Raw genomic sequence first — 54,639 nt, 5'->3', positions numbered from 1 at the left:
CGAGAGCTACCTTGCCGGACTCCACTTACGAGGCGCCGTCATCTGGATCCGCAGCCTTCAGCCAAGTCACTGATCACGACTCCGTACAGGCCCTAAGCCGAGCGGCCTGAGCCTCCGACAGGCGCTTGGGCCTGCCTTGGGCAGGGATGAGGTTTTCGGCAACGGCAGCCGAGGACGTGCACGGCACGGGTGCCGACCTCCATGACGAAGAACACCTACAACCGCCTCAAGGTCACAGTGTCGACGTGGAAGAAGTCGGCGGCGAGCGGGCCGGAGGCCTGGGGGCGCAGGAACTCGCGCCTGGCCGGGGCGCCGCCAGGGCTCCGACCAGGCGCGGGGGTGAGGTCGGCGTTTCAGGGCGAGGCGGCGAGCACGGCACGGTCCGGCCACACGAAGCGTGGCCGGACGCCCAGTTCGCGGCACACCACCGCATTCTCATGGCGCAGCGCGAGCAGTGCGAGGAGTCGGAGAAAGATCACGCAGAGCACGCGCAGAGCCATGCAGTCCGAACATGCCGTGATCACCTGAAGCAGCCAAGTGCCCGCTCAGGGCTACGCGCCGGTTTTCGCACCTTACAGGCCCGCGGCCGAGGAGGAGACGCTGTCCCTGCGGTCGTCAGTGACGCGGCGCGGGGTAGGCCTTGGGCAGGCGCATGCCGCGCTCGGCCATGATGTCCCGTACGCGGTTGGGGTAGTCGGTGATGATGCCGTCGATGCCCATGTCCATCAGCGCCTCGATGGTGGCGGGGTCGTCACAGGTCCACGGGATGACCTTCAGACCGCGCTCATGGGCCTCGGAGACCATCTTCTCGTCCGGGTAGAAGCGGAAGTTCGGGTCCGCGACCGTGCCGTTCTGTGGGAAGCCGTAGTTCGGGGAGAGCGCGGTGACTCCCGGGATGGCCGCAGCGGCCTTGACGAAGTCCCCATCGTAGTCGTCGGCGTCGATGCCGCCGAGCCACGGGGAGGCGCCGGGCTTGCCGACCTGGAGGAAGTCGTAGTTCGTCAGCGCCACCAGGGGATAGGACGGCGCGAGCTTGTGCATCTCCTTGAGCGCGCCCCAGTCGAAGGACTGGATGGTGACCTGCCGCTCGATGCCCGAGCGGTGGATCTCTTCGTAGACGCGGCGCACGAACAACTCGCGCGGTGCGGTCTGCTCGGGCGCGCCGGCCTCCACCTTGGTCTCGATGTTCAGCTTGACCTGCTTGGCGTTGTAGCTCTTGACCAGGTTGAGGACGTCCTTGAGCTCCACCATGCGGAAGCCCTTGATCTGTTCCTGCTCGGGGAAGCCGGGCAGCTGCTGGTAACCGCAGTCCATGGTCTTGATCTGGGCCAACGTCAGGTCCTTGATGTACTTTCCGACGTACGGGTACATCGGGTCACCCGGCGTCACCGGACCGGTGTCCTTGCACTTCTGGGCGCTGATCTGCCGGTCATGGTTGACGACGACCTTCTGATCCTTGGTGATGTGGGTGTCCAGCTCCAGGGTGCTCACCCCCAGACGCAGGGCCTTGCTGAAGCCTTCCGGGGACTCCTCGGTGGTCAGGCCCAGGCCGCCGCGGTGGGCCTGCAGGTCGAAGTGGGTCTTCTGAGGAAGGACATCGGGCTGAGTCTCGGCCGCGGCTTCCTGGGCGGTCGCCGGGAGGGCGACCGCGGGCACGACGGCCAGAGCGGCAAGTATATGCCGGAGGGACATTTAGACCTCGCCTACATTGACGAACTGGACCTTGTGACGCTAGGACGCAGGTCCAGTCCACCACGAAGCCCACGCGTTAGCGCATCGTGAATGTCAGGGGAACGGACGTTCCCCGGGCGCCCGCCGAAGGCCGGCGCGAGCCAGCCGTTGCCGACACTGCATAATCGGTGCCGATCTGGTGACGCTGCGGTGCCGAAAACCCCGTCCATGGTCTGTGAGCTGCGCAGGTTCTCGGGAACCGGCTGGCCGCCCTCCAGCGGCAGATCGACAGGCCATGCGGCACCCCGGCGGATCGCGCATTCCTGGCCGCGCTCCTGCATCGGCCACCAAGCCAAACTGCGCAGCGGCATCTGATATCTCGTCAGGACGGTGTCACGGTGGCCGCCTCCACCGTCTGGGAGATCATCCAGGAGGCCGGGATCGACCTTGCCGTGCCGACGCAAAAGGGCACCCCCGCGCGGATATCACAGAACCAGAGCATCTCGTGGCTGGCGCTGTCCCGCATCTGCCACAAGTGCTGCCGCAACGCCTGGGCGCGGGTGATCACTTCGACGAGCTGACCAGCGTCCTGGCGCCGGCGCGCACCGCGGTAGCTGTCCAGCAGGTCGGTGACGGCGGTGCGGGCCTTGTCGAGTGCGTCGGCGCGCCGCTGCAGCCGAGGCAGCAGCGCCACGTCCGGCGGCACCGCGGCGTAGTGGAGCGGGTCACGGTCGGTGGGACTGGCGAGTCCCTTGCCGCGCGGGGACGCCAGAACGGATTCGACGGTGGTCAGCGAATGAGGTGCACAGTGATTTCCGTGTCCGTGTCGTTGATGTTGACGGCGTGGACGTACCCGTCGGCGGTGCGGTACATGCCGGTTCCGCCGGTGATCGCGAGGTCCACCTCCCCCGGCCCGGCGGGGGTGACGGGGAACTGTCCCTGCACGGTGATCTGCCCCTGGCCCAGGGTGAAGCTTCCGACGCACTGCAGATCGAAATAGTCGACCGGGCCGGTACGCGTCAGCGTGCACACCTCGCCGTAGGTTCCGACGGTGGCGCCCTGCTTCAGCAGTTCCCCGCTGCTGACGATTGCGTCTCCCTGGCTGGAGCCGGGCGGATTCACGTCGATGAAGCTGCTTTGGGTGGACCTGACCAGCAGACGGAAGGTTTCCTCGTGCCGGCCCTGCGACCCGCCGTCGCCCTTACTCAGACCCATGTCCGGACCTCCTAGAAAGCGACTGGAAGGGAGCGAGTCCTGTTCGCGTCTTCTGGCGTCAGCGAAAGTATCCGGCGTGATCGCACCGGGCCGCGAAGCGCCGATAGGCCTCCGGGTGTTGGTTGGGGCTCGAAGAGAGACTCCCCCGAGCCGGACGACATGGTCCGGCCGGCCCTCCTGCGGGTGACCAGTGGACGGCTGTCCGGACTGCCACCTGTCCATCCAGGGCGGAAGGGTGCCGCCCGGGGTTGAAAGCCGACGAAGGCGGCGTTAACGGTGCCGACGAGCGGTGACGGCGACGCCCCGCCAGTGGGGGTTCCGGCGGGGCGGTCGTCGGCAAGGTGTCGTTTCGTCGGCAAAGTGCCGCTGCTTCAAAGCTGCGCGACGCGTAAACCGTCAGGCAGGCGGCAGGGCCGCCCGGGTCCTGCCCGCCGTCCTGGCAACCGTTCGATGCAAGGGGAGGAAGAACGCAACGACGAACAGGCCGAAGAGGGTGATGGGCAACAGAGGCAGCAGCTCCGCTGGTCCATCCCGCAACCAGTGCCGGTTGCCCCACCAGTTCGCGAAGACATCCGTCACCATCACGGCGCTTGCCAGCCAGACCCCTTCCCGCCGCACGAGTCCCACCAGCACGGCGACCAGCGGATCCAGTATCGCCAAGCTCACGAAGAACACCTGCAGGGGAGCCTGGGGAAACGACGCATAGGCATGGATGCCGTCACGGGCCAGATCGAGAACGTGGACGCAGGATCCCTCAAGGAATCCGATCAAGTACACCGTGAGAACCCATCTCGCCCACAACGGCTGTCCGCCCCATCGTTCACGCAGCTCAAACCCCACCGGGCCACCCTAGTGACCTGAGTCGGAGATTCTCTGGCGGGAGGCGGCGACTTCGTCGACCTCCGGGAAGATCAAAACCGTGGAGACGGCGCTCGGCCGGGAGCTCTGACGGGCGTTACGACGCGCCGTCAGGGCCTTCGGCGGGCTCCAGTGCCCTGGCTCGTCAGGCCGAGGCATCGTAGGCGACGCGGGCGGCTTGCACGCGGCCCCGGACAGGTACGGATCCGCGTCGAGGCCGCGACGGTCAATCCCGTCGATCTGGTTACCCGTTCCAGCGCGCTCGTCGAAGCCGGGCTGATGGCCGCTCGCGAGCGCACGGGCATCGGATGGGACGTCGCTGGCATGGTCGACCGGCTCCGAGCTGGCGTGACGGCGTTCGCGCCGGGGCAGCGGGTGATCGGGCTGCGCGACCTCTCGATGTGTCTGTGGGTGCCTCGCTTGAACGCGCGGCCGAGGCACACGATCGGCTCGCCGCGGGCGGGATTCGCGGCCGACTCGTGCTGACTCCTTCAGGTGAGGCCTGATTCGCTGACGATCCGGGGGTGGCTGGTGTTGCATCAGGCAACGTTGGCCTTCTGTAGGCTCCCTCGCCGAACGGGAGGTCCGACTTGAGTACTTGTCCGCGCAGCGCCTGGCCGGTTGCTGCACTTGTCGCGGGACTTCTGAGTGCTTGCGTTCCGGCAACCTTGGATCCCACAGACTCTGCCAACTTCAGCACCGTCGTCTTCGTCAACGACACCGACTCGCCATCTGTCCTTTTTGAGTGCGGCGACCGCCGTGGACGTGACTGCCATGACATGAGCGGTCGACTCGCCCCCGGAGAACGCTGCGACCAGCGGGTGTACTGGGGGGCACGCGTAGATCCCTGGCAAATCCGGGACACGCGGGGTCAGATCGTTGGCTGGCTACTCGTGAGCACACCGCGCCGGGAATCCGGAGCCGTCTACTACCTCGGCGATGCCGAGCCCCAGCCCGGCAAGCCATCGACTCCGCGCGTCTCGCCGCACCCCGACCCGATGCAGTAATCCGGCCTTCCGTTGTGTTTCCGGCGGTCCTGCAAGAGGGCCGCCGGCCTCCGGGCCGCGCATGACATCGCGAAGCTGCTGAGGCGTCTCCAGATTGATCTTGCCGAGGTCCACCTACTGCCGGGGGCTTCGAGCTGTCGGGGAACGACGGCGCCGCGCGTAGTTCCCGCAGGTCCGGGATGCGGTTGGAGAGGGTGCCCGGGGGCCGCTTCAAGCCCCAACGCCTGCCCGTACAAGGCCTACGATGTGCCACTCCTGCGAAAGTGGTTACGTGACCTGGAACACGAGAGCTGACGCAGGTGCCGTGCCATGCCCTGTGCGGCGCGCACTCGGGTGGAGTGGGTCACATGTGCGCAGCGCCCGCCTTGATCGCTTCCCGAATGCGGTTGTACGTACCGCAGCGGCAGATGTTGCGGATCTCGTCGAGGTCGGAGTCGCTGATCTCATGGCCGGCAGCCCGTGCCTGCTTGACTTTGGCCACCGCAGCCATGATCTGCCCGGGTTGGCAGTAGCCGCACTGCGCCACGTCGTACTCCAGCCAGGCCTCCTGCATGGGGTGCAGGTCCTTGCCGACCGTGTCGGGCAGGCCTTCGATCGTGGTGATCTCGTCGTCCGGCCCGACGTCCTTGACCTTCACCGAGCAAGGATTGAAGGCCTTGCCGTTGAAGTGGGACGTGCAGGCCTTGCAGACATTGATGCCACAGCCGTACTTCGGTCCGGTGACGTCCAGTACGTCACGCAGGACCCACAGCAGTCGAAGGTTGTCATCGACGTCGACGGTGACGCGCTTGCCGTTGAGGATGAAGGTGTGCGTGCTCATGGTGCGCTCCTCAGTAGGTGTGGCTCAGGCCGTCGGACGGCGACTCGGGAACAGGTGGGATGAAGGGCTTGACCTCGAAGGACACCGTGCCGTGGTTGATCGGGAACCGGGTGGGCACCGTGCCGGTCGCACGGGCGTAGGCGCCCGCGACCGCGGCTACCGATGCGGCGACTCCGGCTTCGCCGGCACCACCGGGTTGCTCGGAGGTGGAAGGCATCACGATGCACTCGAAGTCGAAGGGGACGTTCCACTGCCGGGTGTAGAAGTAGTTGTCCCAGCTGGCTTCGAGGAAGTGCCCGTCGCGCAGGTGCAGGCTGCTGGTGAGGGCGAGAGCGATCCCGTCCGAGACACCACCCAGCATCTGGGCCTCCAGGCCCTGGGGGTTGATCACCAGTCCGGCATCCACGGCGACCACGGCCTTCGTCACCCGGGGCCCGGTGACCGCGTTGTAGATCTTGCGGTTCACGGTCTCGGGTCGACAGTCGATCTCGACGAGTACCGCGGTCGCGCCCTTGTACTCGCTGTGGATCGCGATGCCCTGCGCCATCCCGGCGGGCATCGACCTGCCCCACTTGCCCACGTCAGCGACCTTCTGGAGCACCGCCTTGACCCGGTCGTTCTTGAGGAACGCGAGCCGGAACGCCAGCGGATCCCTGCCCATCTTCCGGGCGAGCTGATCGACCACCAGTTCATTGGCACACGCCACATCGGGCGAGTAGATGTTGCGCATGCTTCCGGTGTTGAAACGCGCGTCGGTCTCGTTGAGCAGCTGGGTGACGACGCCGAAGTTGTAGGGGAGTTCCTGAGTCAGCGTGAAGATGGTCTCGGAGAACCCCAGCGCCCCGAGCCCGGTGGGCAGCCTGTCGGCCGTCGAAGTGATCATCTCGCCGAGTCCGTGGCTGAAGTCGGTGACCACACTGGTGTGCCGCTGTTCGAAGGTCAGCACTTGCCCGGCCAGGTACGTGGCCCGGATCCGGGAGGTCGCCATGGGGTGCACCCGCCCCTGCCGAGGCTCGTCGGCCCGATGCCACATCAGCTTGACCGGCTTGCCCATCGCCTTGGAGATCTTGGCCGCCTCGACGGCGGGGTCAGCGAAGAGCTTGTGTCCGAACGACCCCCCGCCGGTGACGACGTTGACGGTGACAGCGCTCTGCGGCAGGCCGACGGCCTTGGCGATCTCACCCTGAACCACGATCGGCGCCTTCAGTCCCGCCCACACCGTCGCACGGTCCGACCGGACGTCGGCTATCGCACAGTTCGGCTCGAGTGCGGCGCTGCTGCGGAACATGAAGGTGAAGTCCGCCTCGACGGTGCCTGCCAGCAGAGGGACCTTCGGGACCGCCAGTGGCAGCTCGGCCTTTCTCAACCGGGCCAGGATCGTCTCGTCGGACTCGCCCTCGACCGGGCCCGGGTTCCACTCCGCGTCGAGGGCACGCACCGCGTCGATGCACTGCCCGAACGTCTCGGCGCGAACAGCGACTCCGGTGTCGACCATCGCCACATCCGTTACACCCGGCATGGCAAGCACCGCGGCTCGGTTACGTACCGACTGCGGCGAGCCGTTCAGAGTGGGCGGGCGGCAGACCATGGTCGGCAGCGCGTCCGGCACGTGAAGGTCCAACGTGAACTTCTTCCGCCCGGTGACCGCAAGTCGGGCGTCCTCCCGCCGATAGGGCTTGCCGATCACCGAGAAGCTCGAAGTGGCCTTGAGTCGGACCTCCACCGCCTTGACGGTGCGGCTGGCGGCCTTGGTGGCCAGAGAGCCATAGGTCATTGATGACCCGTCAGGCGCGAAGATCACCCCTTCCTTGGACTTCAGCAGTGCCACTGCCGAGCCGAGCTCGATCGCCGCGGCTTCCAGCAGCGTCTTCCTGGCGATCGCCGCGGCGACTCGTACCGGTGTGAAGGTCGAGACCGTGGTGTTCGATCCGCCGGTGAGCTGGTTGAACATCAACTCGGGGCGGGCCGGTGCCAAGGACACGTGCACCTTGTCGACCGGCAGGTCGAGCTCCTCGGCGATGATCATCGCTGTCGAGGTGGTGATCCCCTGGCCGACTTCCATCCGCGGAAGCTCGAACGACGCGGTGCCGTCCTCGTTGATCACGATCTTGATCAACGAGGAAGTGGTGAGCGCGGCGTCGGTCTGCAGATCCTCGAGGTCGTACAGCTCCGGGATCTGGGGCGCTGAGGGAACCGCGGCGTAGGCAGGCGTGCCCAGCCCGAGATCGGCGGCCACGGCAAGCGTGGCTCCACCGAGCACATAGCCAAGGAACGTGCGGCGGCCGACCCGCGCGCGCTCACCACGTCCGGTGGTGCGGCCACTCCTGGCAGGGACGTCGGTCATCGGCCATTCCTTTCTTGTTCCCAGTCGTCCGCTCTCGAGATCGGCAGACAGGTGCGTTCCCGGGACCAGCGCGGCAGGGAGCACTGGGCACAGCCAGTTGGCGGCTCCCCATCGGCGAGCGGACCAGAGCCTAGAACCGCGTAAAGTCCCGGTCTTTGGGCCGAGCACTAGCGAAGCGGGGCAGCAGATTGTGCGTGAGCACAACGGAAAGCCGGTATTCGCACAAGGAGGGAGTGAAACGAGGAGACAGTGAAAGGAGACGGTGAAAGGAGGCGGTGAAAGGAGACAGTCAGAGGTCTGCCGGCGCCGGGGGAACCTCGGTCCGCCAGTGCCCTGACCACCGCAAGACGCGCCGTGTCGGCCTTCGGTGTGATCGCCGGGGCGCGTCCGGGCGTATCGCTGCCCAGGCCGGCCAAGGCCTCATTCCGGGATGCTGCCCAGTCGCACGGCCTGCAGGGCAACGTAGAGCTCCGCGCAGGAGTCCGCGTCGCTGGTTCGCCGGCCGGTCAGTTCGGTGATCCTGCCCAGCCGGTACAGGACGGTGTTGCGGTGGCAGTGCAGGTGCTCGGCGGCCCGTGCGGTCGAGCCGCCCGTGGCGAACCAGACGCCCAAGGTGTCGAGGAGGACGGCTCGTTCCGCCGTCGGCAGGGTGAGCAGCGGCCCGAGGACCGTACGGGCCACCTCGGAAGAGGCGTCGGGTGAGGCCGCCGCGAGCAGGGCTATCGGCGAGCTCCCGTAGACGTGCGTGCCGGAGGTCCCGGGCGGCAGGCATTGGGCCGCCAGTTGGGCCTCCCGCCGAGCGTTCGGCGCGTCCATGGGCGAGGCGAAGGGCCGGCTGATGCCCACGCGGGACAGCGCGATGCCGCCGAGGCGCTCCTCCACCGCGACGACCAGATGCTCGTTCGGGAGAGCGAGCAGGCCGAGCAGGCTGCCTGCCCGGTGGATCCACTCACCGTCGATATCGATCGCACGCAGCTGTCCTTCGAGCGCCGGCAGAGGTCCGACGCCGTCGTTGATCTCGGCGCACACCACAAGGAACGGTCCTTTGCGATCCAGTCGCAGGACCCGCACGGCCTCCCAGGCCCTGGAGCTGTTCCCTGCGGTGCCGTCAAGCAGCGTGGTGAGTATGACGCTCCGTGCGGCGTCGTCGCGACATGCCTGTTCCTCCACCGTGGCGCGGTAGGCCTCGGCGGCGGCGCTGGAGCACTCGTCGATGATCGTCCAGATGTCCGAGGCCCTGTGCAGCAGCCAGGCGGCGCTGTCCTTGCCGAGGGCCATCGCCAGCAGCCGGTCCCAGATGAAACGTCCACCGAGGCGGAAAGCATGCAGCAGAGCAGCCAGCGGGATGCCCTGTTCGGCCTTGAGGCGGCCCGCCGCCCGCGGGGCGTCCATATTGGTGGGCACACCACCGTTTTTCAAGGCTGTCAGCAGCGTGCACAGGTTGTCGTGCACGGGGGCACGCAACTGCTCATGGCTCAGCAGCATGCCCTCCGCGTACGCGCGCTCGCCGTTGAGGATCTCGGCGGTCAGTTCGTCGGTCAGTGAGTCGACCGAGACCAAGAGCCGATCGAGCAGATCAGTCATGCGCGCGTCAGCGTCCAGCGGCATGGTCATGCGTGGATGATAGACGCCCGCGATTGTGTACGGGCACAAAGCCTGCGGCATCATGCCCGGCTACCGCCCGACCAGTTGCGCCGCCGTCCCGGGATGAGTCATGTCTTCAACAGGCGCTGCCGCCTGTCTGTGCGACGATCGCCGTCGGCTTCTGGGCAGCTACCACTCAGCAGAGCTGCCGAGTTCTCAAGCACATGGAGAGCGAGGGCATGCTCGCCGTCCGTGAAGTGGCGCAGTAGGGCCGTCCGGACAAGCTTCGCGGTGCGGCACACGCCTGTTTGCCCGCAACCCGCGCCTACCCATCGTCGTGGGCGCTGGGAATCTACGATCGTGCGGGCTGGTTGGCGATCAGAAGGGTGCTGCCAGCGGGGCGGAAGCCCAGGCGGGAGTAAATGCGAGCGACGGCGTCCTCCGCATAGGCGAGGAAGACGGTGCTCACCCCGTGGTCGCGAGCGTGCTTGACCAGAGCCGCAGTGACAGCGGACAGAGAGGGGCCGCGCGACCTCGGCGACGGACATCCGGCCCCGTATCAGCAGCCTCAAGGGAGGCCCCCGTGAAGCCCGCCATATGGACAACCCAGGCTGCCGTGGTTCTCGCCGGCGCTGCGGTCATGCTCGCCGGCCCGGTCTCCGGCCATGCCGCTTCGCCCACCGCACGCCCTGACGCCACCACTCCCCCGGTGCCCGACCGGCTCAAGGTACCCGCCGGAAACGAGCCCGTGGCTTTCCTCGCCGCCAAAGGAGTCCAGACCTACGCCTGCACCAAGGGCTCCTGGACCTTGCTCGAACCCGCCGCGACGCTGTGGAAGAGCGACGATTCCCGGCACACCCCGGTCGCCATCCATACCCGCGGCCCCGTCTGGGTCTCAACCATCGACGGCAGCGCGGTCAACGCGGCCGTCGTAGCCAGCGCCCCACACAAGGACGCCGTCCCGGAACTCCTGCTCAAGGCCACCGCCAACCGCGGCGATGGGCTGTTCGGCAAGGTCTCCTACGTCCAGCGCCTGTCCACGAGCGGCGGCCGCGCCCCCACCACCGCCTGCACCGGGACGTCGCAGACCAGCATCCCCTATTCCGCCCTCTACGTCTTCTACACACCTCACAGGTGACCACGCACAGGTGTTCCGCACTCATCACGCCGGCCCCGTTCCCGGTGAGGGACCGGGAGGGATGACCCATCACGTGGTCGTTGCCCGAGCCGATGCTTCGCTGCCTGCTCGGCGGGCAGTGCGGGGCTGTCGGCCAGCAGTGACTCGTGCAGACGCTCCCAGACACCCGCGTCGTTCCAGGCACTCAGGCGCCGCCAGCACGTCATGCCGGACCCGAAGCCCAGTTCCTGGGGCAGGAACTCCCACGGAACGCCGGTGTACAGCACGAACAGGATCTCGCACAGGACGTTGCGGTCATCCAGACGGCTGCGCCCCGGGTGCTCCGCGCGGCGCGGCACGACCGGCAGCAACGGCTCGATCCGTGCCCACAACTCATGGGACAGGATCCAGGGCAACTGCACCTTGACCGGCCGTGGCGATCCCGCACCCTCCGGAGGCCGGGCGGACCCGCTTCTATGACTGGGCGCTCTGGTTGCCCGACTGGTCAACCAGAGCGCCCAAAGGAAGTGACGGCCGGCGCGGTCGCCGGAGGCGGGGTACCACCCCGGCGTCCCGTCAGCGGGTGGCGAGGAACTCGAGCGTGTCGATCACGCGGTTAGAGAAGCCCCACTCGTTGTCGTACCACGCGACCACCTTGACGTGGCGGCCGTCGACGCGGGTGAGTGCCGAGTCAAAGATCGACGAGGCGGGATTGCCGGTGATGTCGGACGACACGAGCGGGTCCTCCGAGTACTCGAGGATGCCGGCGAGCGGCCCCTCCGCCGCGGCGCGGTACGCCGCGAGCACGTCGCCTCGTGTCACGTCGCGGGCGACGGTCGTGTTGAGTTCGACGACCGAGCCCACCGGCACCGGTACGCGGATCGAGTCGCCCGACAGCTTGCCGTCGAGGTTCGGCAGCACCAGGCCGATCGCCTTGGCGGCGCCCGTCGTGGTCGGCACGATGTTGATGCCGGCGGCCCGGGCGCGACGGCCGTCGCGGTGTGGACCGTCCTGCAGGTTCTGCTCCTGCGTGTAGGCGTGCACCGTCGTCATGAACCCGTGCTCGATACCGGCGAGTTCGTCGAGGACCGCGGCCAGCGGCGCGAGCGCGTTGGTGGTGCAGGAGGCGTTCGAGACGATCGTGTGCACGGCCGGGTCGTAGGCATCGGTGTTGACCCCGAACGCGAGCGTGACGTCGGCGCCGTCTGACGGCGCGCTGACGAGCACCTTCTTCGCGCCCGCGTCGAGGTGGGCGCGGGCGGCCTTGGCCGAGGTGAAGCGACCGGTGGCTTCCAGGACGATGTCGACGCCGAGTTCGGCCCACGGCAGCTGCGCCGGTTCGCGCTCGGCCAGCACCGTGATCCGACGGCCGTCGACGACGAGGGCGTCCCCGTCGACGGTCACCGGGCGCCCGAGCCGGCCGGCCGTGCTGTCGTAGGCGAGCAGCCGGGCGAGAGTGGCGGGCTCCGTCAGATCGTTGACGGCGACGATCTCGAGGGCGCTGTCACGTTCGAGCAGTGCGCGCAGCACATTGCGCCCGATGCGGCCGAATCCGTTGATGGCGATGCGAGTCATGAGTGATGTCCCTTCCTTTCGCCACCATGCTCGTCCGCGGCTGGCGCCGCTAACAGTGGCGGCATCGCCACGGTTCAAAAGGATCCCGCCACGCGGTGCCGGGCGTGTTACTCGCCCCGGGTGAAGGTGCGCCGGTACTCGCTCGGTGTGGTGCCGAGGATGCGCTGGAAGTGCAGGCGCAGGTTCGCGCCGGTGCCGAGCCCGACGTCGACGGCGATCTGTTCGACGCTGCGCTGCGAGCGCTCGAGCAGTTCGCGGGCCAGGTCGACGCGGACGCGCATCACCCACTGCATCGGCGTGTAGCCGGTCTCCTCCCCGAAGCGCCGGGAGAACGTGCGCGGCGAGACCCCTGCCTGCCGCGCCAGTATGTCGAGGGTGAGGGGCTCGCCGAGCCGGTGCAGCGCCCACTCGCGGGTGGCCGCGAACCGCTCGCCGAGCGGCTCGGGGACGCTGCGCGGCACGTACTGGGCCTGGCCGCCGCTGCGGTAGGGGGCGGCAACCAGACGTCGGGCCGCGTGGTTGGACGCGGCCACTCCGAGGTCGCCGCGCAGGATGTGCAGGCACAGGTCGATGCCGGAGGCGGCACCGGCCGAGGTGAGCACGCTGCCCTCGTCGACGAACAGCACGTTCTCGTCGACCTGGACGAGCGGGTGCCTGGCCATGAGAGCCCGCGTGTAGTGCCAGTGCGTCGTGGCTCGCTTGCCGTCGAGCAGTCCTGTGGCGGCGAGCGCGAAGGCGCCCGTCGAGATGGCGGCGAGCCGCGCGCCCCGGTCGTGGGCGGCGATCAGTGCGTCGACGACGGCCTGCGGCGGGTCGTCGCGGTCCGGGAACCGGTAGCCGGGGACGAAGACGATCTCGGCCCACGCAAGCGCGTCGAGGCCGTGGGCGACGTAGTACGCGAGGCCATCGCCGCCGGTCACGAGACCGGGTGTCGCTCCGCACACCCGCACCTCGTACGGCATGCTCGCGCGGGTCGTGAAAACCTGCGCAGGAATGCCGACATCGAGCGGCTTCGCACCCTCGAGCACAAGGACGGCGACGCGACGCAGGCGGGAGGCTGGCACAGGAAGAGGTTACGTGGGGCGTGACTTTGGGACGCCCACTGTGTGGATGCCGCACGCCTCCGAGGTCGTCGTCTACGACGGGCGCAAGGAAGTCGCCCGGCACGAACGGCTGATCGCCAAGGACAAGGCTCGTCTGAGGCTGGACCCCTATCTCGCGACCCTGGTCCGCAAGGCCGGAGGGTTCCCGGGGCGACCGCGCTGGAACTCGCAAAAGCGGCCGAGGCGCGGCATGGCACGTCGGCAGCCCGGCACCGGAACCTGGGCGGAGGCGGTGGCGGCGACCGTGATGGACGGCCCGATGCCGACGCGTACGTCCACGCCGAGGCGGGAGATCGTACGGATCCGCAACACCTCGCCCAGCCGGCGGGCGTCGGTTCCGTGATACCGAAGAGCTCCCATGAGGTCCACCAGAGCCGCCGACGGCGGCAGGGCCTGGACCACCGGTGACAGGTCGGCAAGCTGCTCCAGGACCTGCCGGTAGACCTCTTCCGGCAGGCGATCCGGGCAGCGCACATGCATCACTGTCGATTCCGTGCGTGCCGTCGCGTCGGCGTTCACCAGGTCCACCTCCCGCACCCCACGTTATCGAACTTGTGATCGAACATGCGAGGGCGCGACTTCGCATCACGGGCTGTGACTCGCCAGCACAGTTTGCGAATGGTCGCCGTTGTTAGCGGGTGAGCGCGAGCGCGCGCTCAGGCCGCGCTCCGCGGCCCGGGCCACCAGGTCCTTGGGTGGGAGTCGCCGTAGCGGGCCGAGTGTCCGGAGGCGGTGTGCCGGTAGTGAGTAAATCCATCACCCACACCCCCTGTCGATCAGGACCCGCTCGACGGTGATCCGGCATGAGGTGCAGAGCGACTGGGCCAGCTCGCACAGGCTCCCTGCGTGGCAGCCGGGCGGTGCCTATACGAATGGTCACACGCCTGGATGCCCGGTGATCCACCGATGCCCCTTGCCATCGTGTCCGAGTAGCATCTGCGCCTCGGACGTCGGAGACTGGACAAGGTGCGCCGCGACGCGTGAAGGCCGCGCCTCACGGCGTGGGAAGAGCTCGCTCTTCGGCCATTGCCGCGGCGAGAGAACGCCACGGGGCAGCCGTTTCGGCGGATGGGGGGCGCTATTCTCGAGAGGCTCGCATGGTGGAGAAATTTTCCCAAATTTGGACGACCGGGCCAGATGAATCTCCGTGCAGCGAGAGGAAGCACACCAGTCAGCCGATAGGGGACGAGAAGCTTTTCGCGGAGGTACTGGCTCAGGTCCTGGGAATGGACCGGGTGTCGGTCTGCAGCCACTTCTTCGATGACCTCGGTGCAAATTCGCTGGTGATGGCGCAGTTCTGCGCACGGGTCAGGAAGCGTGCGGACCTGCCCTCAGTGTCAATCAAGGACATTTACCGGAATCCGACGATCCAAAGCCTGGCGAGAGCAGTCCGGGATGCTGAGCCTGCCTCCGCCTGCTCAGCTCCCCCGGCGCAGGCCCCGGTGGTGACGCGGGCCAGTACCAGGCGTTACGCCCTGTGCGGAGCGATGCAGTTGCTGGTGTTCCTGGCATACGTGCTCGTTGTCGGGTTGGTGGCTGCCCGGGGTTACGACTGGGTAGCCGCCGGCCCGGGTCTGACCGCCATCTATCTGCGGGCGGTAGTCTTCGGTGGCGCAGGTTTCGTCGGGCTATGCGCCATACCGATCGCGGCCAAATGGATCCTCATCGGCCGGTGGAGACCCGATGAATTCCCTCTCTGGGGCCTGACCTACCTGCGTTTTTGGACCGTGAAGGTTCTCCTCCACGCCAATCCGATGTTTTTCCTCGTCGGCAATCCACTGCAGGTGCTGTACCTGCGGGCCCTCGGGGCCCACATCGGAAGGAACGTCACCATTCTTTCCCGTCATGTCCCGATCTGCACCGACCTGCTCACCATCGGTTCCGACACGGTGATCCGCAAGGATACGCACTTCCTCTGTTACCGCGCGCATGCGGGGCGTATCGAACCCGGTAGGGTCTCCATCGGCAGTGGTGCCTTCGTCGGTGAGAAGACCGTTCTCGACATCGACACGTCGATGGGAGACGGAGCGCAACTCGGTCATGCGTCCTCACTGCACAGGGGCCAAGTGGTCCCGGCAGGCGAGAGCTGGCACGGCTCGCCGGCGCAGCACTCGGAGACCGACCACGTGAGGGTGCCGCCGGCGCGCTGCGGCACGCTGCGCCGTGCCGTCTACGCCCTCGCCACCCTGGTCCAGATCTTCTGTCTGGTCGTACCGCTGGCCGTGGGGGGCTCGTACATGCTGCTCGCCACCGTTCCGGCGGCAGACCAGTTGCTGGGCGGGGGCCCTGACACGGCGGGGGGCATGTCGTCGCAGTTCTTCACGGACGCGCTGCGCACGTCCCTGGTGCTGTTCTTCGGATTCGTCGTCGTGGGCGTCGCCGCGTTGTGCACGGTCCCACGTCTGCTGTCCCGCTTCGTCGAGCCGGGCAAGGTCTATTCGCTGTACGGCCTGCAGTACTCCATGCACCGAGCGATCGCGCGCATGACGAACATCAAGTTCTTCAAGCGGCTTTTCGGCGACAGTTCCTTCATCGTTCATTATCTGCGAGGGCTCGGATACAAACTCTCCCCGGTAGAGCAGACCGGATCCAACTTCGGGACGGAAGTGCACCACGAGTCGCCCTTCCTGACCTCTGTCGGCACGGGAACGATGGTCGCCGACGGCCTCTCGATTGTGAACGCCGACTACTCGAGCACCTCCTTCCGTATCTCTCGTGCGGCGATCGGACAGCACAATTTCATCGGGAACAACATTGCCTTTCCCGTCGGCGCGAGGACGGGCGACAACTGTCTGCTGGCGACGAAGGTGATGGTGCCCCTTGACGGCGAGGTGCGCGAAGGGGTCGGCCTGCTGGGTTCCCCGCCCTTTGAGATTCCGCGGTCGGTGGAGCGCGACAGCCGGTTCGATCATCTGCGCGCCGGGGAGGAGTTGCGCCGTCACCTCGCTGCCAAGGACCGCTACAACCTCCGGACGATGGCCCTGTTCCTGGTGGTGGGGTGGCTGGACTTCTTCGTGGTAACGGTGCTCGGCATGACAGCCGTGGTGTTGCGCGGTGTGGCGGGAGAGGTGATGGTCGCCGTGTCCTCGGCCCTGGTCCTTGTGTTCACCGCCGGCTATCTCGTGCTCGTGGAGCGTTTCGTCGCGGCGTTCCGCAGGCTGCGACCGCAGTTGTGCTCCATTTACCACCCGGACTTCTGGCTGCACGAGCGCTTGTGGAAACTGCCCGTTGAATTCTTCCACGTGTTCAACGGAACCCCGTTCAAGCCTCTGGCCTGGCGGCTCCTGGGCGCGCGCGTCGGCAAGCGGGTCTTTGACGACGGCTGCTACCTGACGGATCGTACGCTCGCCACCATCGGCGACGACTGCACACTCAACGCGGGCAGCAGAATCCAGTGCCACTCGCAGGAGGACGGCACCTTCAAGTCCGACCACAGCGCGCTCGGCGTCGGCTGCACCCTCGGTGTCGCTGCCCATGTCCACTACGGCGTGACCATGGGCGAGGGAGCGGTACTCGCACCCGACTCCTTCCTCATGAAGGGTGAGGAAGTCCCGCGATACGCCTTGTGGGGCGGGAATCCCGCCACCGAGGCACGGGCTACCGCAGCTGCCCGGGAGGTCGTGGCCGGCGTGTGAGGACGAGCGAGGGCGACGAACCCGCGGGAACCACCACCTCCATGAAGAGCACACGCTGACTTTTTCGCCGCCGAGACTCCGTAAGGACGGAGACTGCTGAGCAGGCCATCCGCTGACGCCAGCGGATGGCCCCTCGAAGTCGTGGTGATTCCAGCGGCCACTCCGACAGGGCCCGTGCGGAGTCCGCGTAGCGCCAGGGCGGCCAGGTCGAGGACGGACCGGTTCCCAAAGTCGGCTCCCGCACCGGCCCGGGCCGTCTCGGGCCCTATGGCCGGTGGCGTGGTGGCGCTTGCTCAGGAGTCCGTCGGGGGAATGAGGTCGTCGAGTGCCTCGGCGCAGTCCTGGGCGGCCTGGGCCGAACGCGGCAGCATGAGGGCCTCGTAGGCGCGGACGGCGTCGTCGATGCTGGATTCGGTGATGAGGGCGTGTGCCAGGTCGGTGCCGTCGAGCATGGCGAGGTTGGCACCGAGCCCGACGGGGGGCATCAGGTGCGCGGCGTCGCCCAGCAGGGTGACGCCAGGGACGTGTTCCCAGGTGTGCGGAGCGGGCAGCACGAACACGGGCCGGTTGACGAACCCGCCGTCGTGGTGGCGCAGGAGGTGGAGCAGGTTCTCGTCCCAGCCGTCGAACATCTTCAGCAGATGTGCGCGCACGGCCGCCGTGTCGTCGGGTTCCACGTCGGCGGCAACCTGCCAGTTCTGTGGGGCACGGAAGGCGACGTAGACGCGGATGTGGCCGTCGCTGTTGCGTTGGGCAAGCAGGGCTTTGCTGTCGGCCGTCGCCAGCAGGGTGCCGTTGCCGACCATGCGTGCGAGGGCGGGATGGCGGGTGTCGCAGTCGTGGAGGCCGGTCTCGATGAAGGTGACACCGGTGTAGTCGGGTGTGGCGTCCGACAGGGCTGGGCGGATGCGTGACCAGGCGCCGTCGGCGCCGACCACCAGGTCGGCGTCCTCGGTGGTGCCGTCGTCGAGGAGCAGGCGCCAGGTGCCGTTGCCTAGCGGGGTGGCCCCGGTGACAGTGCAGCCCCACCGGATGGTGCCCTCGGCGAGGGATTCCAGGAATAGTCCGCGCAGTTGGCCGCGGTCGATCTCCGGGCTGTCTTCGTCGTGGACGGGCCCCGGGAAGGGCAGGGCGGTGGCGGTGACGGGGTCCAGCACGCGCCACTCCTGGCCGTCGGGGCGGGCCAGGGCGCGGAACCGGTCGAGAAGGCCCGCCGCGCGCAGAGCCATCTGACCGGTGGCGGCATGTATGTCGAGGCTGCCGCCCTGGGGGCGGGCACCGGTGGAAGCCTCGGATTCGAAGATGGTGACGGAGCGCCTGTGGAGCTGCAGGACGCGAGCTAAGGCAAGACCGCCGAGGCCGGCGCCGACGACCGCGATGCGGGGGCCGTGAGCCGAGTTCATGGGAGTGTCCCCTCGAAAGATGGGTGTAGGTGTCAGGAAGCCCGACGAACAAGAAAGCACAGTCACCGAGAAAGTGCCTTTGAAATACGGTGCGCCGGTACGAACCGACCATGCGCCGCGAGCGCAAGAAGGCCCAGCCCTGCACTGCCCGGCCGACGAAGCAGCCCAACTCGTCTTCGACCGCGGTGAAACACTCAGCGCCCGGGCCTTCGGCTGCGATGTCACGCAGGTGCTGCTCTGTGGCCCCTTGCTTCTGGGCGTCGAAGAGCCGGGATCCTCGGCGGGGCCGGAGCTCAGGAGCCGGTCGCGGCGGCCGGGCCGGTGGCCGGGGTGTCGCGGTTCGGTGAGGGCTCGCCGGTACTGGCGGTGCCGCCGTGGCGGCCGGGTGTTGGCCGTTGGGTGAACGCCGAAGGTTCCCCCGCCGTGCACCTCACGAGCAGGCGCCTCGGCGGTGCCGATCGCACACGAGCGGGGTGAGAGCGGCTTCGAGCCGGTCCAGCGGGGCGGAATCAACCAACAGCGTCCGCACCACACTCCGGAGGGGCCCTTCCGGTGGTGAGCGTTTCATGAAGATGGGCCGAGCCGTTTCGCGGTTGGGCTACGTGCGTCGCACCATCGGAAGTGACAGGAGCGAGCCGTCGGCCCAGTGGTCCGGGCGTTCGCTCACGGGGGCAGAAACAGGGGGAAACACACATGCCCGCATCCCATGGAATGCCGTCGCGCGGCCTGAACAGCTCGGAAACCAGCGGAAGTTTCGGCCGGTTGTTTCCGCGGCTGGCACCTCGCCGCGCCACCGGTCTGGAGACGGCGCTGCGGTTCGGAGCCCCTGGCGGGCTGATGGACGGCGGCGACACCAGCGACAGCCAGCTCGACCCGGAACTCCCGGCAGGATTCACCTACTTCGGACAATTCATCGACCACGACCTGACGCTGGACGTCATGTCGCAGCTGGGCGAGCGGAACGAACCCGGCAGCATCACCGACTTCCGCACCCCGCGACTGGAGCTGGACAGCCTGTACGGTGCCGGACCGGTCGTCAGCCGCCCTCTGTACGACGGCTCGCCCGAGGGCAGGCTGGCGCTGACGCCGAGCGGCGTCGACCTCGCCCGGACACCGGCCGGCGTACCGCTCATCGGCGACCCGCGCAACGACGAGAACCTGATCCTCAGTCAGTTCCACGTCGCCATGATCAAGTTCCACAACCGCGTCGTCGACAAGCTCGTCGCGGGGGAGATCACGGACGCCTTCGGGCAACCGCTCCCGCCCAGGCCCGAGGACGAGCCGCCGAACCAGCAGCCCGGGGTCCCGCTGGACCAGCTGCTCGACGTGGCGAACTATTTCGACACCGTCTTCGCCTCGGCCCGGCGGCTGGTCCAGTGGCACTACCAGTGGATCATCGTCCACGAGTACCTGCCGCTGATCACCGACGCGAAGATCACGCGCGACATCGAGGAGAACGGCCCGCGGTTCTTCCAGCCCGGGAACAGCCCCTTCATCCCGGTGGAGTTCGCGGTGGCGGCCTTCCGCTTCGGCCACCCGACGGTACGGACCAGCTATCGGGTCAACGAGAACTTCGCCGCGCCGATCTTCCCGGACGACCCGAACGCTCCCGCCACCCCGCGCATGGACCTGCGCGGCGGGCCTGTCATGCCGGAGAACGCCGTCGACTGGCGCTTCTTCTTCGACGTGTCCCGCACGAGTGAGCCGCAGACCGCCAAGCGGATCGAGGCCACGCTCAACACGCAGCTGCTGAACCTCCCGGTCAGTGCGGTGCCCGGGGGGCGGGAGGGGGCGCTGGCCCAGCCGCTGGCCTCGCTGGCCGTACGCAACCTGCTGCGTAGCGAGACGCTCGGGCTGCCGTCCGGCCAGGACGTGGCCCGCGCCATCGGCGAGATCCCGCTGACGGACGAGGAACTGGGCACGACGGGTCCGGTCTACCTCTGGTACTACATCCTCAAGGAGGCAGAGGTCCTCGAACGCGGGCGCAACCTCGGCCCGGTCGGCTCCCGCATCGTCGCCGAGGTGCTGATCGGCCTGCTGGACGCCGACCCGGCCTCGTACCGCTCGGTGTTCCCGCGCTGGCGCCCCACCCTGGCGGAGACCCCGGGCCGCTTCGAGATCGCGGACCTGCTGGACTTCGCAGGGGTGATCGGCAGCTGAGCCGAGGAGACCGGTGCATCCGTGAGCCGGTGATGCTGACCCGCCGGTGAGACCGGTGCGTCGGCGATCGGGACAGTCGATGCGCTGCGGGCCCTGTCCGAGTGGGACGGGGCCCGCAGGGCGTCGAGGGTGGGGGACGGCCACAGGCGCGCACGCCGAAAGCCCCCGCATAAACCGAGTAGGACCGGTGTAGAGCCCCGTTTGTCGTGTGTGGCCTCAGGAGATAGATGGCATGCGCACAGGGCACGGCCCCCTCGCCGGCGATGACGCGCGGCGGCATGGCGGCCAACGCGGGGGATCCTGGTGCGCTCCGGCGAGGTGTTCCGGCGCCGCGCCCGCACACGGCTGGACGCTGGTCTTCGCCGAGAGTCTCGATGGCCGACGGTGCTCCGCGGAGGGCACCGGACGCGTCGATGAATCGGCTCGTTCCCTAAGCGGCCGTGAGCACGATCTTGCCCTGGATGTGTCCTCGAGCGGCGCGTTCGTGCGCGGCTCGGGCATCCGCGAGCGCAAACGTGCTGTCGATCGCGACGCGGACCGTGCCCGCGTCGAGCAGGCGCCCCAGTTCGGCAAGCTGCGCGCCGTTCGAGCGGACCTGGGCGCTTGAGACCGTGACGCCCAGCCTCGCGGTCTCTTCCTCGTCGAAGTCCCCGGGTAGTACGGGGAACTGGGCGCCGCCACGCTTGAGCGTGCGCAGGAACCGTTTGCTGTCGGGGCCGCCGACAGTGTCGAGAACGAGGTCGACCTCGTGCACGAGGTCCTCGGGACGACTCTTGGTGTAGTCGATGAACCGGTCGGCGCCGAGCTCGCGCAGGAACGATTCATGCGCGCCCGATGCCACCGCGATGACACGCGCACCCTTCCACTTCGCCAGCTGCAGTGCGAAGTGCCCCACGCCGCCCGCGGCGCCGTTGATGAGCACCGTCGTGTCGGCACCGAGTGCCGTCGGGCGATGCCGTGCCTCCTGGAAGGGCGAGGGGTGATCGTGTCCGACCTCGATCAGGAACTGCCACGCCGTCAGCCCGGCCATGGGCGCCCCGGCGGCGTGCACGTGGTCGAGGCCGGCCGGCTTGCGTGCGAGGTCCGACGCGGGCGCGGCCACGTATTCGGCGTATGCGCTGCCGTCGAAGCTGGGAAAACGCAGAAGACCGAAAACTTCATCGCCGACGGAGAGGCCGTCCACGTCCACGGCGACGGCCTCGACGACGCCCGACACGTCCGTCCCCGGAATCACCGGCAGGCCGACCGTCGATTCCGTCTCCCCTGGCATCCTGGTCAGCCCGCCGCGCAGGTACCAGTCGGGGGGATTGATGCCGGCCGCGTGAACGCGAACGAGCACCTCGCCCGGCCCCGGCTCGGGGATCGGCACCTCGTCGTAACGCAGAACTTCAGGGCCGCCGTGCTCATGGAGCCGGACCGCCCTCATCGTGTGTGCCGACACGTTTTCTCCTGCCTTCGCTGCCGGATAGGCTCATTCGGATCAGCGATCCACATAAATGGACCACTGATCCGAATATATGGACCACTGATCCGGATAGTCAAGAGGAACACATGCGGGCCGACGCCAGGAAGAACCGCGACCACCTGCTCGCAGTAGCGGGCACCGCCATCGCCGAGCAAGGCGTCGACGTGTCACTGCGCGACATCGCGCGCAGGGCCGACGTCGGGCTCGCGACGCTGCTGCGTCACTTCCCGACGCGCGAGGCGCTGCTCGATGCCCTGCTCCGCACGAACTTCGACGAACTGACGGCAAAGGCAGGCGAGCTCGAGACGTCGAGCTCGCCCGAAGACGCTGTCGTTTCGTGGCTACGCGACTGCGTCGCATGGACAACCGAGTACCGGGGCGTGACCGTGCTGATGGCAGCCGCCATCGAGGACACCGAGTCCGCACTCCACGCTTCGTGCGTCACCCTGCGCGCAGCCGGTGCGCGGCTCCTCACCCGTGCCCAGGCCGCGGGCGTGGCGCGGAGCGATATCGATGGCACCGATTTGTTTGCGCTGGTAGCCATGCTCGCTTGGCTCGGCGATCAACCCTCACTCGCCCAACGCGCCGATCGCCTCTTCGATGTTGTCGCCAGCGCGATTCTGACGAGCGCAGCCAGCAACCATGACAAGGGGAAACGCCGCCCTCAGACCCGTAGCTGACATGGCCACACGCTGGCCGGCGGACTCGGCCGCCCGCTCGGCAGGGAAAGGTTCGACGCCGAGTTCGCCAAGCCGGCCGAGGACCGCGACAACGAGTCGCGCACCCCCGGGATCACCCCGCGACCGCCGCGAAGCGGCCGATGAAAGCCGCGGCGCGCAAGTTGACCAGCGCCCTGACCGGCTCCTGACGCTCAGCGCTCTTCATCGTCGTCCCCCTCCCCCGCCTCCCCCGCCTCCGGCGCATCCGGTCGCGCAGCGGCGCAGGCCGCCACCGCCCAGGCTGGGGGCGGCAGCTCGGTCTCCCCACGCGTCTCCACGCCGAGCCTGCAGCGGCGTGACCAGTGCTACGGCACCGCGCGCTGTCGCGCGCACCCAGTGGCGCAGGGCCGGAGGGTGGTCTCGTCCGCAGCAGCAGGCACGTCGGGCTCCGCAGGGGCTCCGACGATGGCCGTGGTCAAGGAGTTCCACGACCGGCTGCGTGGCGAGATCCGCGACGGTCATGTACATCAGGAGCTTGCGGACGCCCACTCCTTGCTGGGGGACGGCAGGTAGGGCAGCGGGGCGGTCTTCGTCGGGGCGGCGACCCGATTGGAAAGGGTCGGCGCGGCTGGAGAACGTCGGTCCGAAAGCCGATGTCACCGGGTGCACCGCCGACCGGGTGCCGAACGCGGCAGCCGCAACGAGAACCGAACACCGCTCGTTATGGCTGGTATGGCACGTAAAAAGAAATTTGCTCCGGGGCAGCGGCAGGCCAAAGAGGCCACGCGTCGCGCCGCTGCGGCAGAACGGATCGGCCCCCGCGCGCCGCGCATCAAGTCCCTGCACTCCCTGAAACCGCCCGGCGTCTGGTACGAAGTGTGGGCCACGCCCACCACGGAATTCCTTGAGCGCGGTCCCGGAAGTTCCCTCCAGGACGCTGTCAACAAGTACGGCGCCGACTCCCAAGAAGCCGCGACACTCAGGGTATTCATCGACTACGCCGACATCTACGGCGCCAAGATGCCCACCCTGGCGAGCGCGCATCTCGACGCGCTCGTGCGCCGCAGCGGCATGGCCACCGCACTCGCCGGGACCACCGGCGCTGATGAAGAAGAGGCCCTCGCCTCGGTCCACCGCCTGCATGCCGCGGGGAAGCTGCTGGTGAGGGACGATGGCGCCGTGTGGCTGACCGTGCCTCCCGGCACGCCCTTCTCGGCGCCCGGCGGCCAGTGGGCCTTCGTCGAGGAGAAGATCCCCGCCCCTGTCCCGGCGGACTGACCCCGGCCCGTCGGCTGCCGTGGCGCCCCTCTGGGCGGGGGCTTGCCGACCGCCTGCAGGAGACCGGGACCAGGGTTGGCTTGACCCGGTCCGCAGAGGCTGCCGTTGGAGGACCGGCCCCAAAGCCCCGAGCGGCGACGGAGTCATGCCGCGTGTGCGTCTGGGAGAAGACCAAAGTGCGCCTTGCTCGGATCTGGCCCGGGCTACCTGGGGCCTGCCTTGACTGGGAGGTCGGCAGGCCCCACGCCCTCTACGGGATGGTGTCCAGCAAAGGACGACCGTGTTGGCGCATCGGCTGGATAGCCCGCGCCTGGAATTCAGCAGAGGTGTATTTGGCGAGTTCAACCGGTCGTTGTGTGTGATGCAGCCGGGTTCCAGGCCGTCGCGGCCGGTGGGCCATCCGTCGCGCGTCGAACACCAGCTCGGCGCGGTGGTGGTCGGTCATCGTCTAGCCGACCACCTGGCGGGTGGCCAGGTCCGACCAGCAGGCCAGATACAGCCGGTTCTCGCCGGTGGGCCGGTACGTGATATCCCCGACCAGCCGGATGCCGGGCCGACTACCTGGCACTACTTCTTCTGGAACCTCATGTTCCAGTCTCCAGGTGGCGAGTCACAAGGGGAATCTCCACCCCTGCAGCAGCCCCCACGTCACGGTCCGCTGGCTGCCCGCAGCCCCGTCATTCCCGGCTTGCGTCCGAAAGGGCGGTCGCGGTGGCGCGGGCGAAGGCTTGCGGATTGTCCAGCATGATGTTGTGCCTGCAGTCCGGGATCGGCACCACGGCCACCCCCGCCTCGGCGAGCGCGTCGGCGCCCGGGAGCGGGCCGTCGGCCTCGGGCAGCAGGTAGGCGCGGGGAATCTCCAAGTGCAGCAGGAGTTCGCGCATGGTGGGGACGGTGCCGCGGACCAGGTGGACCGCGCTGCGGTGCAGGGCCTCACGGCCCGCCAGGCGCATGGTGGACCACCAGTGCGCACCGACCCGGTCGCGAACCTCCTCCCAGCCGCCTGCCAGGAACTCCTGCTCGGAGTACGCGGCGATGCCGGTGCTGCCACCGGAACCAGGCTGGCGCGGGAGCGGGTCGAGGTTGGCGTCGACCAGGACCAGACGGGAGACCAGGTGCGGGTGCCGGGCGGCCAGGACGATGGCCACCGAGCCGCCCATGCTGTGCGCGATCAGCTCCGCACCGGCAACGCCCGCGGCGGTCAGGGCCTTCGCGAGGGCATCGGCGTGCGCTTCCAGGGTGTAGTCGAAGCCGGTCGGCCGGTCGCTGAGGCCGTGACCGAGCAAGTCGATCAGCAGCGAACGGTGGCCAGCCAGCAGCGGGTGGGTCGCGACCTCCGCGAAGTAGGCAGGCGATGTGGCGCCCAGACCATGCACGTAGACGCGGGAAGGCTCCTGCCCCGGCAGCTCCACCCAGCGGATCTGGTCACCCTCGGGCGTCACGACGGCGTTACGCACAGCCTGCTCCCCTGCAGTCAAGATCGATGGAGAGACGAGAGTAGCCACCCGTCCTCCGCACACCACCCCCACCCTCCCAAGCCCTGCGTGAGCACCGGGGACGTAACCCTCGGCCAGGCACCTCACCCTTGTTTCGCTCACAACCCCGTTACCGTCCGTATCCCGGCGTAGCCAGCCGGGCGGAACCGGGTTCTGTCCGGCCGCAGACGGCGGCGTTACGGCGAAGCTGACTGCGTCGTTTTCGCTTTCCGGCTGGCATGATCATGTGATGCCGAGGGTGGTGAGCGGCCGGGTGGTGTCGGGGAGTGATTGCGCAGTCCGGCGGCGATGTTGTTGCAGCCGGTCAGGCGGAGGGCGCCGATGATGCTGCGGATCTCGTCCCGTCCATGGGCGGTGGCGCGGGTCTTGTCCGGCAGCGGGATGTCCTTCCAGGGGGTTGGGCAAACTCCCTATTCCGTTGAGTCTTCCCAGCGGAAGGACTCGAGAGCTGACCCTTTCCTCATCCGACCTGGTGTCTCCGGTCCGGGGTCGTCGTCGCCCTGCCGTCGGCGGGCCAAGTGCCCAATGGCGACGATCGCAACAAGCAGCAGCCCCACCAGGCAGACCAGGGAAACTGCGAGTCCGGCGAGGCCCAGAAGGCTGTATCCCGTCAGGGCCGCCACGATGTCCATCAGGTTCATGCATCCACATGCCAGCATGACCACACGGTCCTCCCTGGTGGTGCGACCGTGGTGGCCCGTGGCCAATCGGTGCTCCGAAAGTGCTCATGTCGCGATACGGCAGCCTGATTGGCCGACGCACCGAACAGCCGTCCATGGCGCGACTGTATGCGGCGGATCATGGGTCCAGAATCAAAATGCGTTCGATGATCTGCCACCCGACCGGTCGGCAAGCGGTGCCACCCCGTCGACCGGGAGGAAGCCCGCCGACTGATCGCCGGAGATGCGCCCGCCTGTAGCCGCTGCCAGCCCGACGTCCACCTGCCCATGGTCGACTGATGCCGCAATGGGCTCAGCCCCGGCCGGAGTGATGACACCGGCCGGGGCTGATCTGCAAGGCGTGGCTGTGAAGGGCGGTCGCCTCTCGGCGAAAGGCTCCATGAGGCTTCAGCCGAACGATCGTCCTCATGGGCAATAGGTGAGGCCCGGGGACACTGTCCCCTTCACCGCCACGCCCTCTACAACCACCCGCACCCGGCGGATGTTCCCGTGGGTACCGGGGCGTGTGGCTGCTGGCACACAACTGCTTCCACCTGCACCTCAGGCCTCTCGGCTCATCGTGGCTGAACCTGGTGGAGCGACGGTTCGGCGAGCAATTCCCCAGGCAGACCCGCGCTGACTTGCGGACGGACGGCACAAGGGAAGGGACGGCGGCCCGATGGCCAGCCGGCACCAGAGCCGTGGCGGCCGCGTGCACTTCTGCCGCTGGTACATCCGGAAGAGTACTGTCCGGGGTTGGATCCTGGCCCGGCGGGCAGTGCCTGAGCCGCGGCACAACCGCTCAGGCCGGGGTGGTAGCGCGTCCCCCATGCCTCCTCGTGAGCCCGCTCCGTGAGCCGCGTGCGAATGTATGGAGACTGTGGCGTTTTCCGGGGTAGGCGGGGCGGGGAGATGGCTCGCTTCGGACGTGAGGCGGAGTGTATGGATCTGGCTGGCCAAGACGAGGGATCCGAGCCGTGCACTGACCGGCTGATCTCTGCCTCCGCTGCGTTCGAGGGCAGTGAGGAGATCGCCGCCGCCCGGGACATGGCCCGGGGTTTTCTCACGTCACTGCAGGCCGTGCACGGGCTGCCGGTGTCGAAGCGGGCGATGGGCATGGTGCAGCTGGTCGTGAGTGAGCTGGTGACCAACGCCCGCAAATACGCCCCCGGCCCGTGTCTGCTGACGCTGGAGGCCCACCAGGGCGCGGTGGAGGTGACCGTGTGGGACAGCAGCACGACACTGCCGGCTGTGATGGCGCCGGACCCGGGCCGCATCGGCAAGCACGGTCTGGAGATCGTCATGGCGGTATGCCGGAGCTTCGAAGTGCACCGCGAACCGGTCGGCAAACGCATCAAGGTGGCCGTCGTCCTGGCCGACGACCCGGGCGGAGACGTGGCCGGCCACAAGGTGATGTGAGCAGACGGCCACGCGCCGCTTCCATGGCCGACCCCGAGCTGCCGTCCGGGCGGGCCGCCGGAGATGAAGTAGATCGCCTTCCGGGCGCTGATCTGCGTCGACGCGGGCCCGACCGCTGGGGTTCCGGCAGAAGAGTGTCCTCATGTGCGCAGGGTGTGTCGCGTTGCCTCATCCGGCCTTGCTGGGGCCGGTGCGGGGGGAGCGGCGCGGCAGGCGGAGGGTGAACGTGGCTCCGGATTCCGGGGTTTCGTCGGGGTCTTGGTTGGTCGGCCGGATGGTGAGGGAACCGCCGTGGGCGGTGGGGATGCCCCGGGCGATCGGCAACCCCAGTCCGGTGCCCGTGGCCTCGCCGGCCTTGCGGGTGCGGGCGGCCTGCAGGCGGACGAAGCGGTCGAAGATCCGTTTCCGGTCTTCGGGCGGGATACCGGGGCCGTCGTCGGCCACCTCCAGGGCGGCGGTGTCCGGGCCTTCGGTGGTGACGGTGACATGGACGCGCTGGTGAGCGTGGCGGTCGGCGTTGTCGAGGAGGTTGCGGATCAGGCGGGTGAGCTGGTCGGGGTCGCCGAGGACGTGCACTTCCTGATCATGACGGAGGGTGACGGGGACACGTGCGGGGGCAGCGTCGATCGCGGTCCGGGCGAGGGCTGCGAGGTCGAGGACTTCCCGGTGGGTGAGGAGGGTGTCGTCGTCGGAGCGGGCGAGAAGCAGGAGTTGGTCGACCATACGTTGGAGTCGGGTGGTCTCGGTGACTGCACGATCGGCGAGTTCGGGCCAGGGGGCCCGGTCGGGGTGGGCGAGGCCGACTTCCAGGGAAGTGCGCATGGCGGCGAGGGGGGTGCGTAGTTCGTGGGAGGCGTCGGCGACGAAGCGTCGCTGCCGGGCGGCGGAGGTCTCCAGGCGGTCGAGCATGGTGTTGAGGGTGTGGGCGAGGCGCCCGATCTCGTCGTCGCCGGCGGGTTCGGGGATACGGCGGTGCAGGTCACTGCCGGTGATCTCGGCGGCCTCGGCGCGGATGCGTTCGACGGGGTCACCGAGCGGTACGCGCAGGGCCGCATCCGCCCGCTCGATCCCGCGCCCTCGATCGACCTGGAGATACTGGCAGGAAGTCATGTGGTCGGCATGATGGGCGTCGAGCCGATCCAGCGGGCGCTGCGTGAGGGCGCCCAGGTCGTCCTCACGGGCCGGGCCGGCGACACAGCCCTGTACGCGGCGCTGCCCCATGCCATGGGCGCGGACCCCGGCCTGACCTGGCATGCCGCCAAGACCATCGAATGCGGGGCCGCGTGCGCGATTCCGCCCAGCGCCGACGGCCTGTTCGTGCACCTGCGCGAGGACCACTTCGACGTCGAAACCCTGGACCCCGCCTCCCGGCTGACCCCGCACTCGGTGGCCGCCCACACCCTGTACGAGAACGCCAACCCCTACCTGATCACCGAGCCGTCCGGGGTGCTGGACACCACCGACGCCACCTACACCGCACTGGACGAACACCGGGTGCGCGTCGCCGGCGCCGTCTACCGCCCCGCCCACACCTACACGGTCAAACTGGAGGGCTCCCGCCTGATCGGCTACCAGACCATCGCCATCGGCGGCATCCGCGACCGCGTCGTCATCGAGAAGCTCCCCGACCTCCTGCCCATGGCCCAGGACTACTTCCGCGCCAAGATCCGTGACGTCTTCAACGGCCGGGTCAACCCGGACGACATCGACATCGACTACCGCCTCTACGGCAAGGACGCCGTGCTCGGCAACCGGGACCCCGACCGCGAGCAGCCGGTACACGAGCTCGGGGTCCTGATCACCGTCACGGCGCCGACCCAGGAAGTGGCCCACGCGGTCGCCCATTCTCGGCTCGGTTACTCTCGGCGTCACTGACGTTCACTCTGCGACCCGCGCAAACCGCAACCGATTCGTCACTCGGAGACGCCAACGCATGAATGCGCCACCATCGCCACCTGGAGCCGGGCGGACTGACGGGTCATCGGTCCAGATCGGCGCTCTCGTTCCGCTGACTCGGCCTGGCTGGGTCGAGGCGGGCCGACACTTGCTCGCTGGACTCGAGCTGGCCGTTCGCGAAGTCAATGACGCCGGGGGGATCGTCGGAAGACCACTCGAGCTGGTGGTCCGAGACACCGCGGCAGATCCACACAGGGCCGCGGCGGCCGTAGACGAATTGGCCCGCCTGGGCGTGGCGGCCCTGGCCGGGGAGTATCACAGCGTCGTCGCTCGCGCCGCTGCCGCCAGGGCCGACGCCCTCGGCCTGCCGTTCCTCTGCTCGTCAGCGGTTCTCGACGCGCTCACCGAACAGCCGACGGAATGGGTCGCGCGCCTCGCCCCGGCGCAGTCCCACGGCTGGCAGATCTACGCAGACTTCCTCCTCGGCGCGGGCCACAGTCGAATCGCCGTAGCAGCCGAGTCGAGTGTCTACTGGGCATCCGGGGCCCGCGTTCTGCGGGACTGCCTCGCTCCACGCGGCGGCACCGTCATCGAACTCGACATGCGCGCGCTCGCCCCCACGGCGGTGTGCGACAAACTCGTCGACAATCGCGCGACAGCCCTCCTTCTTCTGGTCGGCCACCCGGAGCCGGCGGTGTCGATCGTCAAGTCCGTCCGCCAGGATCAGCGCCTCGCCGAGATCATGATCGGTGCTCCGGCCGGGCAACCGGAGTTCGCCGAATGGGCGACGTTGCTGGGCGACGACAGCGCCGCGATCCCGTTCTTGCGCTACCAGCCCGAGCACCTCAGCCCACTCGGTGCACGAGTCGAGACGGCCCTCCGCGAGCGGCTGGCCGAAGCGCCCTCCTTCGTCGCCTTCGAGGGCTACGACACGGTCGCCGTCCTCGCCGATGTGCTGCGTTCTCACGGCGCGGACCGGGCGCGCACTGCCGAATCCTGGCCGCGCGTTGCGGTCGAAGGCACCCGCGGGCAGATCCAGTTCTCCCGCACGCCAGGCATCAGCGTTTGGCAATGGGCTTGGTCGCCAATCCAAGTCGTTGATCGAGATCCCGCGGAACCCGATCGCTTTCGGATCCTCCACGCCGGCTGAGAGAGCACGGAGATCCGACTGCCCAGATCTGTCCGAACTTGAGGCTGTCTACCTGTCTACGTGTCAATCACTGGGCGCCTGCCACGGGCCGTGTCGTCTGGAGACGATTGCGGGAAGGGGCCCACCGCGTATCCCGCATCAGGCGGCGGCCGGTCGGCCGATTGATTCCAGCGCCGTGTTCACCGTCCTGTGGAGCGCCTTGGCATCGGCGCCGGCGCGCGAACGCAGGTTCACGCCGTAGGCGAGCAAGGCCAGCAGGTCGGCCGCCGCACCCGGATCTGCCCCCGCGACGAGCTGCCCCTCGGCCTCGGCCGTGACGAGCGCCGCGTACATCGCGCTCCGCAACTGCTGGTGGTGCTGGTCGAGAATGGCACTGACGTCGGGATCGCCGTTCTCCGCTCCGGCATGCGCGTTGGAAACCATGCAGCCCCAGCGGGCGTACTCGCCCGAGCACCGTGCCTTGATCAGGCCGTCGAAGAACTCAGCGATGGCGGGCAGTCCGCGCTCGTCCTCGGCGAGCCGGTGAAACATGGGCCGGGATCGCTGTTCGAGGTAGCGGCGCAGCGCGGCGAGGTAGAGCTCCCGCTTGCCGCCGAAGGTGGCGTACAGGCTGGAGCGGTTGAGGCCGGTCGCGGTCACGATGTCCTGGATGCCCGTGGTCGCCACGCCCTGTTGCCAGAACAGCCGCACCACGGTGTCCAGGGTCGCGTCCGGGTCGAAGTGCTTGATGTCCGGCATGTTCCACCCCGCCATCTTGAAATAACGATTCCAAGATACTCCGCGCACACGACACGGCAAGGCTTTCGTCTGTACTACGAGCTTTGCGCCGACCGCACGGCAAGCGCAGCACCCAAGATCGATCGTCCACGATGTGCCTCGACATGCCGCCCGGGCTCCACCCTGCGGCCGTGAATCACATACCAGCACCGTGGACGGCCGCATACGGCCTCCAAGCACCGCCAGCCCCTCCGTTTCCTCGCTCGCAAGGCGGTACTCCTGGCCGACCTTATGGGCATGCCCGCCCTGGCGGACCACCGACCATTCACCACCCTCTGAAAGCCGATACTGCACCTCGCCTGGCGCGGGCAGCGCCCTGCCGCTATCTTGGAATGAGCGTTTCAAGATAGCGGGCCCGGGACATCGGCCCCACCCCAGGCGTCATCCGGGAGGACCGGCACCATGACCACCCTCAACGCTGAACTTCGCGCCTTCTACGAAGCCCGCCAGCAGCAGATCCCCGCCGAAATGCGGCAGGTCATGCAGCGGGCCGACCAGGAACTCGCCGACTCCGGACAGCGCGAGCGCGCCCTCACCGTCGGCGACCGGGCTCCCCGGTTCAGGCTGCCCTCCGCAACGGGCCAGACGGTGGCGCTGGACAACCTGCTCGCCGACGGCCCGGTCGTCCTCACCTTCTACCGCGGCGCCTGGTGCCCGTACTGCAACATCGCCCTGCGCGGCCTGCAGCAGCACCACACCGACATCACGGCACGCGACGCCCGTCTCGTCGCTGTCTCCCCCCAGATCCCCGACGAGTCCCTGACCCTCACCGAGAAGCACAGCCTGGCCTTCGACGTCCTCAGCGACATCGGCTCCGACACGGCCAAGCAGTACGGCCTCGCCTTCGACCTCCCCGACGACCTCGCCGCCATCTACGACAAGCTCGGCTTCGACCTGCAGCACGTCAACGACGGCCACCCGCGGACCCTGCCGCTGCCCGCCACCTACGTCATCGACCGCGATGGCGTCATCCGCTGGGCCTTCGTCAACACCGACTACACCACCCGCGCCGAACCGGCTGACATCATCGCCGCCCTCGACGCACTGGGCTGAGAAGACGTTTGCCTTCCGATCTTGAGCAGCGCTCGTCGAAACAGTGCCGGGCACGGGAACAGGGCCTCTTGGTAGCTCGGAGGCAGTCCCCGACTGTGCTGCGGCAACTCGAGTCTGGCTTTGCGGTGATCGGCGACGTGCAGTTGGGAACGTGCGGGTGTGCGGATGGGCACCCGCACGGTGGGGACCCGCACGTGCGCCGTAGGCCCAACCGGATCGGGCTGTCCCGGGCAGGCGCGCGGGAGCCGGCCCGGTGTGGCCCGCGTCTGGGGGCCATGGCCCGCAAGGCCGACTCCGGTCCACCCGAGGCGAGCCAGTGTCGACAGTCGCTGACAACCGATCGCAGCAACGGCGTGGCTGACGAAACGGTCGCTACGCGGTGCCGACCGGGCCCGCGGGTGTGGACAGCAGGATGTCGTACTCCCTGGGCAGTTGGGCGGTCGCGTCGCGGAACTCCTGGTCGCCGACCGCTTCCCTCAGGGTAGCCAGGACCGCGCGGATCCCGGCCTCCGCGAGTTCGCGGGGCACTTCCGCGCGGTCCGCCACACGCCGGACGAACGAGTCGGCCCCGTAGCCCTTGGCGATCTCCTCGTCCGTGCGCAGCCAGCTCTTCAGCGGCTCCGGCAGCGGCTCCGCGAGGTCCTGGGCCTCTCCCCCGCTGATCCGGTCGGCGAGCACCTCAAAGGTGGCGCGTGTGAGGGTCTCCGCAACGTCGCGGGAGACGCCCGCCCGCTCGGCTGCCTTCGCCAGGAATGCGTCGTACTCCATGCCACCCTGCCCCAGTCGTCGTCAGCCCGTCCGTCGGCGTGATCACCAACGGATCCAGTCAAACCCATACCTGTCGCCCCGGCCACTGGGCAGGGCCGGCACCGATCACGCCGTGTCGCGGATGGGCCATGAGTTCCTGCAGGTCAGCGCATACGCCCCTGTAGGGGAAGGCCTGCCGGTTGCTGCCGCATGCCCGGCGGGGTCCACTGGGGTAGAGGGCCTCATCCGGAAAGGGGCTGTTCCATGGAACGGCAGGCAAAGGACCCCAGAGCGCGGGTGACTGCCCGCGGCCGAGCGCTCCTGGCGGTGATGTCGTGACCGCCCGGGTCGAGTGCGTGGTGACGACCGGTGTCGTGGCCGGGCCGGACGCCGACACCACGCCGGTGGAGAACAACGTGTGGATCGTCGGTGACGACGAGCAGGCGATGGTGGTCGACGCCGCACACGAGCCGGACGTCATCGCCACTGCGCTCGGCGACCGCCGCGTGGTGGCGATCGCGTGCACCCACGCACACAGCGGACACGTCGACGCGGCGGTGGCTCTGTCGGACCGCACCGGGGCTCCGATCATGCTGCACCCGGACGACCTGGAGCTGTGGCGCCGCAGCTTTCCCAGCCGTGTCCCCGACGAGGAACTCGTCGACGGCCGGGTGATCGACGTCGCAGGAACTGTCCTGACGGTGCGTCATACTCCGGGACACACGCCGGGATCCGTAAGTCTGTACGATCCGGCGCTGCGCAGCGTCTTCACCGGGGACATGCTGCTCTCGCGCGGCCCTGGAACCATCGGGCCGGAGGACTCCGACTTCCAGGCGATGATCCAGTCGATCCGCGAGCGCCTCGTCACCCTGCCCCCCGAGACGGTGGTGTGCCCGGGGCACGGCGACGTCACCACGGTCGGCGAGGTGGGCGAGCGCGTGGAGGACTGGCTCCGCCGCATCACGTGAGAGCGAGAGGCCCCGGAAGCCGAAGACGGCCAGGGCGCCACTGAGCCCTTTCCGACCTGAGGACGGTGCTGGGCAGTTGGGCTGACAACGTGGTGAAGCCCCTAGATGCGGTGTGCCGCAGGTGATCGCTCAGCCGTCCTGGGGCCAGGTGCGCAGCAGGGCGGAGATCCGCGCGGCCGTGCAGGCAGGGTCACGCAGCAGATCGCGCAGGGCGATGGCGTCCTCGCGGCTCGGCTTGACCGGCGTGCCGGAGGCCTCCAGGTACATCACGCCCGTAGCCGCGGCGACGGCCATGTTGGAGCGCTCCAGCCAGCGGCATCGGCCCAGAATGTGCACCAGTGCCGCGGCACGCGCATAAGGGCCGTCGTAGACGGATTGTTCCAGCAGTTGGGCCCGGTGGCAGGCGACCGCCGCCACCGGCACCCCGTAATCCTCCGGCGCGGGATCTCCCGCGCCCGCGATCTCCGCGACCTGCAGGATCCAGGGAACGTCGATGTGCAGCTCCATTACGCGGCGCGCGCCCCCGGACTCGTGCGGTCCGCGTCCTCGGCCTCGTCGAAGAGCTGCTGGTGCTCGTCCAGGAATCGGCGTGCGGCGGCTAGACCGCGCTCGCGGAGCCCGCCGGTGTCCTCTCGGACGAGACGGGCGATGTAATCGCCCAGGTCCAGGCCGAGGTCCCTGGCCCGGGACTGGGCGAGCTGCTTGACCTCGGGGTCGACACGAGCACCGAGCTGTGGTTTTGCCATACCCAGCATGGTAACAGGTGTTACCACCCGGCGGCGCCCGAAGCCGGCGCGGGGCTTGATCTCACCATGGAGGGCAAGAGGTGCCGTAGCCCGTTCAGCCGGATGCCGCCGCCTGGGCGAAGTCGGCTCCGAGCTGTGACATGAGATCGCCGAACTCCTTGTCGCTGACCGCCTCGCGGAGTTCGGCCAGTACCGCGCGCACCCCCCGGTCGGCCTCCTCCTGTTTGAGCATGTTGCGCTCGGCCACACGCCGTACGGTCTCTTCGAAGTCGATGTGCTCGATGCGCTCGGTGGCTCCCCGGCGGACGGACTCCGCCAGGCCCTCCGGGAGCTCCGTGATCAGATCCCTGGCCTCGCCCGAGCTCAGCCGGTGGGCGAGCGTCTCCAGCGTGGCGCGAGTCAGGTCCGCCGCCTCCTGCCGTGTCAGGCCCGTGCGCTCGGACACCGCCCGGATGAAATCCTTCTCTTCCACGCTTCCTGCCCCTCCGCTCACCTGCGTCGGACATGCCGCGGCTTTCCCTCCAGCCTGCCACGCGGCCACGGTCCCCGCGCGCTCGAGATCTGGTTCCGCTCTGGCCGGCATACCGGACACGGAACGTCACTGCCGCGAGCCGGATCGCTCGCCCCCGGCGGCGCGGCGTCCAGGCCGCTGCGCGGCGGTCGGCGGCAGCCGGACGGAACAGGGCAGCGTGGCGCGGCGACCGGTCGCTCCGGCACCCTCTGGCGCCGCGCGACCCGTACTCCGGGCTGGGGCTGAACCGAGCAACCCGGGCGCTGATCAAGGCGCCGGCCTCGGGTGTGGGCAGGAGTCCGGTAGTGGTCTCGAGGGCTGTGCCTCGATCTACTGCGTCCGGAACACCTGTACCCAACGGCGCCGGGTGCCGGGTCGGACGCGATGGGTATGTTGCCGCCACCGTCGACGAAGTCGGTTCCGACGTTGTCGCAGACGTAGTTGTTCAAGCGTTCGCCGGGCAGAAACGGGGCGGCACACCGCGCCCACCGGACCGGCCGCTAGGCGCGGGCCGTGACCGGGCGTGTGTTGTAGCCCTCCACGTGCAGGGCGGGCCGGCCGGAGGGCAGGGCACCGGCGGGCCAGGACAGGGTCACGGTCTGCGTCTCGCCCGGCAGCAGCCACAGGTAGTTGTGGCTGTAGAGGGTGGGCAGGACCCGGTCGCCGTTCTTGTCGTCCCGCAGGGACAGCCGGACCATGGCGGCCATGGCGGATCCGCGGTTGCGGACCGTGGCGGTCAACTGGTGGCGGTCTGCGGTACGGGTCACTCGTGTGACAGAGGCCGACAGCGTGACCTGCGCAGCCGAGTTGAGGGCCCGCATCGCCTCCGGGGTGCGGTGGCGCCAGTAGGTGTTCCGCGACAGCACCGCTCCCCCGGTGTCGCGCAGGGTCAGCCGCAGCAGGTGCAGGTCGGGCAGGTCGTCGGTCCATCCCGCGGTGAAAGCCGGTGCGGTCGCGGCGGGTTGTACGTCGATCCGCACGGTGCGCGGGCCACTGAGACTGCGTCCCGACAGGTCGTACGTCTCGGCGGTGACCGTCGCGCTCTTCAGTGGCCTGCTGGTGTGGTTGACCGCCAGTACCTGCCACTTCACCGGGTCGGCCTGGACGTGCAGGGCCTCGCAGGCCGTGCGGGCCCCGTAGTAGGTGCCGTTGACGTCGAAGTCGTAGTCGTAGGTCTGCCAGACGGTGCTGTGCCATGCGGGGTGGGACATCCAGAGCATCAGTCCGCTGGCGTTGTCCCACAGGTTGGCGTTCCAGGCCTCGAACATGGCGCGGGAGTTCTCGTAGTTGACGAACTGCGCCTTGCGCGTGAAGTCGTCCAGGTCCAGCGCAGTGCCGAGGCGGGCTTCGACAGCCGCCTTGTAGTTCTGCGGCGCCTGGTTCCCGCGCTCGCTCCAGTCGTGGTAGTACCAGGCGCCTCGGATCGGCCACTCGGGCTCGTCGCCCACCATTCGGCGGGTACTCTCGGCGGTGGAGACGACCGGCATGCCGATCTCGGTGTGGAAGCCGAAGTCCTTGCTGCCGTACGTCGATGGATCGAAGTACTTCTCCGGCTCCACCCAGCCGTAGGGGCCGCCGCCGGTGACGATGCCGCCCGCGGAGTTGTTCTGGTAGAGGATGCCGGGGGCCTGCTGCTCGACGGCCTCCCGCATTCCCTTGTCGATCGCGGCCGGCGGGTTGCCCTCATTGGCGCCGCACCAGACCACCACGCAGGGGTGGATGCGGTAGCGCAACACCGTGTCCCGGGCGATGGCGTTGAAGGCGTCGTGGTCCGGCGGGTCCATGCCCCAGGCGTTGGGGAAGTCGTTCCACACCAGAATGCCGTGCTCGTCGCAACTGGCGTAGAACTCCTCGCGGTTGATGCTGCCGACCCAGTTGCGGATCATGGTGAAGTTCATGTCGCGGTGCATGCGCACGGCCGCGTCCATCCGCTCCGCGGGCATGCGGCGCAGCAGTTCGTCCCAGCCCCAGTTGCCGCCCCGGGCCAGGACGCGGACGCCGTTGACGCTGATCTTCAGCGGCTCGGGGGTGTTGGACACCGTCGTGACGTCGGTCCAGGTGTCGCCGTCGTCGGACACCTGGATGGTGTACGTCTTGGGGTAGGCCTGCTCCCACAGGACGGCAACGCGGTCGAAGCGGCGGGCAGAGCCGAGATCGACCTGGATCCACTGGTGGTCGTCGTAGGCGGAGGACCAGCGGGTGGTGGGGTTGCCGTCGGTGGCGTTGGCCGCCGGGTGGTCGGCGTCCTCGGTGGAGGCGGTCGTCTTCTTGCGCAGGGCGAGGTCGGTTCCCGGTGTGGAGCTGTCGACGACCGCGAGCGACCACAGGGAATTGCCCCAGCTGGTGTTGCGCAGGCCGCAGTCGATGCGTACGAATCGGGCGGTCCGGGCGTCGAAGTCGGTGACCCGCAGGCTGGCGTCACCCCTGTTGAACGGCAGCGGCACCGCCGAGTTGTCCACGGCCTTCACGTCGGTCCACGAGGAGCCGTCCTGGGACACCTGGATGACGAAGGTCCGCGCGTAGGCCTGCTCCCACACCAGGTCGACCCGGTCGAGGGACTGTACGGACCCGAGGTCCACGCTGATCCACTGATCGTCCTGGTAGGCGGAGGACCAGCGAGTGGCGGGGTCGCCGTCGGTGGCGTTGGCGGCGCCGTGGTCGTCGCCGTCCGTGCTGGAGGCCGTGGCGGTGGCGTGCAGGGCGAGGTCGGTGCCCGGGCGGGCGCCGTCGAACACGGACAGGGCCCACAGAGAGCTCCCCCAGCCGGTGGCGCGCGTCAGGCACCGGATCCTGACGTGCCGGGCGTGCTGCGCCCCGAGGTCCAGGGACTGGGTGTACGCGTCGTCGGAGGCGACGAAGGGCAGCGGCACCTGGTACTCGTAGCCGAACTGCCGTATGCCGAAGCGGGCGGTGCGCCGGTCGCTCTCGGCTCCGTCGGCCTCGGCGACCAGGGTCAGGTCGTACAGGCGGGGGCTGCCGAGGCCGTTGGGCCACCACAACTCGGGGTTCTTCACCTCCAGGCCCGGGAAGGTGTCGGGCGTGAAGGACACCTCGGCGTCCTTGCCCGCCGGGACGGTGACGGTCCGGGAGACCCGTACATCGCCGAAGGAGGCGGAGACGGTGACCCGGTGATCGTCGGCGTCGGCGTTGCGGACGGGGACGGTGATGGTCAGCTTGGCGACCGAGAGGTCGGGCAGCTTCGGCAGGACGGTGTCCACTCGTGGATCGCCGATCACCACGTGCCCGGTCGAGCGCAGCCGGACGTGGTTCCAGATGCCCGCGCCGCGGTCGCGGACGGCCGGCATCCAGTCCCAGCCCGAAGAAGCGAGATAGGTGGGCGAGTTGCGGTTCATCTGACCGGCGCCCGCGTCCACCCAGGACTCACCCGCCGGGCCCTTGTCGCCGGGGCTGCCGGGCACCGGCATAGGGGCGATCCCCACGGCCAGGGCCTGGGGGCCGCTGTCGGCGAGGAGGGAGGTGATGTCGTGGGCCGAGCGGGCGAACGGGAACGTCAGGTCGCCCACGCGGCGGCCGTTGAGCCAGAGGTCGGCCTTGTGGTTGACGCCGTCGAACTCCAGCCAGATGCGTCGTCCGGCGCCGGTGCGCAGCCCGCGCGGCAGCTCGAACTCGCGCCGGTACCACCAGGAGTGCCGGGAAAGCGCCTCGGGGACGTGGAGGTTGTTCAGGCCGGCGACCGGGTCGGGCAGCATTCCCCGCTCGACGAGCGAGCCGAGGACCGTGCCCGGCACGGTCGCCGGCAACCAGGCAGCGGTGTCCACTCCCGCCTTCGACAGCTCCGCTCCCCCGCCCTCGGCCCAGTCGTCCGTGGTCAGCCGCCAGCCCGACTCCAGCGGCACCGTGCCGTCACGGCCGACGGACAGTCGGGGCGCTTGGGCGGGGTGGGTGCCCCAGTCGGTCCAGCCGGTCGCCGCGGGACGGTGGCCCTCGACGGTGCCGTACACCTCGAACCCGTTCAGCCCGAGCGGATTGGCGCTGGACCGCTTGCGGGCCGTCATCCGCACCCAGCGGGCCGTGACGGGCTCGAGGTGGATGTCCACCACGCCGCCGGCGCCGGCCGTGGTGCGATACACGCTGGTCCAGGAGCGCTTGTCGCGGGACGTCTCCACGACGAAGTCCAGCGCGTAGCTCGACAGGATCTCCTTGCCGGTGGTGCCGTTGGACCAGTTCCCACTGCCCGGAGGCGTGAACACCGGGTCACCGGCGTCCGCTTCGAACGTCAGCCGGATCCAGCTGACCTGGCAGTCGGCCTGGAGGTCGACGGATATCCACTGCGGGTCACCGGCCTCGGCCCGCCAGCCGGTACCACGCACGCCCTGGGACGTGAACCTGTCCACCACGAACTGACCCGGGGTAGGCGCGTAGGCGGTGGACGAGACCTCCACCGGCCGGTAAGCAGCGATCTCGGCCGGTGCCGACGCTCCCTCCGTGGTATCCGCCGCCGCACCCGGGCCTTCGGCCGCCGGGAACACCACGCCGAGACCGAATCCCGCCAGCAGGGTCGAACCGGCGGTGATGACGGAGCGCCGGGAAGGGCGGTCCGACGAATGCGCCTGGTCAGCCATGAGTAAGACGTCCAATCACAGGAACGAGACAGAAGATGCCGGTGGCACAAGCGGCTCGGAAGGGCACAGTCCACACGGCATGACAACGTTGCCAAAGACTCAGTCCGCAGACGCGGCCCTGTCAAGACCCGCGTCACAGAAGAGAACTTGAGCGGTGGCAGCCGACGCGCTGCGCGTTGCTGCCGCAACGGGCTGCTGGGCGCGTGGGCTGGCCGCCCCGGTGCACGGCTCACCCCGTGGCGGTAGTGTCACGGCGTCCCGCCACGGTGCGAAACCTCCACCCACCCTCCGTGCCGACCCTTGTGTCATCTATCGACTTTCGATAGATTCCCATCGCAACTCGATGGAAGGATGGGTCATGGGAAAGTTGGCAGTGCGTGCGCTGCGCGCCGTGCTCGTGGTGGTGCTCGCCGGCACCGTGTTCGTACAGGCAGGAATGGTGTGGGTGTTGGTCAGCGGGAGCGACCCGGAGGACGGGTCGCTCCCGCTGACCCCGCTGCGCGTGATCACGATCCTCGGCATGGTGTCGGCCCAGGTCGCCCTGGTCAGCGTATGGCGGCTGGTGACGATGGTGCGACGCGGAACCGTGTTCTCCCACGCCGCCTTCCGGTACGTGGACGCCGTGATCGGCGCGATCGTGGCGGCTGCCCTCCTGTGGTTCGCGGTCACGGCCCTCAATGCGCCGGGCCAGCGGGACGACCCGGGCGTCACCGTCATCATGGGCGGGGTTGGCCTGGCCATCCTGGGGGTCGCGCTCATCGTGCTCGTGCTGCGGATGCTGCTCGCCCAGGCCGTCGCGCGCGACGTCGAAGCGGCGCAGATGCAGGCCGAGTTGGACGAGGTGATCTGATGCCGATCGTCGTCGACATCGACGTGATGCTGGCCAGGCGGAAGATGTCCGTGGGCGAGCTCGCGGACCGCGTTGGGATCACGCCCGCCAACCTGGCGGTACTCAAGAACGGCCGCGCCAAGGCGGTGCGCTTCGCGACGCTCGCCGCGCTCTGCGAGGTACTCAAGTGCCAGCCGGGGGACCTGCTGCGCTGGGAGGCCGAGGACGCCTCGGGCGGATGACAAGGAGCCACCGTGGACGGAGGCGGTCACGATCGACACCAGTGGTCCCTTGGATCACGGCTGCCCTACGTGCTGCGGCTCCGGGCTTCCCTCACAAACCCGGCGTCGCCGGCGTGGGCGTCTCCCCGCACGACGAAGACAGTTTTTTGGGGGGTGCAGCAGAGCGGTGAGCTGCCTGGCCTAGTGCGGTTCCATGTAGGGGCGTCGGAAGACCGGTGACTGGCCGGTGTTCCACAGGCGTACGGCTGCCAGCGCCTGGACGACCGCGGTTGAGCCGGCGCAGATGCACTGTTCCGCGGCAGTCTGTCATGAGGGGGATGTGGGATCGGCGTAGCGCAGCAGTACGCCCACGCCCTCGCGCAGCCGCAGCTGCTGCTCGGGCACCACGACCAGTTCGGCCCTCGTGCCGACCAGGGCACGGGTCAGGGCCGCGTCGGCGCGCTCCTCGCGGACGTCCTGTACGCCGTAGGAGCGCAGTTCCTGTTCGGTGAGGGCGAGTTGGCCGGGTTCCGGACCGACCCACAGTCGCAGCTTCGACTCGGGATGGTTGTTCAGGATCAGGGCCTTGACCCGACCGCGCTGCAGGGCTGATACGGCTGCGGAAAGGCCCTCGGCCGACGCTCCTTCGCGTGCCTGCTGTGCGAGGAAAGCATCCAGCAGGGCCCGGTCGTGCGCCGCCATGCGTCCACTGAAGAGACTGTCGAGCCGGTGCTCGAGCAGCGCCCGCCCAGGCGGGGACTCGCCGGCGCCTTCGACCGTGGTGACCTGGCCTTGCAGGGAGGCGGGGAGCCGGTTGACGAGGATGCCGCGGGCCCAGACGTCTCCTGCGACGACCACCGCTTCGCCGTTGATGCGCCGTGCGTGGCCCTCGAGTTCCCGGCCGATGACTTCCGCGGCGTGCAGCCAGTCGGCCACGGGGATCTCTTCGTGCAAGCGGTGCCCCGGCATGACCTTGGTCAGGGGCCAGATGCCGGCCTCGGCGTCTATGCGCACGGTGCCGGAGGCGTCCGTGGAGTGACGGCCGCCGTAGTGGACGTGGACCGCCAGGTACGGGATACCGGGCGCGTGCTGGACGATCAGCGGCATGGTGTCCGGCAGCGTTCCGAAGCATGCCGTGTCCCGTGCGGGAGGGGCGGGCAGCTCGTCCATCAGGGCCAATCGGCCGTGTGCCGTGAACACGGCCTGACCGTGGGTGCCGGGGACGTCCGTGTCGGAGCCCACCATGCGCGCCACCGCGTTGATGGAGTCCTGGTCCGCCCCCTCGGACCTCAGGGTGTCTCGCAGATGCCGCCAACGCAGTTCTACTGCCGCGTCGGGATCCTCGATGTCGCGAGAGGTGTCCAGATAGACCGACGCGAAGGGACCGGGCTGCTTGTACAGAGGTTCTAGAAACGAAAGTCTCATGGTCACTCCCCCGCACCCTGTCGGCGCCTCCGGGCGGACGGACCGGCACAGGCACCCCGGCGGAGAATGGGGAAGGCCCGCTCCAGCGGGCTGCCGGCCCGGTTTCGTACAGGCAGGATCCTCGCGGTTCACCTCCGCGAGGAGTGCACTCCGATCACATTCCATGGTGCACGTCCCCGCTCGACCGGGCGACTCCGCGCACATTTCTCGGACCCCCGCCCCCGGGCCACCGTCACTCCGGGACAGCCAGCCGGCTCGCCTCCCCAGGCTGGAGGCACACGGCGCGATCCCGCTTGCTCGTCAGGTCATGCGTGCAGGGCCTGGCCGTCGCGACGGCCAGGCCCTGCAAGGGTTGTGCGGGGTGCGGGGTCAGGTCACCATCGGTACCAGCGGCCGCGGCCACCGCCGGCTGTAGTGGAGCGCATGACGAAGCCGAGCAGCCACAGCACCAGGACGGCGACCGCGACCCACCACAGGATCTTGACGGCGAAACCGGCACCGAAAAGGATCAGCGCCAGCAGAAGAACAAGCAGCAAGGGAACCATAGTTATCTACCTCCTGAGCCGCCGTATGCCCCGCGCTTCCTCCTTCACTCCCCGGCTGCGCCTTGTTTGTGCAGGGAAAGCCGGGGCATGAGGTCCGGTTATTGCTGTTGCGTGCGGCTGCTCCAGCAGAAATTACCTACCTGGCACCCGTACCGGCCAAGCCCTTCCTTGCGCCGACGTGAGCGCATCCTCCTGTGTCAGGACTGGATGGCGGTGTCGGTGTCGGGATGGATGGGGAAGATCTGGTCGAGGCCCACCATGCGCAGGATGCGCAGAGTGTGAGCGGGGACGGCCGCGAGCGCGATGTCCGCTCCGGTGGCGTGGGCGTAGTTGTGGGCGGCGATCAGGGCGGTGATGCCGCTGGAGTCGCAGAATTCCATACCGCTCAAATCGATGACGAGGCGCTGACCCGGCCGCAGGACAATCGTGTGGATCCGTTCACGCAGGTCGGTGGCGCTGGCGTAGTCGAGCTCGCCGAAGATTTCCACAACGGGACCGGTGGCAGCGTCTCGGGCGGTGATCTTCAGTGGGCTCATCGGCTGTTTCTCGTCGGGGGTTCGGGGTCTGGGACGCCAAGGGCCAGCAGGGCGGCGTCGTCGTCGAGGCCGTCGCCAAAGCTGTTCAGCAAGCCGGTCAAGGCCTCGATCAGCGCGGGCGGAGGCTTGCCCGCATGGCCGGCAGCGAACGCGAGCAGGGCCTCGTCCCCGTAGAGGCTCGCGCGGTCTTCGCCCGTGCGGGCCTCGGTGAGGCCGTCGGTGTAGAGAAGGAGGACGTCACCAGGAGCGAGGACGGTCGTGGCGGTGGTGAAGCGTGCGGAAGGCAGGATGCCGACGAGGAGGCCGCCTGGGGTGGGCAGGAAGTCGACCGTGCCGTCGGCACGCACGATGATGACCGGAGGGTGGCCGCCTGAGGCGAGGTGGACGGCGACCTGCCCGGTGGTGGGGTCGGGTTCGAAGGTGCCGAAGATGACGGTGCAGTAGCGCGGGTCACCGCCGGCGGCGTAGCGCTCGTGGAGCACCCTGTTGAGGGTGCTCAAGGCGGAGACGGGGTCGGGGTCGTGCAGGGCGGCGGCGCGCAGGGTGTGGCGGGTCAGTGAGGTGACCGCGGCGGCCTGGGGTCCCTTGCCGCACACATCACCGAGGAAGAAGCCGAAGCGTTTGCCGTCGATGGAGAAGACGTCGTAGAAGTCGCCGCCCAGCCGGTCGGGATGGGCCGTGTGGTAGTAGGCGGCCATCTCCACTCCCGGTACCGACGGCAGAGTGTCGGGCAGCAGCGACTGCTGGAGCACAGCAAGGGCGTCCTGCAGCCGCGCCCGGTCCGCCTCCGCCTGCTTGCGTGCCTCCTCGGCCGCTTTCCGGCCGCGCAGGAGTTCTTCCTCGTAGGCGCGGCGGTCCCGGGCGTCGAAGACGGTGGTGCGGATCAGCAGGGGCTCACCGGTATCGCCGTACTTGACCACGGAGGACACCAGCACCGGTATCCGGCCACCGCCGGTCTGCTTGATCTCCAGTGCTATGCCGCTGATCTCGCCCTGCATCCGCAGCAGCGGCGCGAAGTGCGTCTCGTGGTACAGCATGCCGCCCACGGTCAGCAGGTCGGCGAACCGCAGCCGGCCCACCACCGCCTCCCGCTCGAGACCGAGCCACCCGAGCAGCGTGCTGTTGATCTTCGCGATAGTGCCGTCCATCAGCGTGGACAGGTATCCGCACGGCGCGCTCTCGTACAGTTCCTCGGCGCTGTCCTCCAGCAATGCGGCGAAGGCCGCGTCGGAGGCCTGCTCGTCGCCGGCTTCATGAGGGTCGGGCTGCTGGCCGGAGCGGCACATCACCGCAAGTCCGCCAGGAAGCTCACTATGGCCTCGTTGGTGGCTTCGGGCGCGGACAGGTGCGGGCAGTGCCCGGTCGCGTCGAGGGTGACCAGTGTCGAGCCGGCGATCGCCTGATGGACGAAAGCGCCGACCTCCCGGGGGGCGATGACATCCTGGGTGCACTCCAGCACCAGGGTCGGCACCTTCACACTCTTCAGGTCCTCTCGCGAATCGGAAAGGAACGTGGCGCGGGCGAAGACACGCGCCATGTCCGGGTCGGAGGCGCAGAAGCTGTTCTTCAGTTCCTCGCCGAGCTCAGGCCGGTCCGAGTTCCCCATGATCAGCGGAGCCATCGCCGCCGACCAGCCGAGATAGTTGGACTCCAGCGACGCCAGGAGCTCGTCGATGTCGTCGGCGCTGAAGCCGCCCCGGTAGCCGTCGTCGTCGAGGTACCGCGGGGACGGAGCGACCATCACCAGCGCGCCGATCCGCTCCGGAGCCATGCCGGCGGCCAGCACGCCGATCATCGCGCTGACGGAGTGGCCCACGAACACCGCGTCGCGCAGATCGAGCGCCTCGCACACCTCCACAGCATCCCGGGCGTAGCCGTCCAGGCAGGCGTAGCGGTCCTCGGCGAACGCGGCCGCATCAGAGCGGCCCGAGCCGACGTAGTCGAACAGCACCACCCGGTAGTCCTCGACCAGGGCAGGCAGCGTCAGCCGCCACATGTTCTGATCGCAGCCGAAACCATGAGCCAGCACCACCGTCCGCCCCTGAGGGTTGCCGGTGACGGTGACGTTGTTCCTGCGAGCGATGTCCATCCCGGCAGTCTCTCAGGCCCCGCCCGGTATTCCGAATTGGCCCCGAATCCTCCACCTGCCACCCCACGCCTCCACACACCACCTCACGGCACAGAGGAGCCGGCCGCCCACTTCGGCGGGACCGCGGTCCGCCGGATCCTGGCCGGTTCGCCCGTGCGCCGATGTCTGCGCAAGGCGTTGGTTCCGGCCTCCCCGGGGGGTGCAGCGGCGCAAGGCCGCCGCTGCGTGGCCGGCAAGGCCCGCCACCGGGCACAAGGAAGCCCGCCGCGTGTGTGGCGGGCTTCACAGGAGGGACGGTGGCAGCCGTCAGGGTCAGTGGTGGGTGAGCATGCCTTCACGCAGGCGGGCAAGGGTGCGCGAGAGGAGCCGGGAGACGTGCATCTGGGACACGCCGAGGTGTTCGCCGATCTGGGCCTGGGTGAGTTCCTCCACGAACCGCATGTGGATGATCTGGCGGTCCCGTTCGTCGAGTCCGGCGATCAGCGGGGCCAGGGCGTGGAAGTCCTCCACCAGTTCCAGTGCCTGGTCTTCAGTACCGATGAAGTCCTGCAGGGCGGCTTCGCCGTCCTCGCTGCCGCTGATCGCGGCGTCCAGGGAGGAGGAGTTGTAGCCGTTGGCGGCCAGACGGGCCTCCCGTACCTCTTCCTCCGGCAGGCTCATCAGCTCCGACAGCTCCTTGACCGTCGGCGTGCGGCCCAGCCGGCTGCGCAGTTCCTCCGTGGCGCGGGCGAGCTGGACGCGGGCTTCCTGCAGCCGGCGCGGGACGTGCACGGCCCAGGTGGTGTCGCGGAAGAAGCGCTTGATCTCACCGACGATGTAGGGGATGGCGAAGGAGGTGAACTCCGCCTCTCGGGAGAGGTCGAACCGGTCGATCGCCTTGATCAGCCCGATCATGCCGACCTGGACGATGTCCTCCATCTCCTCCGCGCCCCGGCTGCGGAACCGGCCGGCCGCATAGCGGACCAGGGACATGTTCATCTCGATCAGCGTATTGCGCGCGTAGCTGTACTCGGGCGTCCCCTCTTCCGCAACCGCCAGCTGGTCGAAGAACAGCCGGGACAGCTCGCGGGCGTCCTTGGGCGCCACCTGGGAGGGATCGGCAATCTCCGGCAGCTCGCTCGTCTGCGTGTCCACTGCCGCCGTACTCATGAGCGCCATACTGTTCCCCTCCCAGAAGCCGAGCCAACCGCTGCTGCCTGCCGAAACGGCCGACGACCCGGCGTTTACCCCGTCATCCTGCACCCATGCCTGTGCTGCGCACGAATCGGCCGCGACGCGTTCGTGCCGGCGCCGAGCCGGAGAGACATCTGCGCGCGCCTTCCGTCGGGGTTCCCTCTGCCCCTTTGTTTCGATTCTTCCGGCGTGCTGGCGGGTGTCTCTCCGAGGGCGTGGAGGCTGGTACGTCACGCGCCCCGACCTCCTCGAGTGCGTCCCAAGAGTTCGCGACTCTGGGACGGCGCGGATGGCGCCGTGGTGGGCTTCGGTCCTGCGTCGGGCAGAAAGAGCCGAGAACGTACCGCCGTCAGGAGCCGGCCGCGGGCACATGGCGAGCCAACTCGGTGGCCAGACGTCGCATGACCCTGCGGTTGGCGCGCCGCATCGTGGCCTGGACGACGGGCGCCAGCAGGCGGTCGGCGAGAGGGGCGCGCACCCAGGCGTATGTGAACGAGACGTGGCTCCCCCCGGTCCGCAGCGGTTCGATGGCGTAGGTGCCGTGGGCCAGGCGCCGACCGGACGCGCTGACGTTCCGTTCGACGATGCGCCGCGGCGCGTCGGCCTCGACGACCTCGATGGTGACGTCGGTCTTCGTTCCGCCCAGCGCGGCGGTGACCGTGGCGCAGGATCCGATGCCGCGGTCAGGGCCGCTGTAGTGCCAGTCGGTCAAGTAGTGGTTGGTGAATCGCTCGTGGTGAGCGATGACTTCAAGGAAGCCGTAGACCTGCTCGGGCATCTGTGGCACGTCGATCGACACGGTGACAGACCTCATGTACCACACGGTACATGCGCCATGTACCAATTGGTACACTCGAGGTGTGGTGAATACGGACGACTCGCATCCCGAGGGTGAGGCCGCGCGCGGCACGGACGGGGACCGGCGCGCCCAACTGGTGGACGCGGCCACCGACCACGTCGCGGCACACGGCATCGCGGACCTGAGTCTGCGCCGCCTCGGCGCCGCGATCGGCGTCAGTCACCGCATGCTGATCCACTACTTCGGCTCCAAGGAACAGCTGCTCGTCGAGATCGTCCGGACGTCGGAGCGGCGCCAGCGCGAGCTGCTGTCCCGGCTCCGCCTGGAGCCCGGTCTCTCACCCACCGATGCCGCGAGGCTCCTCTGGCAGCAGCTGACGGACCCCGGGCTGGCCAATCAGGAGCGGCTCTTCTTCGAAATCTGCGGGCACGCGCTGCGGGGCCGCCCCGAGGCCGTCCCAGTCCTCGAAGGGCTCGTGGCGGACTGGCTGGAGCCGCTCGTGGCCGCCGAGGTGGCCGCAGGGGCGGATGCTGCCGCGGCCCGGAACCGCGCCAGGCTAGGGCTGGCCACCGTCCGCGGTCTGCTGCTCGACCTGCTCGCTACCGGTGACCGCGTCGGCGTCGACGCGGCGATGGAGGAGTTCCTCCGGCTGTACTACGGCGCAGGGAGCGAAAGTCACCGAGCAGGCCAAGCGGCCGAGCCAGACGGCCTACCACCGTTCGAGCAGCGGCCGCCGGGGTAGACGCTCGTCGCGACCTGCCTCGCAGGCCGAACGCGGCCGGAGGACTGTCACTTCGTCGAGCGACAGTACGTCGCCGGGGATGATCAGGTTGTGGACGTACTGCCAGTCGTGGATGCCAGGAGGATGGTGAACAGCCGGCCTTCTGTCGGGTTTTCCATCTGCCAGGCCGCCAGCCCGTCATGACGTCAGGCCGGGGGCGTAGGGCAGTTGAAGCTCTCGGTACAGAAGTACGCGAGCACGCTGCGTTGGAGCTTGTCCCCCCAGGCGGCCTCGTCGGCGGGAACGGCGACCAGAACGGCGTACTGGCGGCTACCGGAATCGAAGGCGCGGTCGAGTACCAAGCGCGGGCCGCTGTCGGCGTTGGTGTAGCTGTAGTGCAACTCCGCGGCCGCCCCCTGAGCTGTCGGTGTCTCTTTCAGTCCGAGATTCACGTAGTCCTGGCGGGTGGAGACGTCCTTCTCCACGTCGGACAGCGCCTCGTAGGGGGACTTCGTCGGGTTGTCCGTGACTCCGATCTGGATCAGACTCCGCTTGTCCGGGGCGGTATAGAAGATCTGGTCCTTCTTCACACTGCGTTCCCAGCCCTCCGGAACCGCGAGTGAGAAGCCGTCCTCCGCGGCCTGCCGGAAACCTGGAACGGCCGGTGGCGAGCCGGTGAGCGCGGCCGAGTCCTCGGCCGTGGGCTCCGCGGTGCTGCCAACCGTCCTGGACTCGGAGCTCGAGGACGCCTTGGCACGCTCGCCGCGACTGGGTTGCCCGTCACCACCGACCAACGCCCAGACGCCGATCGCGAAGCCGGCACACACCACCACGGCCGCCGCCACGCGCGCGATCCGCAGACGCCGGGCGCGCGTGGCGGGGTCCTTGGCCGGCCATCCTTCCACGCGCCATTCCTCGGTCCACACCATCCGCAACAGCGGCAGCACGCCGCCCCGGGCAGGCGGTGCCACGCTCCGGCTGCCGGAATCCCCGGGGGTGAGTTCGCGTACCCACCTCTGTTGCTCTGCGTCCCAGCGCACCGTGACCATCGCCTGCGTCCCTCCCCGTTCAGCCCTTCGAGCCCGTCCGGCAGTCATCCCACCAGGTCGCTGACAGCCTGTGCGACTGCAAGGGCCGAGGCCAGCCCGGACACGGCCGAGACACCGCCTTGCACCAGGCCGCGCAGCCGCTCCAGGCGTGAGTGCCCGGCCCGGCCCGTGCTGGTGATCTCGTCCTCGACGTCTGCGAGTTCGTCCTCCAGTTCGTCGACCTCCGGCGAGCGAACGAGCAGCGGAAGATGCGAACGCAGCTCCCGCACGGCGCCCAGCAGTTCCTCGTACGCCTGGTCGGCCACCGGCGCGGTGCCCCACTGCCGGTTGTCAGCGGCCGAGCCGTGGGCGCCCGTGTTGACGGCGCCGCCCGACATGTCGCCGCCGACGCTCACGTTGCCTGTGCCGCCCTGCGGGCTCCCCGCAGCCTTCGGTCGGTCCTGCGTCATCGCTGATTCGTCCTCTCGCTCGTACCTTGGTTCCGCTCCCAGCCCCGCGTGAGCTCAGCAGCGGCGCGACTCGCCGACCAGGCGGCATGCGTCGGGGATCCGCTGTCCTGACGCCGGTTGTCAGCAGCCGAGCCGTGGGCGCCGGTGTTGATCGCACCGCCCGAGATGTCGCCGCCGACGAACACGCCGCCCTGCGCGACGTGCACGATCTGCCGGTCGAACTCGTCCGTGGCATAGCCGCGGGACCGTAGCGCCTCCCGCACCCCGCTCGCGATCCGGTCCTGCACAGTCTTCACGTACCGGCTGACGTCCATGGTCTGGAAGAGTGACATCGTGTTGGTGGCGGCCAGTTCCCGCAGCGAGACGCTGGGGCCGCTGGGCAGCGTCGAGGTGGCCTGGGCGGCGGTACCCGCGCGGCGCAGCGAGCCGAGCGCCCGCAGACCGGTCGACAGGACCACGAGCCCCGACGTGGGCGAGACGAACAGTCCCCGCAGGAAGGTGGCGATGCCGGGGCGCTGCGACGGTCGGGCCGCCAGGGCGTCGACGATCCGGAAGTCCGGCCGAATCGGCGGCAGGATGTGCGGCGCGACCTCCAAGACCAGCATTCCGCCCTGTGTGTGCACGCGCACCAGCACGGTCAGCACAACGTGCTCGTCCCATCCCCCGACCCGGATTCGCAGGAAGTGGCGCCGCGCCTCCGCGCCCTCGTCGACTGCCTCCGCCAAGTGCTGCTCGACGTCGTCGTACGGGATCTCCCACCGCGGCAGCCCCGAGGGGACGTAGACGAACTCCTCGACCTCCAATTCCCGCAGCCGGTCCAGACTCGTGGCCGCCGCCGAGGCACGCAGCGCCTTCAGCCGCGGCTTGATCAGGTCGACGATCTCTCGGCTGGTGAGCTGCGGATCGTCCGGTGCGGCAGCCTTGTCCCCCTTCAACTCCAGTGCCAGCGACCACGGTTCGTACGGCATGCCGACACCGAGAAAGGGATCGTCCGGGTTGTAAACGACGAGCCGCGCGTATTGCTCGCGGTCGATCGCCTCCACGATCTGCTCGAACGCCGGCAAAGGCGGCACCCCGGGCCGATGCGGGGCCGCCTGGAAGGCGTCGCGCTGCAGTTCGCCGCGCACCACTGCCTCGGTACTCAGTCGGTGCCATACCACCACCAGACCCAGAGTGGGCGGGAGCAGTACTGCCGTCAGCGCCGACCAGTGGCCGCCCACCAGAGCAAGGACGGCCGCAATCCAGTACATTGCGCCGAGCGTCCAACCGGACAACCGGAAATTCCAGCCCAGGAAGCGCCGCACTCGGCCCACCGGCTTCCGCTGCATGCGCTGCCCGCCCAGGACCGGATCGGAGCGACGGCCCGCGAGGGCCCGGGCGACCCACAGATACAGGCCGACCGTCGCATACAGACCGGTCCAGTTGACCGGTCCGCCCACGTTGAGGTTCCCCAATGTCGTGATGGCACCGACCGGCAGCAGGCCCCAGGCCATCTTCACATAACCGAAAAGCAATGCCAGGGGACCGAATACCGAGAGACCCGGTGATGCCGGATAGCCGCCGGAGTCCGAGAAGTCACTACTGGTGGCGGCCCCGGCGAACTCGCCGGACACGATCGCCACCACCAGATCGACGGCGAAGAAGACCCCCCACACGCCGAGCAGAACAAGTCCGGTGCGCAGCTCCTGCACTCGGGCGCGCAGCGCATACGCCAGCACCGGCACCGCGTCGACCCCGAGCGACGGAGGCACGGGCCGTTCCCGGTGCTCGACCAGTTCCTCAATGACACGTCGCCGGAACGCAGCGTCCAGGAACGCGCCTGCGCACAACATCCGAGTCGCCTCGCTGAGAGCCGGAGGTTGTCCGACAGGGTGCGGGCCACATCGGTCATCGCTTCCGCTGCCCGTCGGCGGCGACCCCGGTGACCCACCCACCGACCTTGCCGACTGGGCTTGCGGCGGGATGTGTCCGGCTTGTGTCATCCCAGTCCTCGAATATTCCTTAAGGGACCTGCTGGAAAGGGAGTTGACAGTATGTCATCGATGCGTGCATCCGCAAACGAACAGCGATTGCCCCGCTCAGGCCGATGTTCACCAGGTCTCGTTCGCTCCCGAGGGCAGCGCCCTTCTCCATGTCGAGCACAGCGGCCCATACCCGTGTGGACGTCCCCGGGACAGCGGAACCCCATGGGAGGCTGCGGCCGGCCCGCCCGGGGATCGCGCGGCCGTAGCGGCAACCGAAGGAACCGGCCTGCGAGTGCCAGGCGTTCACCTCCCCGGGGCGACCGACCGGCCATCGCGGCCTGACTCAGAACCCGAAACCCGGCCCACCACACCCGGCGATCCGTCAGGCGATCGACGGCCCAGCAACGTGACAACACCCCTGGCGAGCCTCCCACCCGGTCGTACGGAGAGGTGCCGCGCTCACGCCGGGGACTCCATGGAGCAGTGATCGCGGAGCGTCAGACGATCTTGACTTTCGACGGCCGCCCGCGAGCAGCAACGAACACGCGATCAACGACTCTCACCCGGACAGCGAGGCCTACTCCTTGCAGGCGAGGAGGTGGACCTCTTGGAACTGCCGCTGGTCGGTGGGCTTCGGCTCGATCACCGTGCGGGCTGTCTGAGTCAATCCGTGGTCGCGCAGGAGCCCGGCGAGACGGTCGGGGGACCAGCGGTAGGCCGTTGCCACTGCATGGTCGTAGGCCTGCGTCTCGTGGTGGGGGCCGTCGGTGGCGGGGAAGCCGATCAACAGGTGCCCGCCGGGTGCCAGGACCCGGGCGATCTCAGCCAAGACGGCGGGCATGTCCGGCGGCGGGGTGTGGATGACGGACCACCGCGAGAGCACCCCACCCAGCGCGCCGTCCTCGATGTCCAGTGCGGCCATCGAGCCGACCTCGAAGCGAAGTCCGGGGTTCGCCTCGCGAGCGAGCTCAACCATCACGGGGGAGGCGTCGACACCAATGGCGTTCAGGCCCAACCCGTGCAAGTGAGCTGTGACGTACCCCGGCCCGCAGCCGAGGTCTGCGACCTCGCCGTCGCCGTTTGCCCTTACCAGCTCCGCGAAGGCGCTCAGGAGGGCGCGCTCCAGGGGACGGTCGCGCAGGGAGTCGTGGAACAGCTGCGCGTAGGTGGGTGCGATGGCGTCGTAGGCCTCACGGGTGGCATGCAGGGCCGGGAGTTCGGTCACCCGGAGACCGTAGCGGGTGGAGGGTGCGTGCGCTTCAAGAACGTCTGACGGAGGACTTATACGGCCGATCACACGCGGAGCCAGCTGACGAGGGTAGCTGCGGTGACGGTGACAGGCGTGGCTCGTAGGGCCCGGCCCCGTTGGTGAGGGTGGGGCCCCGAGCCGGTGGGTTGATCGGTCCGCGAGTCTTGATCGCTGCAGTCTGCTGGTCAGGTTGCCCGGCATGACCGAGCTCGGACCCGTCGCCTGGCCACCTGTCCCGCTAAGGACCGAGCGGCTCGTGCTCCGCGAGTCCGAGGCCCGGGACGGTGCGGCGTTCATCGAGCAGTTCGCATCGCCGGAGGTGGGCACCTACATAGGCGGCCCTCGACCGCGTGATGAGCTCGAGCGCGCGGTGCCTGAGGTGCCCGGGCGGCGCCCTGCCCTCCCCACATTGCGGGGAGGGCAGGGCGCGCCCGGCGTGCCCACTGCGCGTCGGTCAGCAGGCGCACGCGCTCGCTCGTGGTCACCGAGGCTGGTAGGCGGTGGCCAGCACCGAGACGGTGACCTGGTCGGGCAGGGGGCCGTCATTGGCCAGGTCTGCGCGGCTCACGTGGCGGGCGCTCGGCGTCATCGCCACCAGGTCCAGGGCCTCCCACCTGGCCAGGGTCGCGGGGTACTCCATCTCTTCGGTGACGGCGGCCTCGAAGAAGGGGTCCAGCGCCCGGTGCAGGCGCTGCTCCTTGGCCGGGTCGATCGTGACCGTCCCAGGAAATCGGCCGCGCAGCTCGGCGAGATGCCGTCCGGTGGGACGGACCACGATCAACCGGCCGGTCGGGCGGAGCACCCGGTGGAACTCGACCGGGTTGCGGGGAGCGAACACGTCCAACACGACATCGGCCACCCCGCTTGCCAGTGGAAAGGGACGGAAGACGTCCCAAGCCACTGCGGCAGCTCGGTCATGGGCACGAGCCGCTGAGCGCAGCGCGCGCACCGACGTGTCCAAACCCAGCCCGCGGGCGTCGGGCAGCTGGTCGAGTACGCCGGCCAGGTAGTAGCCCGTGCCGCACCCGACGTCCAGAACCGTGGCCTGCTCGGGAACGGAGTCGGCCGCCAGGCGAGCCACGACTTTGCGGATGGGCCCGTACGCGCCGGTGGTGAGGAACCGGGCGCGGGCGTGGACCATGGCCGCGTCATCGCCGCTGGTGGCACGGGTGCCCGTCAGCAGGCCGGCGTAGCCCTGGCGGGCGATGTCGAAGGTATGACCCGCCGGGCAGCGCAGTGCGCCGCGGTCGGGATGAAGACGGAACGTACGGCACGTTGGACAGCGCAGCAGGTCGAGGGACAGTTCGAGGGCAGGGGGAAGCAACACCGGCACGAGGCACTCCTGGCAAGGGCGAAGGGAAGAGACCGTGCCTGCATGCGCCCTTGGAAAGTCGCTGACTCAGGAAGAAGCGGGCAGCGTCAGCAAGGTGGTTCACGCAGCAGGCACGCCGAGGAGGGCGACGCCGTCCGGCATCGCCCTCAACCTCTTCCGATCACAGGAAGCAGCAGTGCGGAGTGCTCAGGAATGCCACGTCATGAGTCTACGAGCATCGGCGAAGCACCTTGCGCACCGAACTTGGGGGACAGGTCCTAGAAGCAACGCCGTTCAGTTAAGGCGGGGCTGTGGGTGTCAAGGGCTGTTCGTAAGCATGGCGATGCTGATGGTGGCTCTGTAGGTGGTGCGGTCGATG

48 protein-coding genes and 5 pseudogenes are annotated in these 54,639 nt (G+C 68.8%); 16 read left to right on the top strand and 37 right to left on the bottom strand.

The genetic code is table 11. The features are described from left to right. Positions 1-353: 353 nt before the first annotated feature. The 5 genes from ABZ823_RS26900 to ABZ823_RS26880 form a co-directional block, all read right to left on the bottom strand. Complete coding sequence (locus ABZ823_RS26900; RefSeq protein WP_361665439.1) at positions 354-500, bottom strand: hypothetical protein; 147 nt, start codon at positions 498-500, stop codon at positions 354-356. Between the two features lie 115 nt (positions 501-615). Further along, entirely contained in the window at positions 616-1,692 is a 1,077-nt protein-coding gene (locus ABZ823_RS26895) for a glycerophosphodiester phosphodiesterase family protein (RefSeq protein ID WP_361665438.1), read from the bottom strand. A gap of 361 nt (positions 1,693-2,053) precedes the next feature. Further along, complete coding sequence (locus tag ABZ823_RS26890; RefSeq protein WP_361665436.1) at positions 2,054-2,365, bottom strand: hypothetical protein; 312 nt, start codon at positions 2,363-2,365, stop codon at positions 2,054-2,056. 95 nt (positions 2,366-2,460) lie between these two features. Further along, the gene (locus ABZ823_RS26885; RefSeq protein ID WP_361665435.1) at positions 2,461-2,886 is read right to left on the bottom strand and encodes a hypothetical protein; all 426 of its coding nucleotides are present in this window, start codon (positions 2,884-2,886) and stop codon (positions 2,461-2,463) included. Between the two features lie 396 nt (positions 2,887-3,282). Then, positions 3,283-3,726, bottom strand: coding sequence for a hypothetical protein (locus tag ABZ823_RS26880; RefSeq protein ID WP_361665433.1), 444 nt, complete (start codon positions 3,724-3,726; stop codon positions 3,283-3,285). Between the two features lie 150 nt (positions 3,727-3,876). Between ABZ823_RS26880 and ABZ823_RS26875 the strand changes: the two genes are divergently transcribed. Next, entirely contained in the window at positions 3,877-4,230 is a 354-nt protein-coding gene (locus ABZ823_RS26875) for an alcohol dehydrogenase catalytic domain-containing protein (protein ID WP_361665431.1), read from the top strand. An 864-nt stretch (positions 4,231-5,094) separates the two neighbouring features. On the opposite strand, the gene ABZ823_RS26870 is transcribed toward ABZ823_RS26875, so the two are convergent. The 4 genes and pseudogenes from ABZ823_RS26870 to ABZ823_RS26855 form a co-directional block, all read right to left on the bottom strand. Beyond that, the gene (locus tag ABZ823_RS26870; RefSeq protein ID WP_361665429.1) at positions 5,095-5,571 is read right to left on the bottom strand and encodes a (2Fe-2S)-binding protein; all 477 of its coding nucleotides are present in this window, start codon (positions 5,569-5,571) and stop codon (positions 5,095-5,097) included. 10 nt (positions 5,572-5,581) lie between these two features. Beyond that, on the bottom strand, positions 5,582-7,915 hold the full coding sequence (locus ABZ823_RS26865) for a molybdopterin cofactor-binding domain-containing protein (RefSeq protein WP_361665427.1): 2,334 nt from the start codon (positions 7,913-7,915) through the stop codon (positions 5,582-5,584). A 420-nt stretch (positions 7,916-8,335) separates the two neighbouring features. Beyond that, entirely contained in the window at positions 8,336-9,529 is a 1,194-nt protein-coding gene (locus tag ABZ823_RS26860; RefSeq protein ID WP_361665426.1) for a helix-turn-helix domain-containing protein, read from the bottom strand. A 322-nt stretch (positions 9,530-9,851) separates the two neighbouring features. Next, positions 9,852-10,043: pseudogene (locus ABZ823_RS26855) on the bottom strand (GNAT family N-acetyltransferase); the annotation flags it as partial. 39 nt (positions 10,044-10,082) lie between these two features. Here ABZ823_RS26855 and ABZ823_RS26850 point away from each other — a divergent pair. Beyond that, positions 10,083-10,637 carry a DUF3455 domain-containing protein gene (locus tag ABZ823_RS26850; RefSeq protein ID WP_361665424.1) on the top strand — a complete coding sequence of 185 codons (555 nt, stop codon included), beginning with the start codon at positions 10,083-10,085 and terminating at the stop codon, positions 10,635-10,637. A 134-nt stretch (positions 10,638-10,771) separates the two neighbouring features. On the opposite strand, the pseudogene ABZ823_RS26845 reads toward ABZ823_RS26850, so the two are convergent. The 4 genes and pseudogenes from ABZ823_RS26845 to ABZ823_RS26830 form a co-directional block, all read right to left on the bottom strand. Beyond that, positions 10,772-11,038 (bottom strand): annotated as a pseudogene (locus tag ABZ823_RS26845) (transposase); the annotation flags it as partial. A 154-nt stretch (positions 11,039-11,192) separates the two neighbouring features. Beyond that, complete coding sequence (gene gap / locus ABZ823_RS26840) at positions 11,193-12,191, bottom strand: type I glyceraldehyde-3-phosphate dehydrogenase (RefSeq protein ID WP_361665422.1); 999 nt, start codon at positions 12,189-12,191, stop codon at positions 11,193-11,195. A 107-nt stretch (positions 12,192-12,298) separates the two neighbouring features. Next, a complete protein-coding gene (locus ABZ823_RS26835) occupies positions 12,299-13,255 on the bottom strand; it encodes a helix-turn-helix domain-containing protein (RefSeq protein WP_361665420.1) in 957 nt (318 codons plus the stop codon). A gap of 243 nt (positions 13,256-13,498) precedes the next feature. After that, positions 13,499-13,774: pseudogene (locus ABZ823_RS26830) on the bottom strand (hypothetical protein); the annotation flags it as partial. A 617-nt stretch (positions 13,775-14,391) separates the two neighbouring features. On the opposite strand from ABZ823_RS26830, the gene ABZ823_RS26825 reads away from it, so the two are divergent. Further along, positions 14,392-16,929 (top strand): Pls/PosA family non-ribosomal peptide synthetase, encoded by a 2,538-nt coding sequence (locus ABZ823_RS26825; RefSeq protein ID WP_361665418.1) that lies wholly within the window; start codon positions 14,392-14,394, stop codon positions 16,927-16,929. Positions 16,930-17,222: 293 nt separating this feature from the next. Here the strand turns inward: ABZ823_RS26825 and ABZ823_RS26820 are convergent, their stop codons facing one another. Continuing rightward, the gene (locus tag ABZ823_RS26820) at positions 17,223-18,332 is read right to left on the bottom strand and encodes an NAD(P)/FAD-dependent oxidoreductase (RefSeq protein ID WP_361665416.1); all 1,110 of its coding nucleotides are present in this window, start codon (positions 18,330-18,332) and stop codon (positions 17,223-17,225) included. A 693-nt stretch (positions 18,333-19,025) separates the two neighbouring features. On the opposite strand from ABZ823_RS26820, the gene ABZ823_RS26815 reads away from it, so the two are divergent. Continuing rightward, positions 19,026-20,492 carry a heme peroxidase family protein gene (locus tag ABZ823_RS26815; protein WP_361665414.1) on the top strand — a complete coding sequence of 489 codons (1,467 nt, stop codon included), beginning with the start codon at positions 19,026-19,028 and terminating at the stop codon, positions 20,490-20,492. A 430-nt stretch (positions 20,493-20,922) separates the two neighbouring features. On the opposite strand, the gene ABZ823_RS26810 is transcribed toward ABZ823_RS26815, so the two are convergent. Beyond that, entirely contained in the window at positions 20,923-21,918 is a 996-nt protein-coding gene (locus tag ABZ823_RS26810) for an NADP-dependent oxidoreductase (RefSeq protein WP_361665412.1), read from the bottom strand. A 125-nt stretch (positions 21,919-22,043) separates the two neighbouring features. On the opposite strand from ABZ823_RS26810, the gene ABZ823_RS26805 reads away from it, so the two are divergent. Both ABZ823_RS26805 and ABZ823_RS26800 read left to right on the top strand, forming a co-directional pair. Continuing rightward, the gene (locus ABZ823_RS26805; protein ID WP_361665411.1) at positions 22,044-22,637 is read left to right on the top strand and encodes a TetR/AcrR family transcriptional regulator; all 594 of its coding nucleotides are present in this window, start codon (positions 22,044-22,046) and stop codon (positions 22,635-22,637) included. A gap of 711 nt (positions 22,638-23,348) precedes the next feature. Then, positions 23,349-23,894: a hypothetical protein gene (locus ABZ823_RS26800; protein WP_361665409.1), complete on the top strand. Its 546-nt coding sequence runs from the start codon at positions 23,349-23,351 to the stop codon at positions 23,892-23,894. Between the two features lie 250 nt (positions 23,895-24,144). On the opposite strand, the gene ABZ823_RS26795 is transcribed toward ABZ823_RS26800, so the two are convergent. From ABZ823_RS26795 to ABZ823_RS26785, 3 genes are all read right to left on the bottom strand, one after another. After that, entirely contained in the window at positions 24,145-24,339 is a 195-nt protein-coding gene (locus tag ABZ823_RS26795) for a hypothetical protein (protein ID WP_361665407.1), read from the bottom strand. A gap of 232 nt (positions 24,340-24,571) precedes the next feature. After that, positions 24,572-25,351 (bottom strand): alpha/beta hydrolase, encoded by a 780-nt coding sequence (locus ABZ823_RS26790; protein WP_361665405.1) that lies wholly within the window; start codon positions 25,349-25,351, stop codon positions 24,572-24,574. A 449-nt stretch (positions 25,352-25,800) separates the two neighbouring features. Continuing rightward, positions 25,801-26,031 carry a hypothetical protein gene (locus tag ABZ823_RS26785; RefSeq protein ID WP_361665403.1) on the bottom strand — a complete coding sequence of 77 codons (231 nt, stop codon included), beginning with the start codon at positions 26,029-26,031 and terminating at the stop codon, positions 25,801-25,803. Positions 26,032-26,247: 216 nt separating this feature from the next. Between ABZ823_RS26785 and ABZ823_RS26780 the strand changes: the two are divergent. Further along, positions 26,248-26,349 (top strand): annotated as a pseudogene (locus ABZ823_RS26780) (DUF6233 domain-containing protein); the annotation flags it as partial. Positions 26,350-26,991: 642 nt separating this feature from the next. Next, positions 26,992-27,468, top strand: coding sequence for an ATP-binding protein (locus ABZ823_RS26775; protein WP_361665401.1), 477 nt, complete (start codon positions 26,992-26,994; stop codon positions 27,466-27,468). Between the two features lie 168 nt (positions 27,469-27,636). On the opposite strand, the gene ABZ823_RS26770 is transcribed toward ABZ823_RS26775, so the two are convergent. Beyond that, positions 27,637-28,578 carry a HAMP domain-containing sensor histidine kinase gene (locus ABZ823_RS26770; RefSeq protein ID WP_361665399.1) on the bottom strand — a complete coding sequence of 314 codons (942 nt, stop codon included), beginning with the start codon at positions 28,576-28,578 and terminating at the stop codon, positions 27,637-27,639. A gap of 9 nt (positions 28,579-28,587) precedes the next feature. Between ABZ823_RS26770 and ABZ823_RS26765 the strand changes: the two genes are divergently transcribed. Together ABZ823_RS26765 and ABZ823_RS26760 are read left to right on the top strand one after the other, a co-directional pair. Further along, positions 28,588-29,343 carry an acyclic terpene utilization AtuA family protein gene (locus ABZ823_RS26765; RefSeq protein WP_361665440.1) on the top strand — a complete coding sequence of 252 codons (756 nt, stop codon included), beginning with the start codon at positions 28,588-28,590 and terminating at the stop codon, positions 29,341-29,343. 58 nt (positions 29,344-29,401) lie between these two features. After that, entirely contained in the window at positions 29,402-30,514 is a 1,113-nt protein-coding gene (locus tag ABZ823_RS26760) for an ABC transporter substrate-binding protein (RefSeq protein WP_361665397.1), read from the top strand. A 138-nt stretch (positions 30,515-30,652) separates the two neighbouring features. Here the strand turns inward: ABZ823_RS26760 and ABZ823_RS26755 are convergent, their stop codons facing one another. After that, positions 30,653-31,252: a TetR/AcrR family transcriptional regulator gene (locus tag ABZ823_RS26755; protein WP_361665395.1), complete on the bottom strand. Its 600-nt coding sequence runs from the start codon at positions 31,250-31,252 to the stop codon at positions 30,653-30,655. A gap of 441 nt (positions 31,253-31,693) precedes the next feature. Between ABZ823_RS26755 and ABZ823_RS26750 the strand changes: the two genes are divergently transcribed. After that, the gene (locus ABZ823_RS26750) at positions 31,694-32,344 is read left to right on the top strand and encodes a peroxiredoxin-like family protein (RefSeq protein WP_361665393.1); all 651 of its coding nucleotides are present in this window, start codon (positions 31,694-31,696) and stop codon (positions 32,342-32,344) included. Between the two features lie 372 nt (positions 32,345-32,716). On the opposite strand, the gene ABZ823_RS26745 is transcribed toward ABZ823_RS26750, so the two are convergent. Beyond that, the gene (locus ABZ823_RS26745) at positions 32,717-33,112 is read right to left on the bottom strand and encodes a DUF2267 domain-containing protein (RefSeq protein ID WP_361665391.1); all 396 of its coding nucleotides are present in this window, start codon (positions 33,110-33,112) and stop codon (positions 32,717-32,719) included. Between the two features lie 314 nt (positions 33,113-33,426). On the opposite strand from ABZ823_RS26745, the gene ABZ823_RS26740 reads away from it, so the two are divergent. Continuing rightward, on the top strand, positions 33,427-34,059 hold the full coding sequence (locus ABZ823_RS26740) for an MBL fold metallo-hydrolase (protein WP_361665389.1): 633 nt from the start codon (positions 33,427-33,429) through the stop codon (positions 34,057-34,059). Between the two features lie 129 nt (positions 34,060-34,188). On the opposite strand, the gene ABZ823_RS26735 is transcribed toward ABZ823_RS26740, so the two are convergent. From ABZ823_RS26735 to ABZ823_RS26720, 4 genes are all read right to left on the bottom strand, one after another. Beyond that, entirely contained in the window at positions 34,189-34,566 is a 378-nt protein-coding gene (locus ABZ823_RS26735) for a fic family toxin-antitoxin system, toxin component (protein ID WP_361665387.1), read from the bottom strand. Then, positions 34,566-34,805 (bottom strand): hypothetical protein, encoded by a 240-nt coding sequence (locus ABZ823_RS26730; protein ID WP_361665385.1) that lies wholly within the window; start codon positions 34,803-34,805, stop codon positions 34,566-34,568. The genes ABZ823_RS26735 and ABZ823_RS26730 overlap by 1 nt, the downstream gene beginning before the upstream one ends. A gap of 94 nt (positions 34,806-34,899) precedes the next feature. Next, positions 34,900-35,277: a DUF2267 domain-containing protein gene (locus tag ABZ823_RS26725; RefSeq protein ID WP_361665383.1), complete on the bottom strand. Its 378-nt coding sequence runs from the start codon at positions 35,275-35,277 to the stop codon at positions 34,900-34,902. 539 nt (positions 35,278-35,816) lie between these two features. Next, on the bottom strand, positions 35,817-39,899 hold the full coding sequence (locus ABZ823_RS26720; RefSeq protein WP_361665381.1) for a discoidin domain-containing protein: 4,083 nt from the start codon (positions 39,897-39,899) through the stop codon (positions 35,817-35,819). A 358-nt stretch (positions 39,900-40,257) separates the two neighbouring features. On the opposite strand from ABZ823_RS26720, the gene ABZ823_RS26715 reads away from it, so the two are divergent. Beyond that, positions 40,258-40,749, top strand: a complete 492-nt coding sequence (locus ABZ823_RS26715; RefSeq protein ID WP_361665379.1) for a DUF2975 domain-containing protein — start codon at positions 40,258-40,260, stop codon at positions 40,747-40,749. After that, positions 40,749-40,970 (top strand): helix-turn-helix transcriptional regulator, encoded by a 222-nt coding sequence (locus ABZ823_RS26710; RefSeq protein WP_361665377.1) that lies wholly within the window; start codon positions 40,749-40,751, stop codon positions 40,968-40,970. Before ABZ823_RS26715 ends, ABZ823_RS26710 begins: the two co-directional genes overlap by 1 nt. Positions 40,971-41,276: 306 nt before the next feature. Here ABZ823_RS26710 and ABZ823_RS26705 read toward each other — a convergent pair whose 3' ends face one another. The 7 genes from ABZ823_RS26705 to ABZ823_RS26675 all read right to left on the bottom strand — a co-directional run bounded on the left by ABZ823_RS26705 (position 41,277) and on the right by ABZ823_RS26675 (position 47,531). After that, positions 41,277-42,374, bottom strand: a complete 1,098-nt coding sequence (locus ABZ823_RS26705; RefSeq protein ID WP_361665375.1) for a hypothetical protein — start codon at positions 42,372-42,374, stop codon at positions 41,277-41,279. 374 nt (positions 42,375-42,748) lie between these two features. Beyond that, positions 42,749-42,919, bottom strand: coding sequence for a hypothetical protein (locus tag ABZ823_RS26700; protein WP_029382409.1), 171 nt, complete (start codon positions 42,917-42,919; stop codon positions 42,749-42,751). 197 nt (positions 42,920-43,116) lie between these two features. Next, on the bottom strand, positions 43,117-43,455 hold the full coding sequence (locus ABZ823_RS26695; protein ID WP_361665373.1) for an STAS domain-containing protein: 339 nt from the start codon (positions 43,453-43,455) through the stop codon (positions 43,117-43,119). Beyond that, entirely contained in the window at positions 43,452-44,741 is a 1,290-nt protein-coding gene (locus ABZ823_RS26690; RefSeq protein ID WP_361665371.1) for a SpoIIE family protein phosphatase, read from the bottom strand. The genes ABZ823_RS26695 and ABZ823_RS26690 overlap by 4 nt, the downstream gene beginning before the upstream one ends. Then, positions 44,741-45,544 (bottom strand): alpha/beta hydrolase, encoded by an 804-nt coding sequence (locus ABZ823_RS26685; protein WP_361665369.1) that lies wholly within the window; start codon positions 45,542-45,544, stop codon positions 44,741-44,743. The genes ABZ823_RS26690 and ABZ823_RS26685 overlap by 1 nt, the downstream gene beginning before the upstream one ends. Before the next feature lie 312 nt (positions 45,545-45,856). Further along, entirely contained in the window at positions 45,857-46,702 is an 846-nt protein-coding gene (locus ABZ823_RS26680; RefSeq protein WP_361665367.1) for an RNA polymerase sigma factor SigF, read from the bottom strand. Positions 46,703-47,066: 364 nt separating this feature from the next. Further along, positions 47,067-47,531, bottom strand: coding sequence for an SRPBCC family protein (locus ABZ823_RS26675; RefSeq protein ID WP_361665365.1), 465 nt, complete (start codon positions 47,529-47,531; stop codon positions 47,067-47,069). Positions 47,532-47,577: 46 nt separating this feature from the next. Here ABZ823_RS26675 and ABZ823_RS26670 point away from each other — a divergent pair, with 46 nt between their 5' ends. Further along, positions 47,578-48,258 carry a TetR/AcrR family transcriptional regulator gene (locus ABZ823_RS26670; protein WP_361665363.1) on the top strand — a complete coding sequence of 227 codons (681 nt, stop codon included), beginning with the start codon at positions 47,578-47,580 and terminating at the stop codon, positions 48,256-48,258. A 185-nt stretch (positions 48,259-48,443) separates the two neighbouring features. Here ABZ823_RS26670 and ABZ823_RS26665 read toward each other — a convergent pair whose 3' ends face one another. From ABZ823_RS26665 to ABZ823_RS26650, 4 genes are all read right to left on the bottom strand, one after another. Next, positions 48,444-49,142 carry a hypothetical protein gene (locus tag ABZ823_RS26665; RefSeq protein WP_361665361.1) on the bottom strand — a complete coding sequence of 233 codons (699 nt, stop codon included), beginning with the start codon at positions 49,140-49,142 and terminating at the stop codon, positions 48,444-48,446. A gap of 188 nt (positions 49,143-49,330) precedes the next feature. Next, positions 49,331-49,735, bottom strand: a complete 405-nt coding sequence (locus ABZ823_RS26660; protein WP_361665359.1) for a hypothetical protein — start codon at positions 49,733-49,735, stop codon at positions 49,331-49,333. Next, entirely contained in the window at positions 49,732-51,486 is a 1,755-nt protein-coding gene (locus tag ABZ823_RS26655) for a hypothetical protein (RefSeq protein WP_361665357.1), read from the bottom strand. Before ABZ823_RS26655 ends, ABZ823_RS26660 begins: the two co-directional genes overlap by 4 nt. A gap of 790 nt (positions 51,487-52,276) precedes the next feature. After that, positions 52,277-52,924, bottom strand: a complete 648-nt coding sequence (locus ABZ823_RS26650) for a class I SAM-dependent methyltransferase (protein WP_361665355.1) — start codon at positions 52,922-52,924, stop codon at positions 52,277-52,279. Positions 52,925-53,147: 223 nt separating this feature from the next. Here ABZ823_RS26650 and ABZ823_RS26645 point away from each other — a divergent pair. Then, positions 53,148-53,345, top strand: a pseudogene (locus ABZ823_RS26645) (GNAT family N-acetyltransferase); the annotation flags it as partial. Positions 53,346-53,429: 84 nt separating this feature from the next. Here ABZ823_RS26645 and ABZ823_RS26640 read toward each other — a convergent pair. Next, positions 53,430-54,281, bottom strand: a complete 852-nt coding sequence (locus tag ABZ823_RS26640) for a putative RNA methyltransferase (RefSeq protein ID WP_361665353.1) — start codon at positions 54,279-54,281, stop codon at positions 53,430-53,432. Positions 54,282-54,639 lie beyond the last annotated feature (358 nt).

This window comes from Streptomyces sp. NPDC047079 (genome assembly GCF_040643755.1).
Taxonomy (GTDB): Bacteria; Actinomycetota; Actinomycetes; order Streptomycetales; family Streptomycetaceae; genus Streptomyces.
Note: the sequence above shows the minus strand (reverse complement) of the source record. Positions and strands in the feature narration are given on the sequence as shown.

Coding starts and splice junctions, on each gene's coding strand:
- ABZ823_RS26805 (WP_361665411.1), top strand. CDS start 22,044: ATGCGGGCCGACGCCAGGAAGAACCGCGACCACCTGCTCGCAGTAGCG.
- ABZ823_RS26800 (WP_361665409.1), top strand. CDS start 23,349: ATGGCACGTAAAAAGAAATTTGCTCCGGGGCAGCGGCAGGCCAAAGAG.
- ABZ823_RS26715 (WP_361665379.1), top strand. CDS start 40,258: ATGGGAAAGTTGGCAGTGCGTGCGCTGCGCGCCGTGCTCGTGGTGGTG.
- ABZ823_RS26825 (WP_361665418.1), top strand. CDS start 14,392: ATGGTGGAGAAATTTTCCCAAATTTGGACGACCGGGCCAGATGAATCT.
- ABZ823_RS26705 (WP_361665375.1), bottom strand. CDS start 42,374: ATGAGACTTTCGTTTCTAGAACCTCTGTACAAGCAGCCCGGTCCCTTC.
- ABZ823_RS26735 (WP_361665387.1), bottom strand. CDS start 34,566: ATGGAGCTGCACATCGACGTTCCCTGGATCCTGCAGGTCGCGGAGATC.
- ABZ823_RS26675 (WP_361665365.1), bottom strand. CDS start 47,531: ATGAGGTCTGTCACCGTGTCGATCGACGTGCCACAGATGCCCGAGCAG.
- ABZ823_RS26765 (WP_361665440.1), top strand. CDS start 28,588: ATGATGGGCGTCGAGCCGATCCAGCGGGCGCTGCGTGAGGGCGCCCAG.
- ABZ823_RS26900 (WP_361665439.1), bottom strand. CDS start 500: ATGGCTCTGCGCGTGCTCTGCGTGATCTTTCTCCGACTCCTCGCACTG.
- ABZ823_RS26680 (WP_361665367.1), bottom strand. CDS start 46,702: ATGGCGCTCATGAGTACGGCGGCAGTGGACACGCAGACGAGCGAGCTG.
- ABZ823_RS26860 (WP_361665426.1), bottom strand. CDS start 9,529: ATGACCATGCCGCTGGACGCTGACGCGCGCATGACTGATCTGCTCGAT.
- ABZ823_RS26660 (WP_361665359.1), bottom strand. CDS start 49,735: ATGACGCAGGACCGACCGAAGGCTGCGGGGAGCCCGCAGGGCGGCACA.
- ABZ823_RS26885 (WP_361665435.1), bottom strand. CDS start 2,886: ATGGGTCTGAGTAAGGGCGACGGCGGGTCGCAGGGCCGGCACGAGGAA.
- ABZ823_RS26730 (WP_361665385.1), bottom strand. CDS start 34,805: ATGGCAAAACCACAGCTCGGTGCTCGTGTCGACCCCGAGGTCAAGCAG.
- ABZ823_RS26690 (WP_361665371.1), bottom strand. CDS start 44,741: ATGTGCCGCTCCGGCCAGCAGCCCGACCCTCATGAAGCCGGCGACGAG.
- ABZ823_RS26795 (WP_361665407.1), bottom strand. CDS start 24,339: ATGACCGACCACCACCGCGCCGAGCTGGTGTTCGACGCGCGACGGATG.
- ABZ823_RS26785 (WP_361665403.1), bottom strand. CDS start 26,031: ATGAACCTGATGGACATCGTGGCGGCCCTGACGGGATACAGCCTTCTG.
- ABZ823_RS26700 (WP_029382409.1), bottom strand. CDS start 42,919: ATGGTTCCCTTGCTGCTTGTTCTTCTGCTGGCGCTGATCCTTTTCGGT.
- ABZ823_RS26755 (WP_361665395.1), bottom strand. CDS start 31,252: ATGCCGGACATCAAGCACTTCGACCCGGACGCGACCCTGGACACCGTG.
- ABZ823_RS26760 (WP_361665397.1), top strand. CDS start 29,402: ATGAATGCGCCACCATCGCCACCTGGAGCCGGGCGGACTGACGGGTCA.
- ABZ823_RS26865 (WP_361665427.1), bottom strand. CDS start 7,915: ATGACCGACGTCCCTGCCAGGAGTGGCCGCACCACCGGACGTGGTGAG.
- ABZ823_RS26695 (WP_361665373.1), bottom strand. CDS start 43,455: ATGAGCCCACTGAAGATCACCGCCCGAGACGCTGCCACCGGTCCCGTT.
- ABZ823_RS26745 (WP_361665391.1), bottom strand. CDS start 33,112: ATGGAGTACGACGCATTCCTGGCGAAGGCAGCCGAGCGGGCGGGCGTC.
- ABZ823_RS26815 (WP_361665414.1), top strand. CDS start 19,026: ATGCCCGCATCCCATGGAATGCCGTCGCGCGGCCTGAACAGCTCGGAA.
- ABZ823_RS26810 (WP_361665412.1), bottom strand. CDS start 21,918: ATGAGGGCGGTCCGGCTCCATGAGCACGGCGGCCCTGAAGTTCTGCGT.
- ABZ823_RS26870 (WP_361665429.1), bottom strand. CDS start 5,571: ATGAGCACGCACACCTTCATCCTCAACGGCAAGCGCGTCACCGTCGAC.
- ABZ823_RS26895 (WP_361665438.1), bottom strand. CDS start 1,692: ATGTCCCTCCGGCATATACTTGCCGCTCTGGCCGTCGTGCCCGCGGTC.
- ABZ823_RS26685 (WP_361665369.1), bottom strand. CDS start 45,544: ATGGACATCGCTCGCAGGAACAACGTCACCGTCACCGGCAACCCTCAG.
- ABZ823_RS26720 (WP_361665381.1), bottom strand. CDS start 39,899: ATGGCTGACCAGGCGCATTCGTCGGACCGCCCTTCCCGGCGCTCCGTC.
- ABZ823_RS26770 (WP_361665399.1), bottom strand. CDS start 28,578: ATGACTTCCTGCCAGTATCTCCAGGTCGATCGAGGGCGCGGGATCGAG.
- ABZ823_RS26710 (WP_361665377.1), top strand. CDS start 40,749: ATGCCGATCGTCGTCGACATCGACGTGATGCTGGCCAGGCGGAAGATG.
- ABZ823_RS26775 (WP_361665401.1), top strand. CDS start 26,992: ATGGATCTGGCTGGCCAAGACGAGGGATCCGAGCCGTGCACTGACCGG.
- gap (WP_361665422.1), bottom strand. CDS start 12,191: ATGACTCGCATCGCCATCAACGGATTCGGCCGCATCGGGCGCAATGTG.
- ABZ823_RS26750 (WP_361665393.1), top strand. CDS start 31,694: ATGACCACCCTCAACGCTGAACTTCGCGCCTTCTACGAAGCCCGCCAG.
- ABZ823_RS26820 (WP_361665416.1), bottom strand. CDS start 18,332: ATGAACTCGGCTCACGGCCCCCGCATCGCGGTCGTCGGCGCCGGCCTC.